The following is a 57,671-nucleotide window of genomic DNA, read 5'->3' as shown; positions in this document are numbered from 1 at the left end:
TCGCTGAGCTCCAAGATGGCCGGACGGCAATCAGTGCCCGGTCGCTCGGTGAGGTCAATGTCCAGTTAATCATGGAGACGCTAGGTGGCGGTGGTCACTTAACGAATGCGGCGACGCAGATGGCGGAATCGATCATCACGGTCGCGGATGAATTAAGACAAGCAATCGATCGTTATCTAGAAGATGAAACAAAAGGAGAGGAAATCGAATGAAAGTTATTTTATTGCAAGACGTTAAAGGACAAGGTAAAGCAGGAGACGTGAAAGAAGTCGCAGATGCATACGCGAACAATGTGTTATTCAAAAAGAAATTAGCGCGTCCCGCGACAACAGGGAACTTAAAACAACATGAAGCACATGAACGTAAAGCAGCAGAGCAAGCGAAACAAGCATTGCTTGATGCAGAAGCGTTAAAAGAGAAGATTGAAAAAGAAACGATTGTCGTTTCGACGAAAGCGGGCGAAGGCGGCCGTGTCTTCGGTTCAGTCACGAGTAAACAAATTGCAGAAGCATTGAAGAGCATGGGTTACAAAATCGACAAACGTAAAATCGAGCTCGAGCACCCGATCAAAGCCCTCGGATTCACGAAAGTGCCGTTAAAACTGCACAATGAAGTCACAGCGACGCTAAACGTTCAGGTCAAAGAAGCGTGATTAGAAAAGGGGATCGGTGATGAGTGATGTAATGCAAAATACGCCACCCCAAAGTATCGAGGCGGAACAAGCCGTCCTTGGGGCGATCATGATTGATGCTGATCGATTGATCAGTGCGTCCGAACGATTATTGCCACACGATTTTTATCGGGCGGCACACCAACGGATTTTTGAAGCGATGCTCGTGTTGTCGGACCGTGGCGAAGCAATCGATCTTGTCACAGTCACGGCGGAACTGAGTACGCTCGGTGTCTTAGAAGAAATCGGCGGGCTTGCCTATCTCGGTGAGCTTGCGGAAGGTGTCCCGACAGCGGCGAATATCAATTATTACGTCAATGTCGTCGACCAAAAATCAACGCTTCGCCGTTTAATCCGGACAGCGAATGAAATCGTCACAGACGGGTACGAACGACAAAATGAAGTCGACGTCCTGCTGAATGAGGCAGAACGGAAGATTCTTGAAGTATCGCAAGGCAAGGGGAGCGCAAGCTTTATCCCGATTTCTGACGTCTTGACGAGCGCGTATGCGACGATTGATAAATTGCATAAGCAAAGCGGTGAAACGACCGGGATTCCGACCGGCTTCCGCGACCTCGATCAAGTGACGGCCGGGTTCCAGCGTAACGATTTAATCATCGTCGCCGCCCGTCCGTCTGTCGGGAAGACGGCATTCGCCTTGAACATCTCGCAAAACGTCGCCACCCGTGCCGACGAGAATGTTGCCATCTTTAGTCTTGAGATGGGTGCGGAACAACTCGTCATGCGGATGCTCTGTGCAGAAGGCAACGTCGATGCGCAACGTCTCCGGACGGGGCAACTCGAAGATGAAGATTGGGGTAAACTGTCGCTCGCGATGAGTAGTTTGTCGCAAGCAGGGATTTACATCGATGATACGCCAGGGATTCGTGTCAATGATATCCGGGCGAAGTGTCGTCGCTTAAAGCAAGAGCACGGTCTCGGCATGATCATGATTGATTACTTGCAGTTGATTCAAGGGAACGGTCGCTCAAGCGACAACCGTCAACAGGAAGTCTCAGAGATTTCCCGTTCCTTAAAGTCGCTCGCACGTGAACTCGAAGTGCCCGTCATCGCCTTATCGCAGCTCTCGCGTGGTGTGGAGAGTCGTCAGGATAAACGACCGATGATGTCGGATATCCGGGAATCAGGGGCGATTGAGCAAGATGCGGATATCGTCGCTTTCTTATACCGGGACGATTACTACAACAAAGAAACGGAAGATGCGAATACGATCGAGATCATCATCGCGAAACAGCGGAATGGTCCGACCGGTACGGTTAAACTCGCTTTCCGGAAAGAATTTAATAAATTCGTCGATCTTGAGCCGAGTAATTCGTATGCTCCACCGGCGTAACAAGCAACACCTCGATCTAACCAGGTCGGGGTGTTTTTGTTTGTAGAAAATCATGACTGAGGTGTTAGTTTAGTTCACGTGTGGACAAGATAAATTCAATGTTGTGAACGAGGCTTTTTGCTTTTTGCTTTCTGCTTTCTGACAACCGTTTCTTTCTTCTCGTGCTTTCCTCGGGCGAGGCGCAAGCCGTTGCTCCTTCGTTCTGACGAACACGGAGCAGGGTCTTGCCTGCCTCTGACAGCACAAGACGTCTTGTGCTTTTTCCCGTAGGAGTCACGAAAAGCGAAGCATGTGGGTAGCGTGTTTTATGAACGAGGTGAGCTGACAACCGTTTCTTTCTTCTCGTGCTTTCCTCGGGCGAGGCGCAAGCCGTTGCCCCTTTGTTCTGACGAACACGGAGCAGGGTCTTGCCTGCCTCTGACAGTGCAAGAAATCTTGCACTTTTTCCCGTAGGAGTCACGAAAAGCGAAACGGTTGGCTTGTGTAGCGGGTCGTATGGATCATTGGGGATCGATTTGTTGAGTCGCGCGTTCCGAATTGAATCGCTTTCGAACGAACAGCAATCAGGCGCGACCCTGCAGCGAAGCGAAGCGGCGCAAGGGATTGCCGCTCAGAAGTCGATTCGGAGAGGAAAAGCGCGGCGGGCGTATGTAAAAGGTTTCGATATGAGCTTGTCTGTAGCCTAGCCCCCGATTTTGATAAACAAGACGAGAGTAAAGCACATAAAGGAAGCATAACGATTTGGACAAACGAAGTCATCGGGAAGAATCATTATGTTTCGATATCTTGAAAGTAAAGGAAAAAAGGAAGCAGAAAGGAGTAATTAAACGAACGAAACAGAAATACATTAATTAATTGTTCGGTATTTGATTGACTTCTGTTTTTTTCCGCGTTACACTTAGTCGTGGTTTTGAATCGTACGTGGAGGTGGATGAGAATATGTCATCAGTAGTAGTAGTCGGAACACAGTGGGGCGACGAAGGGAAAGGTAAAATTACCGATTTCCTTTCGAAAAAAGCCGATGTCGTCGCTCGTTATCAAGGTGGGGACAATGCAGGACATACAATCGTATTCAATAATGAGACGTATAAGTTACACTTGATTCCTTCAGGGATCTTTTACTCAGACAAGAAATGTGTCATCGGAAATGGCCTAGTCGTCAATCCGAAATCGCTCGTCAAGGAATTAAAGTATCTGCACGATCGTGGTGTTTCTACGGATAACTTATTAATTTCAAATCGTGCTCATGTTATCTTGCCATACCATCAATTGCAAGATCAGCTCGAAGAAGAAGCAAAAGGCGACGCGAAAGTCGGAACGACGCTGAAAGGAATCGGACCGTGCTACATGGATAAAGCAGCACGGATCGGGATTCGGATGGCAGACTTACTCGATAAAGAAACGTTCGCTGAAAAACTTCAAATCGTGCTTGAACAGAAGAACCGGATGTTTACGAAAATGTACGACGCAGAGCCGATTGCCTTTGATGATATCTTTGAAGAATACTACGCGTATGGTCAAGAATTCGCGAAGTATGTCTGCGATACATCAGTCGTCGTCAACGATAGCCTCGATAAAGGGGAAAAAGTGTTGTTCGAAGGAGCGCAAGGTGTCTTGCTCGATCTCGACCACGGAACGTATCCGTTCGTCACATCATCAAATGCTTCAGCGGGTGGCGTCGCGTCAGGTGTCGGTGTCGGTCCTGCTCGTATCGACCACGTCGTCGGTGTCTGTAAGGCCTATACGTCACGTGTTGGTGATGGTCCGTTCCCAACGGAATTGTTCGATGAAATCGGTCATCACATCCGTGAAGTCGGTCGCGAATATGGTACGACGACAGGTCGTCCGCGTCGCGTCGGTTGGTTCGACTCGGTTGTCGTTCGTCATTCACGTCGGACGAGTGGTTTGACAGACCTGTCCTTGAACTCGATCGATGTCTTGACCGGGATTGAAACGTTGAAGATTTGTACATCGTACGAATTCAACGGAAAACAAATCGATGAGTACCCAGCAAGCTTCCGTGATCTTGAAGCGTGTGTCCCGGTCTACGAAGAGTTACCGGGTTGGAAAGAAGATATTACAGGGATTCGTAAGTTTGAAGACCTTCCAATCAATGCGCAAAACTACGTAAAACGGATCGCAGATTTGACGAACATTTCACTCGTCACGTTCTCGGTCGGACCAGGTCGCGAGCAGACAGTCGTCCTTCGTGATCTTTACGAAGAAGCATAAGTCGAATACAAACAGGCGTGGCATCAATCGGTGCCGCACCTGTTTTTTTATATCTTTTGATAAGCGAAATAATTCACAAACAAAAGGATAAGAGCGTATACTAAAAGTAATGTTTCACGTGGAACGTTCCACATGAAATCGGTTGAATGGTAGAGGTGTGGCGTCGGTAGTTTCCGTCGCCACCTTTCTATATGCCGAAAAAACAGGTAAAATAGATTGAATAGAAATTTTTTAAGGGGGAACACCCATTGACGGAACGTAGAATACTCGTCGTCGACGACGAACAACCGATTGCGGATATATTAAAATTTAAACTTGAAAAAGAAGGTTACAGCGTCGCTGTTGCCAATGATGGCGTTGAAGCACTTGAGAAGGTCGAGGAATTCAAACCAGACTTGATTTTGCTCGACATCATGCTGCCTTTAATGGATGGGATGGAAGTCTGTCGTGAAGTCCGAAAAACACTTGAGACACCAATCATCATGTTGACGGCAAAAGACTCAGAAATCGATAAAGTACTCGGACTGGAACTCGGTGCGGATGATTACGTAACGAAACCGTTTAGTTCACGCGAGCTACTCGCACGTGTCAAAGCGAACATGCGAAAACGAGGACGTGATGAAAAACCAGTCAGTGATGACCCTGATGATATTACGATTGGTGAGTTGACGATTCATTTGAATTCGCATACGGTCACGAAGCGTGAAGAAAAAATCGAACTCACACAACGTGAATTCGAACTGTTGCATTATTTAGCGAAGAACATCGGACAAGTCATGACGCGCGAACATCTTCTTCAGACAGTCTGGGGCTATGATTACTTCGGCGACGTTCGGACGGTCGATGTGACGGTACGCCGTCTACGTGAGAAAGTCGAAGACAACCCGAGTACACCCATTTATATCATGACACGTCGTGGTGTCGGTTATTATCTCCAAGATGGGGAGAATGAATAACTATGTTAAAAGGAACGAACTTCTTTAAATCCATCCAGTGGAAACTTGTCGTCATTTACGCGTTACTGATTTTAGTCGCGATGCAAGTCATTGGAGTCTATTTCGTTCGTTCCCTTGAAAAGCAGTACATTACAAACTTCTCAAAATCTGTCGAGGACCGAGCCGGACTTGTAGCTTACAATGTCGGGAAGGAATTTGATAAGGCAGGCGATGATGAAGCCTCTAAACGGCAGTTGTCTGAGTCTCTTGGGCAGCTGCTGTCTGAGTTTAGTAGTGGCTCCACTTCAAGGAACGACATTCTCGAAGTCCAAATCATCGACCAGGATTCTGTCATTCAAGCGACGTCGGATGAGGACAACCAGTCGGCGGTTGGGCAACGGGCGACAAACTCGTTAATCAAAAAAGCACAGGCGACGAGTTCGACCCGAATCGATACCGTCCTTGATCCGAATGAAGATAAAATCCGAATCTTCGCCGTACCTGTCACGTCAGAAGGTGATGGTTCGACGATCGGGATGATTTATGTCCGGGCATCGATGGAGTCGATCTATTCACAGATGCAACAGGTCACCCGCATTCTAGCGACGGGAACAGTGATTGCACTTGTCATCACGTCGATTCTCGGGGTGCTGTTATCTCGAACGATCACGCGACCGATTTCCGACATGCGTCGGCAAGCGATTGAGATGCGCCGGGGGAACTTCTCCCGGAAAGTAAAAGTCTATTCCGATGACGAAATCGGACAGCTGGCCCGGTCGTTCAACGAATTGACCGACGAGTTGCTCGAAGCAAACGCGACGACGGAAGCGGAACGACGGAAGTTGACGAGCGTCCTCGAAAACATGACGGACGGTGTGATCGCTACGGACCGGACGCTCCGTGTCATCTTGATGAATGATCAAGCAAAAGACATCGTCGGCGTCGAAGAGGCAGGCATGGTCGGAACGAATCTGAAGGATTTACTCGCACTCGGGGATGACTTCATGATTCCGGAAGACGGAACAATGCCACCACGCTTGCTTGATTTCAGTAGTGAGGATGAACTGTTCCTCGTCCGGGCGTTCTTCTCGCCCGTCAAGAAACACAGTGGACCGATTACCGGAATGATCATCGTCTTGCATGACGTCACGGAACAAGAGCAAGTCGAACAGGACCGCCGCGAGTTCGTCGCGAACGTCAGTCACGAACTCCGGACTCCATTGACGACGATGCGGAGTTATCTCGAAGCACTCGCAGAAGGGGCCTATCAAGACGAAGAACTTGCACCACGCTTCCTTGAGACGACACAAAATGAGACGGAGCGGATGATTCGTCTCGTCACAGACCTCCTGCAACTGTCGAAAATGGATAGTAAGGAATATAAGATGAATAAAGTGCGCTTCGACTATATCCAGTTCATTAATGAAATTCTCGATCGTCATGACATGACAAAACCGGAGCGGATTCGCTTCCGCCGGAAAATCATGAAACGGAAAGTTTATATTCGTGGGGACCAGGATAAGTTGATTCAAGTTGCCGATAACATTTTGACGAATGCGATCAAGTATTCACCGGAAGGCGGAACGATTACCGTCCGGACGATGTTACGGGCGAAACGGATCGTCATCAGCATCAAGGATGAGGGAGTCGGGATTCCGAAAGCGAACCTGCAAAAAATCTTCGAACGTTTCTATCGTGTCGATAAGGCACGGGCACGGAAGATTGGTGGGACAGGTCTCGGTCTCTCGATCGCGAAAGATGTCGTTTCGGCACATGGCGGCGACATTTGGGCAGAAAGTGAATGGGGACGTGGTACGACGATTTACTTTACCCTTCCTTATGAAGTGATTGAAGAGGTGGATGCCGGATGATGAAGCAACGACTGAAAACGACCCTGCTGATTCTACTTGTATGTGGTTCTATTTTTCAGACGGCAATGCTTTGGACATATCATCCAAGTAGTGAATCGATTGAGCAGGAACAAGTATCGTTTAATGAGATTGATGCTTCAAAGACGGTTGAAAGTAATCAGCTCGTTAATCCGGAACTCGTCGTCTATTCGAATGGTGTGGAAGCCTATCAGACACAAATCATCGGGCGGACGATTTTGAACCGGATTGGTGCTTCGTTTGATATCGGTGTCCTCGTCTTGACGGATAAAGCCTCAAACATCCCGCTCAGCAAACGGAGTGTCGAGATGATTTTCCCGACACCGGTCACGGCAGCGATGCTTGAAGAACTACTCGGTGAAAAAGAGATTGCGATGGCTGAACCGATTAAACGGCTCTATCTGCTCGATTATGACGGACCGATTCTTCGGCTCGAGTCAGCGACTGGTCGCTTTAAAGACTTTCAATTGGTCGGCGACGAGACAGTCTTAAAACGCCTCTTTGCCTACGATAAGAAAAAACCGATGACGAAGGTCGAGCTTAAAGGCGGTGACTACACGTACGTCGCAACAGCGACCCCTCGTCTTGAAGAAGTGTTTGTCTATGACGAAGTCGGACAGGACCCGAAACCACTCGACCGGATTCGCAGTGCGTTCTTCACAGCGAATACGAATGTGCAGCAAATCAAGGGACGAGACGGACTCGACGTGTTGACGGATGGGGTCAGCGTCTCGACGTATGACCGGGATTACAATGCCTATCGTTTCAACACGCTGTCACCGAATACACAAAGTACGGCAGTCGATTACAGTACGCTCGTCAGCTACATCAATATTCATGGGGGCTGGCTCGACCAAGTCACACAACGCAGTGGCTTCCGTTATTACTTCGATCAAATGAGTAGTCAAGAAGAGCAACAAACGGCAATCTTCCGTCTCTATTTGAATCGTTATCCGGTCTTCGGCGAAATTGGCCCGTTGCTCGAACAACCAGAATTTGATTTAGCGACGATCAAGATGACGTTCGAAGAAAATCAAATCCGGTCGATCAGCCGGAGCATGTTACGGGCAGACCGGAAACTTTTGTTAAAGGAAACGACGTTACCGACGATTGAACAGACGGTGAAAGAGCTGGAGCAAGCAGACCTTATGCAGGACATCACCGGAATTCGAGTCGGCTACAGCATGACATACAAAATCGCGACGAGTCGCTACGCCCTGTTTGAACCGGCATGGTTCGTCAAACGGGATGGAGAATGGAGCACAGTCGATCAAGCAATTGGAAATGAGGGGTAATGTTGAATGGATTGGAGTAAAGCAAAGACGTTGTTGATTCTGACTTTCCTCATCCTGAACGTCTACCTGGTCGTTCAATTGATGGATCGGATGATTGAACCACGGATCGTCGCGACGACGGCGTCCGGAAAGACGATTTTGAAAGATCGGAAGATTGACGAAAAACAACTGCAGACCGCGTCTCGCGACATCGGTTATTTGACGGCAGAAGTCGATTCGAGCTCACTGGCACCAAAAGAGAGCTCACCGATTAAAGATGCAATCACATCAGTCAAAAATCAGGTCGAATGGTCTGTTCGGTTGTCGAAGCCGTCACCGCTCGACGCAAAAGCGATGCGCGACTCGGCGACTTCATTCGTCCAGTCGTCCGTTAATCACGGTTCAGACTACACGTTTTGGAAGTTTGATAATAAACAAAATGAAATGACGTTCGTGCAGACGTATAAAGGACAACCGCTGTATTCGACACCGGAGCAATCACGGGATGATGAGGCGATGATTGGTCCGTCCCTGCTCGTCCTGCAGCTGAACGATGACAAGGAAATCGTCAGCTATAAGCAACGTCACTTGAACGAAGTCGTCCGCCAAGCACAGGACGTGACGTTGTTGTCAGCGAGCGAAGCCGTCATCCAATTGTCGGAGCAAGGTCTTTTCCCGGCCTCGAAAAAAATGACAGGCCATAAGCTTGGCTATTTCTGTCTCGTGACGGAAGGGACAAAATCGGTCCAGATTTTACCGCCGACGTGGCAGATCGAACTCGACGGGGAAGAACTTTATTTCGTCAACGCGATTGACGGGGGTGTTCAGACGATCGAACGCCTCGATACAGTTTCAGAGAAATGAGGAATACACGATGAGCCTACACTATAGCGTTCTTGCGAGCGGCTCGACGGGAAATGCCCTCTACATCGAAAGTGAACAAAGCCGGCTGCTCGTCGATGCCGGATTGACAGGAAAAGCGATGCTTGCATTGTTCGACCAGATTCACCGGTCACCGGAAGGCATCGATGGGCTGTTCGTCACCCATGAACACTCGGATCATATTAAAGGGGTCGGCATCTTAGCCCGCAAGTACAACATCCCGCTCTATGCGAACCAAAAGACATGGGACGCGATGGAAGCGAAGATTGGGAAGATTGATCCCGCCTTGAAGTTCCTCTGGGAAGTCGGCGAAGTGAAACAGTTCGGCGATATCGAAGTCGAATCGTTTAACGTCAGCCATGACGCAGCCGATCCGATGTTCTTCCAGTTCGCCCATGAAGGGAAACGACTCGCCCATATCACGGATACCGGCTACGTCTCGGACCGGATGAAAGGGACGATTCGTGGTGCCGATGCCTACATCTTCGAAGCGAATCATGATATCGGGATGCTCCAGATGGGACACTACCCGTGGAGCGTTAAACGCCGAATCCTTGGCGACTACGGTCACGTCTCGAACGAAGACGCGGCGGTCGCGATGAGCGAGGTGCTCGACGAGCGGACGAAACGGATCCATATGGCCCATTTGAGCAAGGACAACAACATGAAGGAACTGGCCCGGATGAGTGTCTCCCAGACACTGGCGAGCCGGGATGTCGACCTCAGCAAGATTCATCTGCTTGATACCGATCCCGTCATTCCGACACCACTCCTGAAGCTCTGATTATGGGAAATTACTGAATATGCTCAAAAGACCCCCACATTTGGCTAACTTGCCAGGTGATGGGGGTATACTTGTGTAAAGAGAGTTTAAGAAGGAGGCATGTGCCGATGGATCGACCTGAAGAACCACGGAATGAATCGGAACAGATCAATCAATCGACCGATGAGGAGAGCGGATTTCCACCGCGCCGACCGACTGAAGAAGAACCGGTCAGTCCTTATCGTGAACCATATGAAGAAACAGACGAACCTCCACGTAAGCGTGGTGGCGGTGGTAAAGCATTTTTTGTCGGCTTAATCGGCGGCGTCATCGGCGCCTTACTGATTGCCTTGATCGCCTGGCCATTTGCCCGTGATCAAATGACGAGTCCGACACCAGCCGCGACGGTGACGACGGAACAGGCAGCGACGACAGCGACGGAAGCCGAGAATGATATCGTCGGTGCCGTCAGTAAAACGAAAGAAGCCGTCGTCAGTGTGACGAACTTACAAAGTTCATTCCGCGGTGCGGATCAAGAGACAGGAGCAGGATCCGGCGTCATCTATAAAAAAGATGGCAATAAAGCCTATGTCGTGACGAACTATCACGTCGTTGAAGGGGCAAGCAGCTTGTCGGTCACGTTATCAGACGGAACGGCGCTCGAAGCGAAAGTCCTCGGCGAAGATCCGACGTATGATTTAGCCGTCTTATCCATCGATGCAGCAAAAGTGACACAGGTCGCGAAAATCGGTGACTCCGATACGTTACGTGCCGGTGAAACGGTCCTCGCGATCGGCAACCCGCTCGGGATCTTCGCAAACTCGGTCACACGTGGTGTCATCAGTGCCCAGGAACGGACGGTGCCGGTCGATACGAACAAGGACGGCCAGCAGGACTTCAACACGGAAGTCATCCAGACGGACGCGGCGATTAACCCCGGGAACTCGGGCGGAGCACTGATCAATACGTCCGGTCAATTGATCGGGATCAACTCGATGAAGATTGCGGAAGCAAGCGTCGAAGGTGTCGGTTTTGCGATTCCGATCAACGAAGCCTTACCAATCATGCGTGACCTCGAACAGAACGGTGAAGTCATTCGCCCGCAACTCGGGATTCAGATTCGGGACGTCCAGGAGTTCCCGAGCGGCTACCGTGAGGACCGCCTGAAACTGCCGAGTGACGTGACGAAAGGAATCGTCGTCGTCGGTCTGACAAACAACAGTGGAGCAGAAAAAGCAGGGATGAAAGCAAATGACGTCATCGTCGAAATCGACGGGACAAAGATTAATTCATTCGCAGATCTCAAGAGTGTCCTGTACCGTGATGCGAAAGTCGGACAGACCGTCAAAGTGACGTTCTACCGGAATGGGGATAAACAGTCCCTTGATGTGAAGTTGTCGGCACAAGCGGCGACGGTGCAATAACAGATTCAGATTAACTACTCGTACATGTACGGGTAGTTTTTTTGTTTGGGGATATGAATGGGCGTATGAAAGAAAGAGAAAGAGTCATCGTGATGTGCTGTCACGCGCTTTCCTCAGGCGAGGAACGAGCCGTTGGTTTCTTGCCTGACGGCAGATGCCAGGGTCTCGTTTTCCTCTGACAGCACGGACGAGCCGTGCTTTTTCCTGTAGGAGTCGCGTGCAGCCGACACGATGAGCAGCAGCTTAATCATGGAACGAAAAGAAGCGAGAATACCACGCATGTGGATAACTTTTAAGCGGTTGAAGAAGCCGATTTTTGTTATACTGGTAGCGGATAACTGTGGATAACTAAAAAGGAGGAGAATACCTGTGGATAAATATGTCTGTTTGGAACACGTCGAGTTAGCACTGGACGAAGTCGTCGATGAAACGGAAGAATACCCGATTTTGGAAGAAGTGAATTCAGAAAAAACCGTCACTTGTGAGTACTGTGATCAGCCCGCAACATATCTTGTGTCAAGCAAAAAATAATTATCAACATGTGGACATGTGGATAACTCTGTGGATAACTCCTGAATTTTCTGTCAGAAAGCGAGAAAAATGATGCAAATTACCATTATCACGGTCGGAAAGCTGAAAGAGAAGTACTTGAAACAAGGGATTGCCGAATATACGAAACGGCTTGGCGCCTATTGTTCGATTCAAGAAATCGAGGTGCCAGACGAAAAAGCACCGGAACAACTAAGTGACGCGGAGATGCAGCAAGTGAAGAAAAAAGAGGGCGAACGGATTTTAGCGAAGATTGGACCGGACGTTCATGTCTACGCACTTGCTATCGAAGGAAAGCAACGGACGAGCGAACAGTTTGCAACAGAACTCGACCGACTGGCGACGTACGGCAAAAGTAAAATCGCCTTCGTCATCGGTGGATCGCTTGGTCTCGCACCGGAAGTCATACAACGGGCGAACGATACGATTTCCTTCTCGAAGATGACGTTTCCACATCAATTGATGAAGATGATTCTCTGTGAACAGATTTACCGGGCATATCGGATTAATCGGAATGAGCCGTATCATAAGTGAATAGAATTGAAAAGAGAGACTATCTGAAACGTTAAGCAGCGTTTCAGATGGTCTTTTTTTGGTATATGGGTGCAAATAAACAACTCCTTTTTCTGTGTCTACAAAATTAAAATAAGCAATTGATTTGTATGGCATTTCATTGTGTTACGCTAGATGAAAAAATTGCAAACCTTTAAGAAGGTGTTAGACACATCAAATAAAGGATGTAAGGTTTAGTTAAAATCAGCATACTTAGCGACTCTAATCGGATCATGATACCGTCTAATCTTTAGTCTGATACAATCTTTATTACGGTAAACTTTACACGTGCGAAATAGATTGTTTCTTCTCTAATCTCAGTGGTGCAGAATAAAGTTTAAATTGAAAAGTGAGGATCTTATGAAAATACTAATTATTGAAGATGATGTGATGCTGTCCAATACAATTGTCGAGTCTACGAATACATTATATGAAACTTCTCAAGCCTTTGACGGAGAAGAAGGGCTTTATTTAGCTGAGCAAAACATCCATGACATTATTATTTTAGACTTGATGTTGCCGCTTATGAACGGATACGAAGTATTACAGGCATTACGGTCAAAGGACATCACGACACCCGTAATTATTTTAACAGCTAAAGATGCGATTGATGATAAAATACAGGGTCTTCGTCTAGGTGCAGATGATTATTTAGTGAAACCCTTTCACCGGGAAGAATTATTGTTACGGTTAGAGGCAATCGTTCGAAGGACAATTGGGCATTTCAAAGAAAATAATATTTCGTTTAAAGAGCTTATTCTGAATGTAAAAACTAAAACTGCCACTTTAAACGGAGAGTCGATTAAGTTGAATCGAAAGCAATTTGAACTACTTGAGTATCTCATTAACAACAAAGAAACGATCGTGACGAAAGAACAAATATTTGACCGGATTTGGGGCTTTCAATCAGATACGACGAATACAGTCGTCGAAGTCTATACAAGTCATCTTCGTAAAATATTAAAGGCATATGATTACGATCGTTACATTAAGACATTTCGTGGATTAGGTTATATGTTATCCGAGGAAGGTCAGGACGCATGAATAAAAACAAGATAATAAGCAAGCAGCAATTTACGTTTATGTCGTTGAACTTTATTGCATTTACGCTGATTTTTGCGATATTCAGCGTGATTATTTTTACACTCGTTCAAAGTACGCTTTATAAAAAAGCGGATGAGGAGTTATATAATTTCAAACAAAAAATACAACGTGAAGACTTAGATCAGCAAGAAAATCTGCCGGCTGACCGTGGACAACCGGACCAGCTGGCGCCCCCGTTAAATCCACGAATCATTGTCTTACGGTGGAATAGTAAGGGCGAAAATGTAAATGAAGATCAGATTGGTACGCAGTTCTATCAAAATTATTTTGAAGACCAAAGCTTTAACGAAGAGTCCTTGAATGAAGTCACGAAGGTTCGCTTAAAGGATGAATATACTTTTCGGTCTTTGTCTTACGAGAATGATGAGAGTGATGATTTTTCCTACACCCAACTGTTAATTAATACAGATGCTGAAGAAAGTCTAACCGAAAACTTCAGATGGATTTTACTGATTTGTTCAATTGTAAGCATTGTTCTTTCTCTTACGATTAGTTATTTACTATCCAAAAAAACAATGCAACCAATCATTAAGTCCTGGGATCGCCAGGCTGAATTTGTGGAGAATGCTTCGCATGAGTTAAGAACCCCGTTGACGATCATTCAAAATAAGCTTGAATTGTTATTGGTCCAGCCTAATGAAAAAATTGTAGACTCTTTTGAGAGCATTGCACTCAGTTTATCTGAAACAAGACGCATGTCGAAGCTGACGACCGACTTGCTAACGCTTGCCCGTGCAGATTCATTGGAAACCCTGTTAAGTACAGAAACGTTCCACTTAGATGATTTTGTACGACGTGTCTGTCAGCCCTATCTTGAAATTGCTGAAATGCAAGATAAAACGATGTGGCTTCATGTAAATACTCCGATAGAAATTGAAGCAGATAAGAGCAGGATGCATCAACTGTTCGTCATCCTGTTGGATAATGCATTAAAGTTTACCGCGGAAAATGGAAGTATCGGGGTGAAAACATATCTGGAAGGACATAAGATAATCATAGAAATAAGTGATACAGGCATTGGAATAAGTCCGGAAAATAGAAAACGAATTTTTGAAAGATTCTTTAGAGAAGATAAAGCGAGGACACGAGATACCGGTGGGACCGGTCTAGGTTTAGCAATCGCCCACTGGATTGTCGTTAGTCATGGCGGCACAATTAAAGTAGTCGATACTGGTGAATCAAAAGGAAGTATTTTTCAAATTAAATTGCCTAAAAAGGAAATCACGCATTTGTGATTTCCTTTTTTTTTTGTTCAAATCGCGTAAAACTTTAAGCAATTTTTAAGGTTCATCTTTAATAATCAAGGCATGAGGAAGTTATTAAAAGGGAGTTGAACGCTATGCAGGCAAAGACGTTGAATGGTGTACAAGGGCGGACGGAGCTTAAGCACGAGCTATCAAAAATGGATTGTTACCTGCTTCGCCATCGATTGAAGCACGTTATGGAGGTCGATCCTCATGCAAACGAGGAAGGCAAATATCATATTCGAAGCGTGTATTTCGATAACATCGATAATAAAGTGCTAACGCAAAAAAAAGAAGGCTACTACGACCGTGATAAATTTCGTGTGCGGTTGTATGACCATCGTATCAGTCTTCTCCATTTGGAGAAGAAAAGTAAGCGTAATAATCTCACGTACAAGCAAAAATGTCGCATTCGCATTGAAGAGTATGAAGACATGCGAAATGGCGAGATTTCTTGGATGGAACATGATGAACGAATGTTGATTCGTGAACTCTATATTGAAATGAAGATGTATCACATCAAACCAATGACCGTAGTGGATTATGAACGTGAAGTGTTCATTTATCATTACGGGAATGTCCGGGTCACGTTTGACAGTGATATCAAAACCAGTTTTCGAAATAATGACGTTCTCAATTTTGATTTGCCGATGATTGAAACGAATCCGGATGTCGTCATTTTAGAAATTAAGTATGACGAATTTCTACCGGATGTCATAAAAAAACTTCTTCAGATTGGTAACAGACGAAAAGGAACGTATTCAAAATATCAAATGAGTCGAATGTACGGATAATAAAAAAGACTAACGTATAAAAGATTAGTCATTTGGAGGAATAGAAATGGAAAATGTAACTTTTGATGATATTTTCAAGTCCAATATTTTAGAGAAAACAACGAGCTTTTCAATTGTTGATTCTTTGATCGGTTTAGTGGCAGCGTTTATTTTAGGTTTATTGATTTACACGGTATATAAAAAGACATTTGCCGGCGTGATTTATTCTCATACGTTCAACATCTCGCTGATTATCATGACGATGGCGACTTCACTCATTATCATGGGGATTTCGTCAAATGTCTTGTTGTCTCTTGGTATGGTTGGTGCGCTATCGATCGTCCGTTTCCGGACACCGATTAAAGATCCGATGGACATTGTTTATCTTTTCTGGGCAATCGTAGTCGGGATTTTATGTGGAGCAGGATTCGTTCCTCTGGCAGTATTAGGTTCTATCGCCATTGGTCTAGTTTTAATTTTGTTCGTGAATAAAATCAAAATCGAGAATCCGTATTTACTTGTTATCAAATATAACGAAAATTCAGTCATTGAATTAGTAGATCACGTCGTCAAGAATTATGCGAAGAAACATACAGTCAAATCAAAGTCTGTGTTACCCGGTAATCAGTTTGAGGTAACTTACGAAATTCGTGTTAAAGAAGACGATATGGAATTTTTAAACACACTTTCAGATATGAAAGGTGTTCAATCAGCGGTCATGATCAGTTACGACGGGAACTTTACTGCCTAATTAAAAGAGAGAACCTCAAGTGGCAGCAAGAAAACTCTTGCTGCCACCGCTGTTTCAACTAAACAGATCACTTAAGATTTACGTAATGGAGGGGTGAAAATGTTAATAAAAAAAAGATGGATTATCACGTTGATGCTTGTTGCGATTTTCTTTACAGTGGGGAGCCTTTATACGGTTCAAGAGTTTCAACTACAAAAAGTAGATTCTGCGTATTCGTATGACGAAACCTTGTTTAATAAAGATGAAGTTTCTACTATTGAGATTTCAATGGATGACGATGAATGGGAGGATTTGATTGAAAATCCGCTTGAGGAGGAGTATAAAGAAGCTTCTATCACGATTAATGGAGAAGAAGTTTCGAATGTAGCCATCCGTACAAAAGGAAACTCCTCATTAACATCAGTTGCTCGTGATGAAGATTCAGATCGGTATAGCTTAAAAGTAGATTTTAACTATTACGATTCCAATCAAAGTTATTATGGTCTATCCAAACTCAATTTAAATAACAACTTTAGTGATACCACACAAATGAAAGAGTTTGTTTCTTATGAATTGATGGAGCAAATGGGAATAGAGACACCGGAGCATGCCTACATGAAGGTCATGGTGAATGGTGAATACTATGGACTGATGCTCGGTGTAGAAGCAATTGACGAGACGTTTATCGCCCAAAATTATAATACGACGGAAGGGTACTTGTATAAGCCGGACGGTACAGGTAGTGATTTGGTTTATATAAGTGATTCACTTGAAGATTATGAAGGTATCGAAGTTGAAATGAATGAAGAAAGTGTAGACGAATCTGAATTGATCTCGATGCTGAAAGCCATCAATGAAGGGGAGGGGTATGAGGATTACCTGAATACGGATGAGATGCTCCGCTATTTTGCCCTGAACACGTCCTTAGTCAGCTTAGATAGTTATCAAGGCCAACTGAAGCATAATTATTATCTCTACGAAGATGCAGACGGTGAATTTTCGATTTTACCTTGGGATTATAATATGTCGTTTGGTGGATTTAACATGGGTGGGGGCGGTCAGGGTGGACCCGGTGGTCAAGGCGGACCGGGCGAAGAAGCTACACAAAATGGTGCAGACACACAAGGTGAAGAAGTAACAGCTCCTGAAACTAGACCGGAACAAGTTCCGCCCACGCAAGAGTCTGATACAGATGCAGAACCGGTAACTCCTCAAGCAGGTGGAGGGAATCAAGGTGGCGGAACGCAGGCTGGAGAATTATTAAGTGAAGACACGATCAACTTCAGCATAGATCAGCCCGTTTCTGGTACAACTTTATCTGAACGTCCTTTGTTGAACGTACTATTAAGTGACGAAACCTTATCGAAGCAATACGAGGAGTATCTAGAAGAAATTGCGACTGAAATTTTAACTGAAGAAAACGTGGAGTCTATTACGTCGAAGCTCGGTATCTTATTAGAACCCTACGTCGACAGCGATCCTTCTAAATTCTTTACAACGGAAGAATTTTTAGAAGGTGTCAGTGGTGAAAACAGTCTCCCAGAGTTTGCTAAACAACGCAGTGAATCAATATTAGCTCAATTATCGGGTGAACTCGTGGTTGACGCTGACGAGGTAGCTGAAAACAATTCAGCTGCAAATCAAACCCCAGACAATAATAAACAAACTACGAATGAAGAAGGTGCACCAGCACAACCAGGAGGGAATATGGGGCCAAGACCCGACATTAACTCGATGACAGATGAAGAATTTAATCAATTTGTCGAACAGATTCAATCTGGAAATCTGCCAATCGCCTTACCAGATGATTTTGAGACGATGACGATTGAAGAGAAAAAGACGTACCTCAATGAAAATATGGGGGGCGGACAAGGACAAGGACAAGGACCGCCTCAAAATGCTGATGGAGAAAATCCAAATAACAATCAACCCTTAAATAATGAAGCGAGTAACAATGCAGACAGTGACGAAACGAGTGGAGACTATACGAAAAGCGATGCGTATATTCTGTTTGCATTCTTAATGAGTTCAGTCGGTGTGATTGTTGCCTTTCGTCGCATCGGACGATAAAACATTTAAAAGCAGCCAAGACGAGAACCTTCGCCATGGCTGCTTTTTCTCTTCTTAAGTACGTTCAAGCACAGTTGCTAACATCCGGTGTACCACGTCATGATCGCGGGCATCATATAACTGATAATCTTTCCCTGGTAAGGTATAGACGTCTGTTGCCCCGGCATATAAAATCGCAAGCTCCAGCATGCCGTCCTCCTGGCATGTCGTCCGTAATTCCAGCTCGCCGCTGATGACGCCGACTTCATTTGTCATCACACCATGCGTGGCGGTGAAAGTAGAGGTTTTCGTTTCCATCGAATCAGTCCTTCCGGATAACTTGATTTATGGGGAATGTGTGCTTCTTTTAGTAATAACATGTGTTTAACATCGTTTGTAATGCTGTTTTTTCGGCTGCTTGGAGACTTAAGCCCCAGCGACTTTTTGTATGGATCCACATCTTCGAGTAACCACAGCTTGCACCCGAGCGTGTCGGTTGCCATGTTGATGGATCTTGGTCTCCTTTTGAACGGTTCGAGCTTGCAGAAACCGCAATCAGTTGCGGACCTGTCAGATCGTTTGCGAATGCTTGACGGGTCGTCGTCGTCCAGCTGCTTGCCCCAGAACGCCATGCTTCAGCGAGCGGCACGACGTGGTCGATGTCGAGATCGGACGGGTTCGTGAACGTCAGCCCGTCATAATAACTGTACCATGAGCCGGATGTGACCGGACAGTTGCCGACGTAAGAATCCGCATCACGTTTTAAGACGACTTGGCGTGTGTCACATCCACCACCTTGGCTGCTCCAATGCGGGAAGAGATCACGGGAGTAACCGGTCATCGTGCCCTCGGTCTTGACCGTTAATGCATTTAATTCAGACTGAGCGGTTGCTTTTGAAGGAAGTCCGGACGGGAGTGCCGAGACGGGTGAAAGGTCGAACTGAAATGCAGTGAGGAACAAGACAACGGATACGGCGAGTAACTTGAGTTTCTGGAACATGAACTGCCTCCTCTTATGTAGGTTATGATGAGAGAATCCTCTTACACTTTTCAGTATGCCATTGAATTTTTTTAAAAGGGTTGAAATCATGTAAAAATTACAAAAATTAAATGGTATTGACATGGACAATATGAAGACACAAAGAAAGTAGATTTATAAAACTGCCATAATAATAAAACTAGGAACTTTCGATGAAATAAAACGTATTAATTGAAAAAGGGGCTGAGACCATGAAAAAAAGATTACATTCATCTATTACATCTATCGTTCTTTTAACTGGTTTAGCGTTCGCGGTAGCCATTTCACTCGTCTTCGTCCAACGCCACCTTAATACGGTTCAGATTGAGTCCATTGTCGAGCAAGCGGATGAACGAGGTCTCGGCTACGAATTGGTGATCCATGAACCAATTACGAACTCTTACAGTTTTAGAGCCTTCGAACAGGATTGATACGAATTCCGTCAAAGGAGAAATCCATTGAAAGCCATCAGCCAGTTTTTACTGTTTTATGCCGTCACGGTGATGATTATTTATGTCGTCTCGATTTTTCTGCCGGTCGCGCTGAATTTCATCGTCTACTTTTCCATCGCGTTGCTGATTTTTCTGGTCGGTTATCTAATTAGACATTATTTATTCAGTTCCCGGGCGAAGAATTGAACTCTGTCAGCGAATTTGATTCAAATCTTGTATAGTAAAGGGGTACCTCTGTTCGATTCGGACAGGAGGCACTCTTTTTTTAAGAGCCATCAGGAATTCAAACGCCAAGGAGCTGAAGCTGTACCGTGAACAAACAAGACATCAGTGATATCCGTCGCCATTTTAAGGTCGACTCGGAACTACTTAAAATCAACGAAATTTATAATGTATATATCCGCAAGGAAACGAGTGAAATTTTCTATGAAGAAAGCCGACCGTTCGCTTTTCTCGAACTCGAGCAACAGGAACTATTCCTCGCGAACTTCAAGAAAGTTTTAACCGGTAAGCTCGACATCAAGCTGTTTGAGGTCAAGTTCCAGCAGCCGGAAGAAGGCGCGACCGGACATACGCAACAGTCGCTGTATGAAGGATTGTACACGGAAGAAACGGAAGACTGGACGGAGCAGATGCAACAGATTGCGCTGAAGATGGTGCAGGACGTGCAGTACGAAAACGATATCGTCGTCACGTTCATCCGTGGGCAGTATTACAAGACGACGAAACGGCAGGCAGACGAGACGGAAGTTGATAAGAACGATGAAGTCTATACGACACCGTTCATTCTCAGCAGTCTCAATCAGACGGAACTGCCGAAACAGTCGCTCGTCTTCGACTACGTTGATCTCGAATTCAAATCGAACCTGCTGATCAATCCGGTCATTAAACTCGCGTCACCGATCGGCGGTTTTTTATTCCCGTGCTTTACCGATAATGCGGCGGACGTCAACCGTGTCCTTTACACAGCAAGCAAGCCGAATAAACCGGACCTTGCCTTCATCGAAAATGTCCTGAACGGGGACCATATCGTGACGGCGGAAGAAGATAAAGCGGTCTTTGAAGAAATCGTCAAACTCGTCATCGGCGAAGAAGTCGATTCCAAAACGCTTGCCGGCGTCTATGAGGAAGTCAATCACCTGCTTGTGCTTGAGGATGAAAAAGAAGACGAGCCGGAAGAGATTCCGATGCTTGACGTCAAAGAAGTCGAACGGGTCTTAAAAGCGAGCGGCATCGAAGACGTCGACACGGAACAGGTCGAGCGGGCCTTTAAGACGGTCATCGATGATACGGCATACGAAATGAAGGCGAGCAACATCGTCCCGAACTATGAAGCGAAGTCGATTAAAATCAATACGAAAGTCGCAAACATCACGGTCAGTCCGCAAGACTTGAAGTACATCAAACAGGTCAACTACAACGGTAAACAGTGTCTGTTGATTGAAGTCGAGGAAGATACGATTATTGACGGCTTTAAGCTTGTTTCCGAAGAAAATATTTTAAGTTAAGTCAAAAAGCCACTCATTTTACGTCATTCCGGTAAGGAAAGCGCGCGAAAGATAAGTGGCTTTTTTTGAATCATCCAGAATGATTGATTAATCGGATAAAGATGCGTATGATTGGTTTTGTAAGCGGTATCTTTTTATTGATAAAGGGATCCTGAAAATTTTTTGAATATTTACGAAAGCGGTTTCGATACTTATTTTTACAAATGAATGATCTCTGATAAGCAAGCAAATGATGGAGTTAAAGGAGGAAGATGCATGGGACAGGATTATCAGCAATTGGTCGATCGGTTAGCGGAAAAAACGACTGGTAAACTGCAAGATGGCGTTGAAGTCGTCATCAAACCGGTGCCGGACCGCCAAGAAACAGGTGTGCTCGATCCACGGGTCATTGACGTGATGCAGCAACAACAAGACAGTCAACCGGCAGCACCATTTTCACTCGAAGCGGCACGGGCCGGGATGGGTTGGATCAATACTGATCTGACGACGACAGACATCACGACGGAAAACATCACGATACCGAGTGCCGAGCAACCGATTCCGGCACGAATCTATCGTCCCCGGTCGACGGAACCGTTACCGGCTGTTCTCTACTTTCACGGCGGCGGCTTTTTCGGCGGGACGCTTGAACCGGTCGAGCACCCGTGTAAGTTGCTGGCAGAAAGGGCGCACGTCGTCGTCATTTCCGTCGATTACCGGCTCGCACCGGAACATCCTTTCCCGAGCGGTCTGAACGATTGTTTCGCGGCCGTCAGATGGGTCTACGAACAGGCGCATGAGCTCGGCATCAACAGCGAGCAGCTAGCCGTCGCCGGCGACAGTGCCGGCGGCAACCTGGCGACCGTCTGTGCCCTGCTTGACCGCGAACAACAGACAGAGATGATCCAGTACCAAGTCCTGCTCTATCCGGTCGTTAATCTTGCCGCCTTGCCGACGGACGACTTCGAGTGGCGTCTTGACGCGTACGAGATGAACGAAAATCGTGAGTTACTTGAAGGGATTGTCACAGCACTTGAAGACACGGATGGCTTGTTAAACCGCTTGTACCTGCAAGGGACGACGGACGTACAGGATCCGCACGTCTCACCACTCTTCAGTGACAAGCTGGCAGAATTACCGGAAACGTTAATCATCACGGCAGAGTACGATTACCTCCGTCTTGAAGGCGAAGCGTACGGACGGAAACTCGCGCGGGCCGGCGTCAAAACAAAACGGATTCAGTACAACGGCATGGATCATGCCTTCATTGAAAAACTCGGGCAATACCCGCAAGCGGAAGACTGCATCACGGAAATCGCGAACGGTCTTCAGAAACGGTTTGCTGAGATAAAATCTGATACAAACACCATAGGGGGATGAGCAGATGACGACATACACGCTAGATTGGGACGCTTATACAGCACTTGCACGAAAGACGGCCGCAGAAGGCGCGGTCCTGTTAAAAAATGATAATCAGACGTTACCACTTGCTACCGGGACAACGATTTCTGTTTTTGGACGCAATCAGTTCAATTATTATAAAAGTGGAACAGGATCAGGTGGAATGGTCAACGTCTCATACGTAGTCAGTCCGCTCGAAGCCCTGCAACGTCATCCGGATTTGACACTGAACCAGTCGTTACTCGACGTCTATGAAGCATGGCTCGAAGATCACCCCTTTGATAAAGGGGAAGGTTGGGCGGCAGAAACATGGTCACAGGAAGAAATGCCGGTTAGCGATGAGTTGGTCGCAGCCGCAGCGGAACAGTCAGATGTCGCCATCGTCATGATCGGCCGGACAGCCGGTGAAGACCGGGATAACACGGCGGACCCGGGCAGTTATCTGCTGACGGACGTCGAGTTGACGTTGATCGAAAAAGTCTCGCAGACCTTCCCGAAGACGGTTGTTTTACTGAACGTCGGGAACGTCATCGATATGCAGTGGGCAGTCGATTTCAATCCGAGTGCGATTCTGTACGGATGGCAAGGCGGGATGGAAGGCGGCAATGCCTTAGTCGATCTGTTGACGGGCGCAGTCACACCATCCGGGAAACTGCCGGATACGATTACCCGTTCACTTGATGCGTATCCGTCGACACCGTACTTCGGTCACGAAGACCGGGCGATTTACAAAGAAGATATCTATGTCGGGTACCGTTACTTCGAGACGTTTGCGAAAGACGACGTTCTCTATCCGTTCGGATTCGGCTTATCGTATACGACGTTTGACGTCGCGACGGATACGATCGATATGACGGAGCAACAGGTGACGTTAACCGTCACCGTCACGAATACAGGAGAGCACAGCGGAAAAGAAGTCGTCCAGGTCTATCTTGAGAAACCACAAGGGAAGCTCGGCAATCCGGCCCGCGGACTTGTGACGTTCGCGAAGACCCAACTCCTTGAAGCGGGTCAAAGTGAAACGCTGACGTTAACGGTTCCACTGACGGAATACGCGAGCTACGATGACTCCGGTCAGACCGGTCATAAATCGTCTTACGTCATCGAAGCGGGAGTATATCATCTGTACGTCGGAACAGATGTCCGGACGGCGGCGCACGTGGCCACGCAAACGATCGGGCAGTTACAGGTGATCGAGACGTTAAGCGAAAACATGGCACCGGTCACGGCATTCGACCGCTTGAAGCCGCAACAGACGGAGACCGGTTACGACGTGTCGTACGAAGCGACACCATTGCGGACGATTGATCCGGAAGCCCGTCGCTTAGCGGAACGTCCCGTAGAGCGGATCTACTCGGACGATCAAGGACTGACATTGCAGGACGTTTACGAAGGCAACACATCACTCGACGTGTTCCTCGATCAGTTAACGGATGAGGATCTCGCCGCGATCGTCCGCGGTGAAGGGATGAATTCACCGCGTGTCACACCGGGAACAGCGGCGGCGTTTGGCGGCGTGACCGACCGGCTGACGGCGTTCGGGATCCCAGCAGCCTGCTGTGCCGACGGTCCGTCCGGCATCCGGATGGATATCGGAACAAAAGCCTTTTCGCTTCCGAACGGGACGCTTGTCGCCTCGACCTTTAACGTCGAGCTCGTGGCTGACTTATTTGAGATGACAGGACTTGAACTTCGGAAAAATGGCGTCGATACTTTGCTCGGACCGGGGATGAACATTCACCGTCATCCGCTCAACGGGCGAAACTTCGAGTACTTCTCGGAAGATCCGCACCTGACGGGGATGATGGCGGTCGCTGAACTGGACGGGATGCACCGGGTCGGCGTGACGGGAACACTTAAACATTTAAGCGCCAACAACCAGGAATTCCATCGCCATGATCTCGATTCGATTGTCTCGGAACGGGCCTTACGGGAGATTTATCTCAAAGGATTTGAGCATGCTGTCAAACGCGGGCAAGCCTATGCGATTATGACGACGTATGGTGCCGTCAATGGCCTTTGGACAGCTGGACTCTATGATCAGAACACCCGGATTCTGCGTGACGAGTGGGGCTTTGAAGGTGTCGTCATGACCGACTGGTGGGCGAAGATCAATGCTGAAGGAACGGACGCGAACCGTCAACAAACGGCAGCGATGGTCCGTTCGCAAAACGATTTATACATGGTCGTCGGTGAATCGGGTGCCAATCCGTTTGAGGATGATACATTAACATCAATCACTGACGGCACATTGACACGGGCGGAGCTACTCCGGAGTGCATCAAACATTTGCCGCTTCATTCTCCGCTCACCGGTCATGGAACGGGCGCTTGGTCAAGAAGCGACAGTTGAAGTGATAGGATTACCAGAAGAAACAATGGATACAAACGAACAAGCCATGACGCATCAACCACTCATCAGTGGTGTGCCACTGGTCTTCGATGAACTTGTTACGTCAACTGGGAACAGTCATGTTTTTGCTGTGACTGCAGAAGAGACAGGTATGTATCATGTTTCGCTAGAAGTACGTTCGTTTGCCGGTGAGCTGGCGCAGATGCCGGTGACGCTGTTTGCGAACAATATGCCGGTCGCGACCTTTACATTCAACGGGACGAACGGCGAATGGGTGACGCAAACGAAAGACGTTTTCGTCTTTAATCCGCATAATTACTTCAAGCTCTACTTTACGCTCGGGGGTCTTGATGTGAAGCAAATTACTTTCACGTTGACGGAGTCGTTCGATATGAAGAACGGGTAAACTAAACACCAGGCAGTCAGTTGTTGCCTGGTGTTTGATGTGTGTAAAAGGAGGACCCGATGCAATTCTCAAAAATAAAAAAACAGATGTTGTCGTTTGTCGCACCATCGCTTCAGACACGTATAAATCTCTATGCAACAGTCGATCGTCATTTTCATGACGGCGAAGCTCGAGTCTGGATGACACTGGATGGAAAACCCTTTTTTAAGGCCGAAGATTTACGTTTTACATTAGAGTCAGATCGTCGTTATGCGTTGGTGAAGAACCGCTTGCCGGAAAAGCCGGAACAGATTACGTTGGAAATCTTTCAATCAGACTGGTATAAGGCATCAAGTGAATTAGACCAGCAAATCGAACGGGAGTTGGAACAAGAGGGATGGCATGCCAATTATGCCGTCCAACAGGATTTTCTGTTGTACCCGACACTATCAATTGAAGAAGCGTTGACGCATCCCCATGCCTTTATCCGCGGCTTTGCCTTGCTCGACCGGCGTGTCGGAAAGCGGCGGCTTGAACGGGTGACCTGCGACACACCATTTGAATTCACCTGTTTAAAGATTCGACTGGAAGCGGTAGCGAACTGACGACAAAAAGAGCAAGGCGCGTGGCCTTGCTCTTTCACATGATTACATTAAATCGAAAACGAATTGACGGCGTGAATGCCTTCCTGTTCGACGAATTCGTCGAGCAGCGCCCGGACGTCGTCCGTTGAATTCGTTTCCATCAAACGGGCGCGCAATTCGCTCGCCCCGCGGAAACCGCGGACATAAATCTTGAAGAACCGGCGGAGCGGTTTGAAGAGACGGGGTTCGAATTCAGATGAGTACTGATCATGCAGGTCGAGTTGCAGACGTAACAAGCCTAGTAACTCTTCGCTCGAGTGCTCTTTCTTTTCGACTTCGAACGCAAACGGGTTATGGAAAATCCCGCGACCGATCATGACACCGTCGACACCGTACTGCTCGACGAGTTCCAGACCATGCTGCCGGTCGTTGATGTCTCCGTTGATCGTCAGGAGCGTTTGCGGCGCGATTTCATCGCGGAGTTTCTTGATTTCCGGAATCAGTTCGAAGTGCGCCGGGACGGCACTCATTTCTTTACGCGTCCGCAAATGAATCGACAGATTGGCGATATCCTGCTCGAGAATGTGGCGTAACCAGTCGTGCCACTCCTCGATTTTCGAATAGCCGAGACGCGTCTTGACGCTGACCGGCAGACCGCCGGCTTTCGCTGCTTGAATCAGTTCGGCCGCAACGTCGGGACGGTTGATCAAGCCTGATCCTTTTCCGTTGACGGCGACGTTCTGGACCGGGCAACCCATGTTGATATCGATGCCTTTAAAGCCCATTTCCGCCATCCCGATACTCATCTCACGGAAATATTCCGGCTTGTCGCCCCAAATGTGGGCGACCATCGGCTGTTCATCTTCCGTGAACTCGAGGCGTCCGCGGACACTCTGTTTGCCTTTCGGATGACAGTAACTCTCGGTGTTCGTAAATTCAGTGAAGAAGACATCCGGCCGCGCTGCTTTCGCGACGACGTGACGGAAGACGACGTCGGTGACATCTTCCATTGGTGCAAGTACAAAAAATGGTCGTGGCAGGTCCTGCCAAAAGTTGTTTTTCATCGTATATAAAACCCTTTCCTTAAGGTAATTCGTTTTGCTCAATTAAAATTTCATCAACTATATACTTTAAGCGTATTGCAGAAAAAGTGCAAGCAGCTGACTCCACAGATCGTAGGAGTCAGCTGCTTGCACACGTCAATCATTTCAATGGATTGTAGTTCAGCGCCGTTGCTTTCGTGACATGACCATGTTGATCCTTGTAGATGATGTGTTCAGCCGTTAGCTGCGTCGGGCTTTCAAGTCCGGCCGCTGCCGTCAAATTATAGAGCCCTTCCCGAAGCGAGATGATGTAGTTCGTCACCCGGAAGCTCTTCTCGTCGACGATGAGGGCCTTTTGCAGTTTCGGATCCGTCGTCGCGACACCGACCGGACAATGGTTTGTGTGACAGACTTGTGCCTGAATGCAACCGACGTTGAACATCAGGCCGCGGGCGATGTTGACGAAATCAGCACCGAGCCCTAAGGCGACGGCAATCTTATCGGCACTGATCAACTTACCGGACGCAAACAGTTTAATCCGGTCACGAATCCCGTATGCGACGAGGAGCTGATGGACATAGGGGAGCGCCGATTTGATCGGAAGACCCGCCGCGTCGGCGAGCTCCTGGAACGACGCCCCGGTCCCGCCTTCGCCGCCGTCAATCGTAATGAAATCGGGATGTTTGCCGGACTCCGCCATATAGGCGACAAGATCCTTGATGTCATCGACTTTCCCGACGACGATTTTGATACCGACCGGCTTCCCACCGATGTCGCGTAACTTCTCGACGAACGTTAGCATCTCGGCGTTCGTCTTGAACTCATTAAAGCGGTTCGGGCTATCGATGCCGACACCGGCTTTGACTTTCCGGACTTTGGCGATCTCCGGTGTGACCTTTTCACCTTCGAGGTGACCACCACGCGTTTTTGCACCTTGGGCAAGTTTTAATTCGAATGCTTTGACTTGAGGAATTCGACTTTTCTGTTCAAATTCTTCGAATGAAAAGTCACCGTCTTCCGTCCGGACGCCAAACAGTCCGGGACCGATTTGGCAGATGATATCGACGTCGCCTTTTAAATGGTGGTCGGACAGACCACCTTCGCCCGTGTTCATCCAGGCGCCTTGGGCACGTCCGAGGCCAATCGACAGCGCAGTGATCGCCCGGTCTCCAAGTGCTCCGAAGCTCATCGCTGATTGCCCAATCAGTCCGCGGACTTGAAACGGCTGGCGGCACGTCGCTTCACCGATGATCGGGGCGTCGTTGTCCTGTAATAAAAAGGGCGCGACTTGTTTTTCGACGAGATGTTCTTTCCGGGTGAATAAATTATCTTGATCGAGTTCATATAAGTAGGTTGGAACTTTGTTATCGTTCGCGACCCGGAGTTCATCGCGGTTCGTCGGAAAGAGGGCATTCTGGATATAAAAACCGGCTTCATCGAAGTCACGTTCTGATCCAAAACCGAGAATCCGTGAATTGTATTTACCGGCGATGACGGCTGATTTGTAATCGTTTCGGGAAAATGGTTTTCCTTCATTGTTGTTCAAGAACAGGTATTGCCGAAGTTCCGGACCCATCTTTTCTAAGATATAACGCATTTTACCGAGGACGGGAAAATTTCGGAGGACGGCATGTTCTTTTTGACGTGAATCGGTCGCCCATAAGTAGAGAACGACAATAAGCGGGACGATGAAGACGAGCGCAACGAGCAGAAGTAAGGTAATCAAGATGACGGTATGGATGGGCATGAGTGGACCTCCTAAGCGAACTGTAGTCTTAATCCGATACCACTCACGAGACGCTAACAAACCTAACTAACTATGTGAAATATTCGTATTGTGTTGAAACTAAATACTAGTGTGGTGCGTAGAATAATAAAACTTCTGAATTTCGAAAGGATGAAGAGCCATGCACACACTTTACATGAAACAGAAAGTATTCAGTTTACGGGGACGTTTTTCGATTCAAGATCAGCAGGAACAGGATGTCTATCTCGTCGAAGGAAGCTTCATGCAAATTCCGAAGACCTTTTCGATTTCGAGCGTCGACGGGGAAGAAGTCGCCGTCATCACGAAGAAAGTATTCAGCCTGTTGCCGAAATTTTTTGTTGAGGTCGATGGCGAAACACTGACGATCGAAAAATCATTTACATTCTTTAAAGACCGTTACACGATTGACGCGGCAGATTTAGAAATCGACGGCGATTGGTGGGACATGGATTTTCAAATCAAACGTCATGGGGAAGTCGTCGGAAGTGTCGATAAAAAATGGTTCACGTTTGGTGACAGTTACGAGATTCAAGTCTTTGACCCGGATGTCGAGAAGGTGTTGATTGCGCTGGTCGTCGCAATTGACTGTGTCAAAGAGGACGAAGAGGCCAGTTCATAAACCGAACTCAGGGAGGAACCGATGAAAGCACTTTTGATGAACCAGACGATGGATTTGAACCGTCGTTTTACGATTCAAGATGGGTCAGGTCAAGTCGCATATAAAGTGACCGGGCAGTTGTTGCAAATGCAGAAAAACTGGCAACTCGTGCAAGAAACAGCCGAGGTCGGCCGCGTGACGAAACAGACGTTCAGTATGCTGCCGCATATCCTTGTGGAAGTGGACGGACGTGTCGTTGCAACCATTCAAAAAACAGGGTTTTTGATGTTTGCGGATTACCGGATTGACAGCCGGGACCTGCAGATCGACATCAACTGGGCGACGATGACGTTTAGTGTCACGTATCAAGGAAACAAAATAGGTCAAGGCAAAAGACGGTGGGTTCGTCTCAGCAAACAGTACGAACTGACACTGTTCGACGAGACGGCGGAGACACTCTTTTTAAGTGTCGTGCTCGGACTCGACCGGGCGAAAGCAGACAAAACGGTCTCGACGCTGTTTGCGGACAATTGGGCAGGGGGGAAGAAGTAAATGGAACAATGGGATATCTATACCGCGGACCGCGAGAAAACAGGACGGACATGGACACGGGGAAAGAAGTTACAAGACGGCGATTATCATCTAGTCGTGCACGTCTGTCTGTTTAACTCAAGCGGCGAAATGTTGATTCAGCAACGGCAACCTTTCAAAGAAGGCTGGTCCAACTTGTGGGACTTGACCGTCGGGGGAAGTGCGGTCGCGGGAGACACGAGCCAGCAGGCGGCAGCACGGGAGCTGTTTGAAGAGATTGGCCTGCGTTACGATTTTGAGGGCATGCGCCCACATTTGACGTCGCATTTTGATGAAGGGTTCGATGATGTTTACTTAATTGAGGCAGATATCGATTTGTCGACACTCGTCTTACAACAGGAAGAAGTGCAAGCTGTCGCCTGGGCGACGGAGGAGGAAATCATCGCCCGGATTCAAGCAGGGACGTTCATTCCGTATCATGAAGGTTTAATTCCGATGCTGTTTGCGTTACGTAAGCAACGCGGCAACATCACATCATACGCGTTATTGTAACTAAAAACCCATCGTATTTTCGTCAGGAAACACGATGGGTTTTTGCAATGTTACGCCGTTTTTTTGGAAGCGGGTTGCGTCTGCTTCGGTTTTGTTTCAGGTAAGAAAAAGCTGAAAACAGATAAGTCGAACAGCTGACGAAAAAGACGACCATCGAGACGGTATAGCCCATATGACCGAGGGCATAGCTCCAAATGATGGTGAAAATCGTCTGCGTCGCATAAGCGATTGCCCAAAACAGACCGAAGAGGACGGTGATTTTTTGCGGTGTCATCCCTTTCATCTCGTGTGCCAAGTTCATGAAAATCGGATACTGGATGTACATCGCAAAACCGGAAATGAAGGCAAAGATTTACGAAACGAGTGGCGAGATGTTGCCGAACGCAACCGTAACGATGAAACTGCCAATCATGATGAGTCCGCTGGTCAGGAGAATCGGTTTTCGCGGTGTTCCGCGACTGCCGATTTTCAGACCAACAAAAGTTCCGATGATGCCGGCACCGGAGACAAGCAGGTTGACGAGTGAACCGTTCAGTTCGGTGTACGTATCGAACACCGGTTTGAGACCGACGAGTGACAAAATGTAGAGCGTCAAGAAACCGCCGAATGCAATCGCATACTTCCATAAGAAGCTGTCTTTGATGGCATCGCGGTAGCCGTAAGCTGTCACGGCTTCGTTTTGATCGCTTGCTGCATTTAAGTCGAATTCTTCACTGAACATCAACCAGGCAAGGAACAGGACTGCTGTCAACGCAGCAAAAATCGTCAATGTCAGTTGCCAGTTGTTCGTGAACTGGGTCGCAAAAAACGTAAACAGTAATGAAACAACGAACGCACCAACGTTATACGAGACGGTATTGAGCGCATTGATTCGCAGTTTTTCCGTCGGATCACTGATGTAGCGGGTGACGACCGGATTCATGTAGACGATGACCATCGAACAGCCGAGACCCATGACCATTCGTGCTGCCGTATAGGCCCAGTAGTTCGGCAGATAAATGGCGACGATCGCCATCATCAGAAACAACAGGGCGAGCATCGGTGCTTTTTTCGGTCCCAGTTTCATCAGGATGAGTGCCGCCAGGATGTTCGCAAAGACGCGTGCGGTCGTGATCGAGTAATTGACGAGCTGTGAAATCAGTGGATCAACCGTCCGGTCCCCGAAGAAATGAGCCGTGATTTGCGGAGTCAGGGAGGATCCGGCGACCCAGTTCATGGCGAACGTCGCATACGCGAACCAGAGAACAGCCATCATCAAATACCCTTTTCGTGCATGACTTGCTTGTGTAGACATAATGTACCCCTTCTTTTCTTAAGACAATTCCCTGTAGAGACAGGGATTCGAACTACTTCACTTTGTTATCAATTCGTTAAATGTAGTCGAGTTCGAAGGGGAAGTAAAATAGATATATCTTATAAGAACTATAAGTAAATAGCATGAATAGAAACTTAATTCATTCTTTAAAAGAATGAATTAATAATGATTCTTTTAATCCATTTTTTGGATATGATTAATAAAAGGAAAAGGAGGTCTCTACTGATGAAGCCTAATTTATTTGATTATGCCACGAGCGAACTGTCACAAGATGCTTTTTTATGTTGGCTGTTGAAGTGGGGGGAAGCCGGTCTGCATTCAGTCAATCAGGAGTTACATCGTGGTGCGACACGATTCATACATAAAATTTTTTCACTGCACGATTACACCCTGGATGAGACAGTTCATCAGGTCCGTATCATTCGTCAATCCAAAGGGTTGGATGTATTAGCCATCATTAATGAAAAATATGCAATTTTAATTGAAGATAAGACATTCACTTCGGAGCATTCCGGACAACTCGAGCGTTACTTGGAAGAAATAAAAACGAATGTCGTAACACGAGACTATATCCCCTTACCGATTTATTACAAAATCATCGAGCAGTCAAATCATCGTAGTACGTAAAGCAGGTTATCAACTGTTCACCCGCCAAGAAATGATTAAGATTTTAGAACATGATGATCGGAAGATTCCGGAGAATGCGGTTTTAGCAGACTACCTTCAACATCTGAAGCGGCTAGACAATGATATCAATTCGTATAAAACGCTTCCGGTCGCGGAATGGACAGCGTTCTCTTGGCAAGGATTTTATCGCGATTTACAAGACGTGCTCGATGGGAAGTGGGGTTACGTAGCAAACGCGAGAGGTGGATTTTGGGGGTTTTGGTGGGGGAAAGAAAAAAAACTTAACTATTATCTGCAGTTAGAGCAGACTATTCTAAAAGCAAAAATGAAAAGTAAATCAAAACAAAATTTGAATTTGAAGACGTATCGGGATCAAGTAATGAACGATTTATTAACTAATTCAAAAAATAAAAATTTATCTCTATCTCCACCTAAAGTATTAAGAATCGGAAAAACAATGACGATAGCACAAAGACGAGATCATTTACAACTTTTTCCTAATGGTTGTATAGATATGGAGGCGACAATCAGAGAACTTCAACGGTATGATATGCATTGAGCCGGTAGGGTCACTAGTTGCGGTAAGCTTAAATCATGAAAAAGTGAGGAATAACGAAATGAAATTAATAAAAAATGTATCAGCTGTTCTATTACTGATTTTTTTAGTACTCTCTATTCAAAATATGGAGTCAGTCAGTGCTAAGACATTTAAAACGGTTGATGGGAAAAAATGTACCATCGTAGGAACTAAAAATAAAGATATTCTCATCGGTTCAAAGAAAAATGATGTAATATGCGGCTTAGGTGGAAATGATACGATTAAAGGATTAGGTGGAGCTGACACCATCGATGGTGGTACAGGAAACGACACCATACTTGCTGGAAGCGGAAATGATGTAATTTATGGTGGCACAGGAAACGACACTATCGATGGTGAAAGTGGATCGGACATGATGGTTGGTGGGAGTGGTAAGGACACAGTTACATATGCAAAACGTAAAGCAACCGTACGAGTTGATTTGGATGGAAAAAAAGATGATGGAGAAAAGGGGGAAAAAGATTTAGTAAAATCGGATATTGAAAATATAGTTGGTGGTGTAGGAAACGATTCGTTAACTGGAAATGATCATTCTAATGTTATCGAGGGAGGTAAAGGGAACGATACGATTAAAGGCGGTAAAGGAAATGATGAGATTAAAGGAAATGACGGAGACGACAAATTAATTGGGGACAAGGGAGAAGATAAGCTTAACGGCGGTCTCGGAAGTAATACATGTTATCTAGATGAAAATGATGAGACAAGTGTAAGCTGCCAATTATTAAAGGATCTCGGTGATTTAGTGGTCCGAGTGAAAGGGAACATTAGCAATAGTGATTTAAATGGATGTTATTTTTTCTTAAATAGCATTGTAGGTGAAGAACCGGCAGCATCAGGACGCATTGATGAGAAAGGTAACTTTGAATTTGACGCTTTTACAGGAAAGTATTATAACTGGCAAGTCGGTAAGCTATATGAAAGTGGTTATACGGATTATCCGGGAGAAAATCCTAGTTGTAAATCTAATATAGTACTGTCAGGAAATATGTACTCATTAGACATTAATCACTCTACGCCGAAATTTTCAATGAAATTGCCAGATTTAATTGATACAACAATAAGTGTACGTAATTCTTCAGGTAAACGATTGAGCGGTCTTAAAACTTCTCATTTTACTGGTGGACAAGTGATAACTCCGTCTTCATGGGATGAAAATAGCTACTATACTATTATGATACCGCCTTTTACAACACAAACTGACAAAGATTATAAAGTTAAGGTTTTAAAAGACCAGTCTTACGATATATATTTATCCGGAAAAATATATGGGATGAAAATTTCTAGAAGATTTCAAGGTGAGTGGTCAAAAGAAGTGAATTTAGTTGTGAAATAACTACTTACAAATACATTTTAACTTTCAATCTGTGAAAGAAGAAATAAAACAACGGAACAAAAGCATTGACAAACGATTTAAGGATTACTAGAATTAAAAACAATTCAGGTGATTATGTCACCTCAGCAACCGAATAAAAGAGAAAGCTATGATTGTCATGGGTCACACTATGGCAGGAGCAGCTTCTGGAGAGACCGTATATACGGCGCCGAAGGGTTCACAATCTCAGGCAAAAGGACAGAAGAGTACTAAATCTTGATTCTTTGAATTGGCGTCGCCAGTCAAGGGATGATTATTTGCTATTCTGATGATTTTTTTGAGATTGGACACCCGTCCAGTCTCTTTTTTTTGTTGGACTGACAGAACAGTCCGACCGGGGGAACTAGAGAAAGCATTCAAGGAGGAGTTCAGGTTTGGAACAACAAGAAGGATTGAAACGGGATTTATCGAATCGGCACGTCCAGTTGATTGCGATTGGGGGAACGATTGGGACAGGATTGTTTTTAGGATCTGGGAAAGCGATTCAACTCGCGGGACCATCGATCGTCTTTGCGTATTTACTCGTCGGGATTGCGATTTTCTTCGTCATGCGGGCACTGGGAGAATTGTTATTGTCAAAAGCCGGATACGGATCATTAACGGATATCGCAGAAGATTATCTCGGTCCACGTGCCGCGTTCGTGACCGGCTGGACGTATTGGTTCTGCTGGATCATGACGGCGATGGCGGACGTCATTGCGGTCGGCGTGTACGTGAAATACTGGTTCGATATTCCGCAGTGGATTCCGGCTGTGATCTCGCTCCTGATTTTACTCGGCTTTAATTTACTGACAGTCAAACTGTTTGGGGAACTTGAATTTTGGTTCGCCTTGATTAAGGTCATTACGATTTTAGGTTTAATTGGTGTCGGGATCGTCTTACTGATCATCGGTTTCCAAACCGATTCAGGTCCTGTAACCGTCAGTAATTTGTGGCAACACGGCGGAATGTTCCCGAACGGTGTGACCGGCTTCCTGTTGTCCTTCCAGATGGTCGTCTTCGCCTATGTCGGAGTTGAATTAATCGGGGTCTCAGCAGCGGAAACAGCCGATCCGAAAAAGAACATTCCATCTGCCATCAACAAGATTCCGTTACGGATTCTCTTCTTCTACGTCGGGGCGTTACTGGTTCTCCTGATGATCAATCCGTGGACGGGACTAAATGCGACGGAAAGTCCGTTCGTTAAAACGTTCAGCTTGATTGGAATCCCGCTTGCTGCCGGCGTCATCAACTTCGTTGTCTTGACGTCTGCTGCCTCAGCCTGTAACAGCGGAATGTTCTCGACAAGCCGGATTCTCTATAATCTCGGAAATCAAAAACAGGCACCGGCTAATTTTTCGAAGCTCAATAAAAACCATGTTCCGGCGAACGCCTTGTTCATCTCAACACTCGTCGTGTCGGGCGGAGCGTTACTCAGTAAATTGATCCCGGGACAGGCCTTCAGCATCGTCACGACAATCAGTGCGATCTGTTTCATCTGGGTCTGGGGTGTAATTCTCGTCTGTCACTTGAAATATAAGAAAACACAACCGGAACTGCATGCGGCGTCAACGTTCAAGGCACCGTGGACACCGTTCGTCAACTACCTCGTCCTCGGATTGTTCGGACTGATCCTCGTCGTCATGCTCGTCGCGGATGAAACCCGTCCGGCCTTACTCCTGACACCGGTCTGGTTCATCGGATTGTTTGTCCTGTATCAGTTGCGGACGAAAAAACATCAAAAAGCAGAACGGCACAGTGCGTGATGAAAAAACAGAGCAGCGTCTGACAAAGGCGCGCTCACTTTTTTTCACCCGCGCTCCTGAGCTGAAAGACAAAGACCCGATTGCCTGCCGAAGAAGACAGGGAGTCGGGTCTTTGTCGAGTCTGTCGCAGTGGCAGACTCAGCGATGAAACTGTCCGTCCGCCAACTGTTTCTTCAATGCCGTCGCTTTTTTACGGATGGCCTGCTGATCCGCTTTGTCCCGCTTAGCCCACTGCCGGTACATCATCGTTATCCGTTGATTGCCGGAGAAGCGTTCCTCGTGCCTCGCGATGAAGTCCCAGTACAAGGCATTGAACGGACAGGCCTCGTCACTTAGGGCCTCCTTCTGATTAAAGGGACAGTTCCCGCAGTAGTCGCTCATCTTATGGATGTAGTTCGCCGACGCGATGTACGGTTTCGTCGAGAGGAGACCACCGTCGGCATGCAAGGCCATGCCGAGTACATTCGGAAGGACAACCCAGTCATAGGCGTCGATGTACATTTCATTAAACCAGTCCGCCGTTTGTTGCGGCGAAATCTCAAACAGATTGGCAAAGTTTCCGAGCACCATCAGCCGCTGGATATGATGATTGTGCGCCGTTTCGATGACAGGGCGGAGCGACTCGGCGACGCAGGTCATCGTCGTCTGACCGTCCCAGAAGAAGTCCGGCAAGTCACGATCGTGTTTGAGGACATTGACCTGTTCATAACCGGGCATCTCACTCAGATAGACGGCCCGCATGTACTCACGCCACCCGAGAATCTGGCGGATGAACCCTTCGACGGCATTGAGCGGCGCCTCCTGTTCTTCGAGCGCTGCCGCAACGGCTTTGATGACTTCGTCCGGTGACAGCAATCCGATATTGATCGACGAGGAAAGGAGAGAGTGTGATAACGTATCCTCTCCTGTCAGCATCGCGTCCTGATAGGTTCCGAATGTCTCAAGCCGTTCGTCGATGAAACGGGCGAGTGCCCGCTGTGCTTCCTGTCGTGTGACCGGCCAGTGGAACGTATCGAGCTGCCCCGGATGATCGGCAAACGTCGTCTCGACTTTGTTGATGACATCACGCGTAATCTGATCCGGCCGGAACCGGATCGGTGCTTTAAAATCGACGCCGTCCTTCGCCGGTTTTCGGTTATCGGCGTCAAACGACCATTTTCCGCCGAGCGGTTTGGTTCCGTTCATTAACAGGAGGCGGTCTTTTCGGAGTTGACGATAGAACCGGTCCATCTTCCACGGTTTGTCCCCGAGCATGGCGACGGCTTCGTCCTGTGTCAGCAAAAAGAGCGGAACGTCGGAACAGACATCGACGGTGATTGTCTTCGGAAGACCTTCCTGGAATTTTTTCATGGCACGGCGCATCGGTTCGTCTGTGATGGCTGTATAGAGCAGGTGCGTCGGTTTGTATTGTTGCTGGTGCTGCTTCCATGCTTCGTCAAACGAATCCGCTTCCCGGTAATCGACCGTAAACCCTTTATCCCGGAGTTCGTCTGCGAAATGACGCATCGCTGAAAAAATCAGCACCAGTTTTTGTTTGTGGTACGTTTTCCAGGTCGAGCGGGACGTTGCTTCGACCATCAGGATGACATCGTGTTTCGGATCCGCTTCCTGCAGAAGCGGTAACGTGTGGTTCAGCTGATTGCCAAAAATCCAGCGTGTCGCCATGAATCATTCCCCCTTTTTCTTCTACTAGAATATATATCCGCTTTCTCTGAAAGTATGTCTCAGGATGTGCGCGTGCGATTCAGGGAAAGTGCATCTATTTTAAGTCGGAAACACCCAATATTTTAATATATGAACGACCTGTGATAGGGTTATAATGGAAAGGTAAGTTGTCGTCATGAGAGCGCTCTATTTTTCATGGCAGGTCCATAATATCAACGGGGATAGGAAGGATATCATGAGCAGTATGCCTAAACAAACAGACGTAATATTGATTGGTGCAGGAGTCATGAGTGCGACGCTAGGGGTCTTATTAAAAGAGCTCGCGCCTGACATGACAATTAAAGTGTTCGAGAAGTTACCGAACGCAGGGGAAGAAAGTTCGAATGAGTGGAACAATGCGGGCACGGGTCATGCCGCGTTATGTGAGCTCAACTATACGACAGAGAATGCAGATGGAACGATCGATATCAGTAAGGCCGTGAAAGTAAATGAACAATTCCAACTGTCACGCCAGTTTTGGTCGTATCTCGTCAAAGAAAACGTCTTACCGAATCCAGAAGAATTCATTATGCCGATTCCGCATATGAGTATGGTCGAAGGAGCGGAAAACGTCGAGTTTCTGAAAAAACGATTGGAAGCGCTATCAGCGAATCCACTCTTTAAAGGGATGGAACTTTCCGATGATCCGGAGCAGCTGAAGCAATGGATTCCGCTCATCATGGAAGGGCGGACGTCACCGGAACCGATCGCTGCAACAAAAATTGATTCGGGGACAGACGTCAACTTCGGTGCGCTGACACGGATTTTATTCACGCACCTCGCAGGACAGGGCGTTGAAATCAATTATGGGCACGGCGTCGAAGACTTGAAACGAGTCGACGGCGGCTGGGAAGTCAAAGTCAAAAACGAACAGGACAACCGGATTGAACATCATACGGCGAAGTTCCTCTTTATCGGCGGCGGTGGCGGCAGTCTGCCATTGCTCCAAAAAACAGGGATTCCCGAATCAAAACAAATCGGCGGATTCCCGGTCAGCGGTCTGTTCCTCGTCTGTAAAAATCCGGACATCGCGGAACGGCACCATGCAAAAGTGTACGGGAAAGCGAAAGTCGGAGCACCTCCGATGTCGGTCCCGCATTTGGATACACGATACATCGACGGGCAGAAATCACTGTTATTCGGACCGTTTGCCGGGTTCTCACCGAAATTCCTTAAGACCGGTTCGAATCTCGATTTGCTCGCGTCCGTCAAACCGAACAATGTCTTGACGATGCTTGCTGCCGGAGCAAAAGAAATGGGCTTAACGAAATATTTGATTGAACAAGTGCTGCTTTCGACAGAACAACGGATGAACGAGCTACGTGAATTCATTCCGAACGCAAAAACTGAAGACTGGGATGTCGTCGTCGCGGGACAACGCGTTCAGGTCATCAAAGATACACCACAAGGAAAAGGGACGCTCCAGTTCGGAACGGAAGTCGTCAGTGCGGCGGATGGGTCCGTTGCGGCCTTACTCGGTGCGTCACCGGGAGCTTCGACCGCTGTACCGGTCATGCTCGAAGTGCTCGAAAAATGTTTCCCGGATCAAATCGACGGTTGGACAGCTAAAATCAAGGAGATGATTCCGTCATACGGAACATCGCTTGTTGCGCACCCGGATCTGTTTGACGAAATCCATGCGGAAACAACCGAAACACTTAAACTAACAGCCGCACAACTGATTCATTAAAAACGACAAAATGAAAAAGCCCTGTTTCCTAATCGTTAGGAGACAGGGCTTTTCATATGGATTATCCGCGCTGGCGGAAAAATGCTGTTTTCTTTAAAGCTGCGCTGACCGGAATCGCAACGAGGATTCCGACGACGTTTTGAACGAGGTTACCTGGGATTGAAGCAACAGGAGCGATCCAGTTACTATAAAGAATCCCTTCACAGATATAGTAAACGCCAAGCATAAATGGAACAGAAGCAATCATTGCGAGTACGTTGACGCTGACATTCGTTGCTTTACGACCATATGTCCAGGCAATATAACCGACAACGAAACCTTGCAGACCACGTCCGACGAACGAGAACGGAGCCCAAAGTGTCCAGCCTGATACGATATCGAAGAGTCCCATTCCGACTGCTCCGGCGATCATGGCAGTTCGCGGTCCGAACAAGAGGGCGATAATGAACAACATGGCCGTCCCCATATGGACAAGTCCGCCGTTCGCTGCGATTGGCAATTTAATATTAATAAAGAATGTTGCGACAAAAACAAGTGCAATCGACATCGACGTGATGACGAGTTGCCGGGTACGAGTGCTTGAATACGGTGTTGCGTTTTGCATGAGTCAGACCTTCTTTATGATAGATTTTGAATAGCTTAAATCTATCAAAATACTGGACTAGCTAAAAGTGTCAATATCGAACAATTTATAGGGGTCAGTTGAACCGTTGCTTTTTATACTGAAGAGGGAAGACGGCGTATGTATTCGTTCAAATTCGCTTCTGCTTGTTTTTCGCGTTGGAGCAATACCATTCAGGATACGCGTTAAAAGATCTGTGTTTCACATAGTGCTTCAGCCAAATGGTCTCGGAAAAGATTCATTTTCCATTGATTCCTACGGGAACAGTGCGTTATTAACGCACTCAGCGTGTAGACAAACGCTTATGAAGCGTGAACATGCGATAACGAGAGGCAATCTGTTCGCGCTCCCCTGTCTCGCCTCGTCTTCAAAGCGGCATTCGGTCACGCCGCTACAGCAAAGCTGCAGGGTCGCGATCGATTGCTTTTCGCTTTAAAAGCGATTCGAGACGGATTGCGCTCTAAGCCGTCTGCATGCCTGGATTTCCCTCACGGTATTACCTAAAAAGTGTCACGTTTCGTTGACTCCTGCGGGGAAAAGTGCGTTTTTAACGCATTTTCAGAGGCAGGCAAGACCCTGCTCATTGTCCGCTAGGACCAAGGAGCAACGGCTTGCGCCTCGCCCGAGGAAAGCAACGAAAAAAAGACGCTTGATCTCCCGATATCACTTTGTCTACAGTCTGAAGTGCGTTATTAACGCGACTTGCCAGAGGCAGGCGAGACCCTACTCATTGTCCGCTAGGCAAGGAGCAATGCCCGAGGAAAGCAATGGAAATAAGAATCGTACATCGATGAAAACATAGTATTTAAATTAAAAAAACGCCTTGCCGAAGCAAGACGTTTAAACGATTAATTGCGAATCATATGATCGAAGGCACCAAGTGCAGCTGTCGCGCCTGAGCCCATCGAGATGATGATTTGTTTATATACACTATCGGTACAGTCACCTGCTGCGAACACACCAGGGACATTCGTCGCACCATGACGGTCGACGAGGATTTCACCGAATTTGTTGCGTTCCACCGTATCACCGAGCCAGTCCGTGTTCGGCACGAGACCGATTTGGACGAAGACGCCTTCCAGCTCAACGTGTTGTTCAACCCCTGTTTCACGCTCGACATAGGTGATGCCGTTTACTTTATCCGTCCCCGTGATTTCCTTCGTCTGGGCGTTTGCGACGACCGTGACGTTCGGAAGACTTGCGAGACGTTGCTGTAAAACTGCATCTGCCTTCAGTTCAGGTGCGAACTCAAGGACCGTGACGTGTTTGACGAGACCTGCGAGGTCGATGGCCGCTTCAACACCAGAATTACCGCCGCCGATGACCGCAACGCGTTTTCCTTCGAAGAGTGGACCATCACAGTGTGGGCAGTACGCGACACCTTTGTTCTTGAACTCAAGTTCGCCTGGGACACCGACGTTACGCCAGCGTGCACCTGTCGACAAAATCAACGTTTTCGTTTTGAGGACCGCACCATTCTCAAGTTCCAGCTCAACGAGGTCTTTTTTCTCAAGGCGAGTAGCCCGTTGCAGGTTCATGACATCGATGCCATACTCCTTGACGTGCTCTTCAAGACTCGCGACGAGTTTCGGACCTTCCGTGTACTTCATGCTGATGAAGTTTTCGATGCTCATCGTATCCATGACTTGTCCGCCGAAACGTTCTGCGACAATCCCGGTCCGGATGCCTTTACGTGCTGCGTAAATCGCGGCACTTGAACCGGCAGGACCGCCACCGACGACGAGGACGTCGTACGGATCTTTGTCAGCGAAATCGGCTGCATCTGTACCCGTACCGAGCTTCGCAAGAATCTCTTCGAGTGACATCCGTCCGTTCCCGAATGCTTCGCCGTTGACGAAGACCGTCGGGACAGCCATGATTTCTTTTTGCTCGACTTCTTCTTTGAACGCTCCACCGTCAATCATCGTGTGACTGATGTTCGGGTTGAGGACGCTCATGACGTTCAAGGCTTGGACGACATCCGGGCAGTTGTGACAGCTGAGGCTGATGTACGACTCGAAGTGATACGTCTCTTTGATGCCTTTAATTTGTTCGATGACAGGCGCATCGATCTTCGGCGCACGACCACTGACTTGGAGCAAAGCCAAGACGAGTGACGTGAACTCGTGACCGAGCGGAATCCCGGCGAACGTAATTCCACTTACTTCACCAGCGCGGTTGACGCTGAAGCTCGGTGTCCGGGCGAGCGTCGCCTGTTCGATGCTGATGCGTGGTGACATACTCGCGATTTCTTCGACGAGTTCGCTCATCTCGAGTGAGACGGAGTCCGTCCCGGCGCTGACGGCGAGGACGATGTCTCCTTCTAACAAATCGAGGTATTGAGCGAGTTGTGCTTTAATATCTGCTGCTAAAGCCATCTCAAATCCGCTCCTTAAATTTTCCCTACGAGGTCAAGGCTAGGTGTGAGTGTTGCAGAACCCTCTTCCCATTTCGCCGGGCAAACTTCACCTGGGTTGTTGCGCACGTATTGTGCTGCTTTGATTTTGTTGACGAGTGTACTTGCATCACGGCCGATTCCACCAGCGTTGATTTCAACAGTCTGGATGACGCCGTCCGGATCGATGATGAACGTCCCGCGATCAGCAAGTCCATCTTGTTCGTTTAAGACTTCGAAGTTACGTGAGATGACGTGTGACGGGTCACCAATCATGACGTACTCGATTTTACCGATTGTTTCTGAAGTTTCGTGCCAAGCTTTATGTGTAAAGTGCGTATCTGTTGAAACGGAGTACACTTCAACGTCAAGCGCTTTGAGTGCTGCGTATTGGTTTTGAAGATCTTCGAGCTCAGTCGGGCAAACGAATGTAAAGTCTGCTGGGTAGAAACAAACGACACTCCATTTTCCACGAAGGTTAGCGTCTGTAAGATCGACGAACTCTCCGTTGTGGAATGCTGATGCACTAAATGGTTTTACTTCACTTCCGATTAAAGACATGATAAAAATCCTCCTGTTGGGTTCTATTTAAGAATCTGTTCTAGTCGTTAAGAATAACTGTACTTATCACACTAGAATAATTCTAATCTAATACTAATTTCATATAAAGCGTCTCTTTTGTCAAGGTTTAACCTGTAAATTCTTATTTCAAGAAATGAATTGTGAACAAAAAAAGAGCTCTATCTCCCTGAATGAAACAGGGAGATAGAGCTGTATAAGTCATTGCCATTCAGTATGGAACATTCCTTCGCGATCGGTCCGGGCATACGTATGGGCTCCGAAATAATCACGTTGTGCTTGCAGGATGTTGGCATTTGAATTCGCTGTCCGGTAACTGTCGTAATACGTCAGTGACGTGCTGAGACACGGTGACGCAAGACCTGTGAGCGCACCTTCTGCGACGACTTGGCGGAGCGACGTTTGATACGCCTGTACCTTGTCTGCGAAGTACGGTGCGAGCATTAAGTTGTCGAGTGATGCGTCCGTTGCAAAAGCCTCGCTGATGACATTGAGGAACTCAGCGCGGATGATACAACCGCCACGGAAAATCAAGGCAATCTCTTCAGGACGTAAGTTCCAGTCATACAGTTCGGATGAAGTCCGGTACTGGGTGAAGCCTTGTGCGTAAGCCGCGATTTTACCCATGTAGAGTGCTTGGCGGATGCGTTCGATCCAAACGTCTTTGTCGAGCGCTGCACGGGCTTCCGGTCCACCGAGGACAGAGGCGGCAGCGACACGTTCTTCTTTGACGGCAGAGAGATAACGGGCGAAGAGTGCCTCCGTAATGATAGAGGAAGCGATCCCATTATCAATGGACTGCAAGCTCGTCCATTTGCCCGTTCCTTTTTGACCGGCTTGATCGAGAATGACGTCGATCAAGGGAAGACACGTCTCGTCATCTTTTTTCCGTAAAATCTCAGCCGTGATTTCAATCAGATAACTTTTTAACTCGCCGTCGTTCCATGAGGAGAAGATGTCCGCAATTTCTTCGACATCGAGTCCGAGACGGACACGGAGGAAGCTGTAAGCTTCTGCAATCAACTGCATGTCAGCGTACTCGATTCCGTTATGGACCATCTTGACGAAGTGTCCGGCCCCTTTAGGTCCGATGTAGACACAACATGGGTCGCCGTTCACTTGTGCTGCAATTTTTGTCAAAATCGGCGCAACTTGATCGTACGCTTCTTTTGTTCCGCCCGGCATGATGGCAGGACCGGTCCGGGCCCCGACTTCACCACCTGAGACACCGACACCGATGTACTCGATGCCGTGCTCGTTTAGTTGGTCGAAGCGACGTTCCGTATCGAGGAAGTGGGAGTTCCCACCGTCCATGATGATATCGCCCGTCTCAAGGTGCGGAATAAGCGAATCGATGACGGAATCGATGGCACTTCCCGCCGTGACCATGACGAAAATCTTGCGTGGACGCTCGAGTGAGCGGACGAAGGCTTCGACGTCATAGTACGGATGAAGCGGTAACCCTTCGCGGTTCGCGATGAGTTGTTCCGTTAAGTCTGGCGTGTAGTTATAGATAGCGACGTTTTCATCATGGCTCGCCATGTTCATGGCGATGTTGCGTCCCATGACACCAAGGCCGATGACTCCGATTGAATTTAGCATAGTGTAACGACTCCTTTTTTTAGACGACGAGACTGAGGAGGAGGACGAATCCAAGTCCGAAGACGGAAATGATTGTCTCAAGCAGCGTCCACGTCGCGAAAGTTTCTTTCATAGTTAAACCAAAGTACTCTTTGAACATCCAGAACCCGGCATCGTTGACGTGCGAAGCGATTAAGCTACCAGCACCAGTCGCAAGTACGACGAGGGCGAGATTGACATCTGATTGACCGAGGAGCGGGATGACGAGTCCGGCTGTCGTCAGTGAGGCGACCGTCGCCGAACCGAGTGAAATCCGTAAGATCGCGGCAATCAACCACGCGAGTAAAATCGGTGAAAGTGTTGTGTCAGCAAAGAGTTCAGCGACATATTTACCGACGCCTCCATCGATTAAGACTTGTTTGAAGGCACCGCCGCCACCGATGATGAGTAACATCATTCCGATTTGTGTGATCGCTGTCGTACATGAATCCATGACGGTCTTGATTGGGATATTACGTGCAAGTCCCATCGTATAGACTGCGACGAGTAACGAAATCAACATTGCTGTGGAAGCATTCCCGATGAACTGGATGGCAGAAAGAACCGCATTGCCGTCCCAGCCGAGCGTTTTTTGTAGCAATGTCAAAATCGTGGCGATCGACATCAAGAGTACAGGTAGCATTGCTGTGAACACACTGATTCCGAATCCAGGTGTTTCACTTAAATCAAATTCTTTTTGTTCGCCGAGTGAGGCGATGTTACCTGTTTTTTTGAATGATTCCGGCACAAGACGTTTTGCGACTTTCGTAAAGAGCGGTCCGGCGATGATGACCGTCGGAACAGCGACTAAGAAACCGTAAAGTAAGACTTGCCCTAAATCTGCCCCGTATTCACCCGCGATGACAGTTGGACCGGGGTGAGGTGGTAAAAAGCCGTGTGTAACAGAAAGTGCTGCGACCATCGGAATCCCGAGATAGAGAATCGAGACGCGAAGCTGACGTGAAATCGCAAAGACGATTGGAATTAATAGAACAAGTCCGACTTCGAAGAATAACGCGATCCCGATGATGAATGAAGCGACGACGACTGCCCATTGAATGTTCTTTTCCCCGAATTTCGCGACGAGTGTCATCGCGATCCGCTGTGCACCACCGGCGTCAGCAATTAATTTCCCGAGCATTGCACCGAGTCCGAAGATCAGCGCAAGGTGACCGAGTGTTCCGCCGAGACCGGCTTCAATCGTCGTGACGATTTGGTCGAGCGGCATTCCAAGTAGTATAGCGACGACGAACGAGACGATGATTAATGAAACAAACGTGTTTAATTTCAACCCCATGATTAAAACGAGTAATGTGATGATCCCAATGGCAACGATGACTAACGGCATGTGACTTCCCCCAAAAGATAAATTAGTTTTCTTGCTGAATCAAGCTACGTTGATACTCTGCGATCCGCCGATGGTCGGCTGAAAGCGTCCGTGCCAAGCTGATGAAGATCGGTAGCAATTGACGGTATTCGTGCATCGCTTCTTCATTCGGTACATGACGATGTGTTTCCCCAATCATCTCAGCAGCTACTTCGAATGAATCGACTTCCCCAGTCGCATACAATCCGAGAATACAAGCCCCGAGACATGAACTTTCAAAACTTTCTGGAATGACGACTTCCGACTCAAAGATGTCGGCCATCATCTGACGCCACACTTCAGATCGCGCGAACCCCCCGGTTGCTTGAATCCGTGTGACAGGACCATCCATACATTCAATCAATGCCAGGAAGACAGTGTACAGGTTGTAGATGACACCCTCTAACGCGGCACGAATCATATGTTCTTTTTTATGTGACAACGTCAATCCGAAGAATGAGCCACTGACGTCCGGATTCCAAAGAGGTGCCCGTTCGCCCGATAGATACGGATGGAACAACAGTCCGTCTGAACCCGGACGGACCCGTTCAGCGATTTTCGTCAACACCGCATACGGATCAATCCCGAGTCGTTTCGCTGTTTCGACTTCAGCCGATGCGAGCTCATCACGAATCCAGCGTAAGACCATCCCGCCATTGTTGACCGGACCACCGATGACCCAGTGCTTTTCAGTCAGTGCGTAACAGAATGTCCGTCCCTTTTCGTCCGTCTGCGGCCGGTCAATGATAGTCCGGATCGCACCGCTCGTCCCGATCGTGATGGCAATCTCGCCCTTACGGATGGCGTTGACACCGAGGTTTGACAGGACCCCGTCACTGGCACCGATCATGAAAGGTGTTGCCGGATCAAGTCCGATTTGTTTTGCATATTCAGGATTAATGTCCGAATACTGTGTCGTCGTCGAGACAGGTTCCGACAATTTTGAAGCATCGATGCCGGCGATCTCTAAGGCTTTCGAGTCCCACTTCATGTCGTGGATATTGAACAATCCTGTCGCCGATGCGAGCGAATGATCAATCACGTAACGTCCGAACAGACGCTGGAAGACGAATTCCTTGATTCCGATGTATTTTTTCGTCCGCTCGGCAATCTCCGGCCGGTCTTCGACGAGCCAACAGATTTTCGCGAGAGGGGACATCGGGTGAATCGGTGTACCGGTCCGGTGGTAGACATCATTTCCGTACTCTTCCTTAATCCGGTTCGACCAGGCTTCGCTCCGACTGTCCGCCCAGGTGATGCAGGCAGTCAAAGGCTGGTCCTCCTCATCGATGGCAATCAAGCTGTGCATTGCACTACTGAAAGCGACGAATTTCGGTTTTTGGTCCGGATACTGCCTCGTCAGCAGCCGGATTGTTTCGAGGACGGCGTGGAAAATTTCTTCCGGATCCTGTTCAGCAGTCGAACGGTTTGGTGTATGGAGCGGATAACCGACGTTCGTCTGGCCGACGACTTCTCCTTTTGTCGTAAAGAGGACGGCTTTCGTGCTCGTCGTCCCGATATCGATTCCTAGCATGTATTCAGTCATGTGGTTCGACTCCTTTCGTCATCATCTGTTGCGATTGCCATAAATCTTCGACTTCTTGGACATCGTCGAAATTCTGGTGGAGAGACGTGACCATCCGTTCACGGTCTCCTGTTTCGATGGCTTCGATATAAAGTGCGTGGTTGGCGATGATCCGGTCGAAATCCTCCATCTGTCCTTCGAAGCGAGTCCGCATCGATAAAAGGATGAAGCTTTCCATGACCGGTTTTAAGTTTTGCCAAATCATGCTGACATAACTGTGATCAATCGACCGGATGATCGTCTCGTGGAACAAAACATCTTGATACGAAAATTCGTCGGCATCATTAAACTTGATCGCGACTTTCATCATCTCAAGAATCTTGCTCAGTTCACGGACGAGTTCTTGACGGTCCATCCGGACGATTCGTTCGAAGACGAACGTTTCGATTAACAGGCGGACGTCATAAATCTCGCGGATGTCTTTTTCCGACAAACCAACGACGACGGCACCCATCCGCTCAAGCCGGATGATCCGTTCAGCAGCGAGAACTTTTAGAGCGTCGCGAACGGGCGAGCGACTGACGGAAAAATCCGTCGCTAATTTATTTTCAGAAAGGACGGTCCCTTGCTCAATCTTTCCGGAAATGATACGCATCCGGAGTTCGTGGGCGACACGATCTCCAGTTGATGCTTTTGATAACCATTTAATCGGGTATAAAAAATCAGACATAAAAATCACCTGCTTTGTTTTATGAGTATACTTGTATACAAGTAGTATAAACGACTGAATATAAAATGCAAGCGCTTTAATGAAAACGCTTTATTTCGTTTGGTTTACATTCGCATTACCTTCAGTATGATAGGATGTAGAAAACAATTTTCTGAGAAAAACATGTTGATCTTTAAGACAAAGGAGGATATATGATGAAGATTTTAGTCGTGGGTGCAGGAGCTGTCGGAGGGTACTTCGGGGGACGCCTAGCAGAAAAAGGGGAAGACGTGACGTTTCTTGTCCGTGAGCGTCGGGCAAAGGAGTTAGAGCGAACAGGTCTTGAGATTGACAGTCCGCACGGAGACGTGTCGTTGACGCCGCGTTTAATCCAAGTCGGAACAAAAGAGACGTTTGACCTAGTCATCGTGTCGACGAAAGCGTACCACCTGGAGCATGTCATCGGGGATCTCGAAGGGTTCGTCGGACCTGATACATATGTGTTACCTGTCTTGAACGGGATGCGGCATATCGAACAACTCGTCGCTAAATTTGGCGAGACGCGTGTCCTCGGAGGCTTATGCTTCATTGAATCGACGCTTGACACGAATGGACGCGTCATTCAGACGAGTCCTGCCCATCAACTCGTGTTTGGTCCAAGAACAGGGGACTGGACGGATCGCTTGTTTGAGGTGAAGGAAGCACTTGCAGGGACGAAAGCATCGATTAAAGCATCAGACCACATCATGCAAGATATGTGGCAAAAGTATCTCTTCATTACGACTTTTTCCGGAGTGACTTCGCTATTTCGGGCACCGATCGGTCCGATTCGCGACGACGCAGCCGGGGATCGTGTCATCCGGAATGTCTTACAAGAAGCAAAACAAGCCATGGAAAGTCAAGGGGCAACGTTCGTGCAACATATCGAACAGGAGCAGGAAAAACGGATTCACCAAATGGCACCGGATATGAAGTCGTCGTTGCAACGGGACATGGAAAAACAAGGCATGGTCGAAGCAGACCATCTGTTTGGCAGTTTAATAGAAGGAGCGGAGCCAGCGGTGTACCCGACGTTACGGATGATTCATACGAATTTAAAGATATATGAACGATTGCGGAGTGGAGTTTCCGAATAAGGAATTAGTACGCTGTTTACTATACTGGTAAAATTAAGCGGAGAGAGTAGACTGGAGAGCACAAACGTTCTAGCTGAACTTTAGCTGAATCTCGCGGACATAGCATTGACTTCCTTACTAGAATTCATCTATTCTTAGTAAGATTGAAAAAACCATCAATATATTGTGTAGTACCATTTGGATATAAAACTGAACAACAGATGTGAGAGGGGATTTAATTTACATGAAACGTATTATCATTCGCGCCGGTATGACACCGTTTGAGCAGTTCGACGCTGAGTACATGATGAAAGAAAACTCAATCGGAGGGAACGTCGGGAACTTGATCTATCAGTACAGTATCTTCCGTACATTGATGACAGAAGGAACGACGATCACACCTGACTATTACTACTACGATGAAGAGCGTGCAGACGAGATCAACGAAAACTTCGATCTTTACGTCATTCCACTTGCGGATGCATTCCGTCAAGAGTTCGCACCATCACTTCGTAAGTACACACGTTTGATTAAGAAATTGAAAATTCCGGTCGTCGTCATCGGTGTTGGTCTACGCGCACCATTCGAGCCGGACTTAAAAGGCGGATTCCCGTTCGACGAGGATGTTAAAGCATTCGTCAGCGCAGTCCTCGAACGTTCAAGCATCATCGGACTTCGTGGTGAAATCACATCGAAATACCTGACACGCCTCGGTTTCCGTGAAGGAATCGATCACAAAGTCATCGGTTGCCCATCGATGTATGCGTTTGGTCGTGATCTTCACATCCGTGAGACAAACATCACGAAAGATTCGATGATCAGTGTTAACTCGTCACGTCTTTCGCCGAAAAACGTCCTTGATTTCATCACACGTGGAATGGAAGAGTATCCAAATCACTACTTCATCCCGCAATGGATGAAAGAATTGAAATTGACGTACACAGGAACGCATCCGATCGCGGACCTTTCTGTCACGAACTACCCGGTTAAAATGTCTGACCCGACATATATGAACGACCGTGTTCGTTTCTTCTTGAACGCTCAAACTTGGTTCGACTTCCTCAAAGAAGCTGACTTGAGCTTTGGTGCGCGTCTCCACGGAAACATCACAGCGACGCTCGCTGGAACACCAAGTATTTTGATTCCGAAAGATGCACGGATGCGTGAATTGACGGATTACCACCAATTGACGCACATCTGGGCGAACGATATCACGGCAGACACACGTCTTTCAGACATCGTCGAAACAGCTGACTTCCAAAGCCCGGCTCGGATTCAAGCGAAAAACTTCGACAACTTCGTCGATTTCTTGAACACAAACGAATTGGAGCACATCTACCAAGACACGAACTACCCAGAGAACGTGCCGTTTGACCGTGAAATGGCGAAAACAGAACTTCTCCCAGCGGTTAAACCGATCACAGGAATCAGCATGGAAGAAGCAATCGCTCGTTTTGAATCATTCTTCCCGGAAGAAGAGAAAAAAATCGCTGCGATCCAAAAACGCGATAAAGATAAAGATAAAAAGATTAAAACATTACAAGGTAAACTCAACAAGCAGACGAAGATGGTTAAACATCAAGAAGGTACATTGAACCGTAAAGCGGTTCGGATGGCACTTAAGACAGCCGATCTCTTCGCGAAGAAATAAAAATAAGACGTCTCATGCCAATGCGGTGTGAGACGTTTTTTATTGCATAGGACGAATTGTAATATTAAGTGCAACACCTAGCTGAAAACACAAAAAAAACCCATAACGGCCTCGTGTAGAATAGAGTTACCACACAAAATTCAACGGAGGATTCGTTATGAGCTATGTTCATCTTACTCAGTCGTTCTGAACTCGCTCAAGCGCTCGCCTGGATCAATGGGAGACCGCGAAAATGTCTCAACTGGAAAACTGCATACGAGGTCTTCACGGAAGAAGTGTTGCACTTAATTTGACAAACCGTCATAGAAAAAGCTTCATCTCCTAAAAAAGAAGAGATGAAGCTTTTTAATTAACGTTCCCGTAGTTCACGATTAAATTGTTGGAGCAGGCGTCCAAATGCTTCCGTATCATCGCCTGACCAGTCTGTCAGTAAGCGTTCGATGCTCGCGAGGCGTGCCGTCCGGTAAATCGTCAATTCTTCCTGTCCGAATGAAGTGATGTGATAGAAGAAGGCACGGCCATCTGCTTCATCGCGTACTTTTTCGACCAATTTCTTTTGATCGAGCGCTGCCGCTTGCCGGCTGACGGTAGAGACGTCAAGTTGCAATTCGCGTGCCAATGTCTTCACCCCGACTGGACCAGACTCGGACAGTTGACGCAGTAACAAATACGACGCGCGATCCAAATTTCGGTTATCGGCCGTCGCTGTCGTCAAACGACGAATCAGAATCGCAAGTTCTAGTTCAATCACTTCGAGTGCCTGATCAGACATGTTAATCCCCTCTTTTCCTAAGTGCTTCATGTTTCCCATCATTACGCAACGACTTAGCCCCTGTCAATGAGAGTTCAGAAACTTGACAGACCTTTAGTTGTATTATACAATCATTTTTGTTATTTAATTGCATCATACAACTTATTTATTCAGAACACACACAAAAGGAGAATTCCGATGAAAGCTTATGAATCGATGAAACAAGAAGTGATCACAGTCCACGAAACAGACGTCATCCGCCATGTCGTCGAACGTTTCATCCAATCCGGAATCAGCGGTGTTCCCGTCATCAATGACGAGAGCGAAGTCGTTGGGTACATCAGTGATGGTGACATCATGCGGGCGATTGGAAAGCACAAAGACATCATCGTCGATACGTTTTTATATGTAAATGTCATCAAAGGGGATGAAGAAGATTATGACGCGCGGGTGCGTCACATTCTGAACCGTCCGGTCATGGAGATGGCACGCCGGAAAGTCGTCACGGCAGATGTTGAAACGGAGATGGAAGAAATCGCAGCGACGCTCGGTTCGAAACGGATTAAAAAATTACCGATTTTAAAACAAGGAAAGCTTGTCGGAATCATCAGTCGGGGCGACGTCATCCGTCACTCCTTTAAACGGTTCTTATAAGAGAAAGAAGGGACAATATGGCACTTGCCAATAAAACAACGACGCTTGCGCCGGAAACGGTGTTAGAAGAAAGCAAGCATGGATTATTCCACCAACCGATTGCCGTGTGGGCAGTATTTTTTGCGAGTATCACGGCATTCATGGGGATGGGGCTCGTCAACCCGGTTTTACCAACGATCGCCGATAATTTAGAAGCCTCAAAAAGTGAAGTCACGCTCTTATTTACAAGTTATAATGCCGTCATGGCATTCGCGATGCTGATCACAGGTGCGATTTCATCACGGATCGGTCAAAAGGGAACATTGATGTTAGGAATTGCCGTCATCGCGCTCGTCGCTGGATTTGCAGCGCAAGCCGATAGCATTTGGACGCTTGTCGCCTTACGTGGCGGCTGGGGGCTTGGGAATGCCTTGTTCGTCGCAACGGCACTTGCGGCCATCGTCTCCCTTTCGTCAGGCGGGACAGCAAAAGCAATCATCTTATATGAAGCAGCTGTCGGTCTCGGGATTTCAATTGGGCCGCTTCTCGGAGGGACACTCGGTTCGATCACATGGCGCGCACCTTTCATGGGTGTCGCGACAATCATGGTCATCGCCTTCCTTGTCCTGTTGTTCTTGATGCCGAAACCGGTCGCAACAACGACGGCACCACGGCAAAAGATTTCCTTGCTCGCACCTTTCCAAGCGATGAAACACCGGTCGCTCTTGACACTTGGGATTGTTGCAGCACTTTATAACGTCGGTTTCTTTACAATCATGGCCTATGCGCCGTTCGTCATGAAACTGCCGGCACAAGGTCTCGGTTTCGTCTTCCTGGGTTGGGGGATGTTGCTCGCAATCACGTCTGTCTTGACAGCGCCGAAGTTAAAACAATGGCTTGGAACGATTAAAGCGATGGTATTGATGCTGTTACTGTTCGCCGTTCTCTTACTATTGATGGGGATCTTTACGGAAACACCAGCTGTCGTCATCGTCTGTGTGATTCTTGCCGGGGCGGTACTTGGTAATAACAACACACTCATTACGACAGCCGTCATGGACGCGGCACCGGTCGAACGTTCGACCGCATCTGCTGCATACAGCTTTTTACGTTTCCTTGGGGCAGCCATCGCGCCATTCATGGCCGGTAAATTGGCTGAAATCTTTAACGCAAACTTGCCGTTTTACGTCGGGAGCGGATTTGTCTTACTCTCTGTCGTCATCATCGGGGTCAATCTTAAGCACATCCGTCACATCGATACAATCGATAGCGGTCACTAAACAATCCGCTCTTCTTTCAATTGCTTAAGAAAGAAGAGCGGATTGTTTTTCTTAATCAGGATACGTAGTACGTAAAAAAGTCATAGACTCGACGATAAGGGATTCGATGACAGTCAGATCGACATCTGCTACCGTATTGATATAGACGCATGCCTTTCCACTTTTGTGTTTACCTAACTTGGCGAGCAATGCCTCACGATCAGCCCCGGGAGCGAAATAAAGACTAATGTTTGCTTTGCGAGGTGAAAAACCGACGAGAAAGGCATCTCCTTCATGTCCGGAGGCGTATTTATAATGATAGTGACCAAATCCGATCATTGATTCTCCCCACATGACAGGTGGAGCGTTCGTCGTTTTTTCAAATAGCTGAAGTAATACCTGACAATCTGCGCGCCTTGCAGGGGATTCGATTTGATTTAAAAATTCAGTCACACTGTTTGTGTTGGGTTGCGTTTTTTGTTTGTAAGTCATATGGCGGCTCCTTTCTGAAAACACCTATTGATATTTATGATTTTAGTTCTTCTTTTCCCGATTTTATGTCGATCCACTCAATAAGAATCGAGGTGAGCGTGATGAAGGTCCATAGTATTTACTTTATTGGTTATGAAGGGAAGGTCGAATGGCGTATTTTACGGGTCAATCGTCTGGAAGAAATACTGGAAATCGATGTCGTCCTATCGCAATCGGACAACCAGACCAGTCATCGATTAAATATGTCGTTCGCTGAGTATGATTCCTTTGCGCATGATTTTTTAACGGTCCATGAGCAACTTCGTGGATCTGCGACCTATACGCAAGCAGATTTTCACATGACGTTGACCTATCATCGTCTCGGTCACGTCACGATTGAAATCGGATGGAAGGGTCAACAGACAATAGCGTTGCAAAGTGATCAGAGTTATCTCGGACAAGCGCTTGCGAGTATCGGAGTCTATACGTAAAAACCGCTCGAGTCTTCGAAAGAGAAGGCTTGAGCGGTTTTTTTCGTTCAGGCTAGGGGTTCAAGTGCGAGTTGCTTACATAACGCAATCGTCTGGAAATACTCCGACAAGGGAATCGATTCATCGACTTGATGGGCGAGACGGAAGTCGTGGAACGAAGCGACGGCAATCGGGAAGGTCCGGTTGGCTTGGCTGAACATGGCTCCGTCCGTCCCACCCGGAATCGCAACGCGCCGCGCCGGATGACCCGTGATGGTTTCCATATGTCGTGCAACCGTTTCGAGGAACGGTGCATTCGCATCCGTCTCACATGAAGGAATCTCTTTGATGACACGCACGGTCATCACGAACGTCGGATCTTCCTTACGTAGCTGTTGTTCGATCTGCGCAAAAGCTTCTAAAATCTCGGGGCGTCCGAATCCGGGAATCGTCCGGATATCCATGTAAAAGGAAGCGTTACTCGGGATGACATTCGGACCTTCTCCGCCTTGGATCGACGTGATCGAGGCGACGACAGGACCGAGTTGCGGGTGGCGATTGTCGGTGATCGTGAAACGGTCCGACTTCACTTCCTGAATGACACGATACAGATCATCGATGGCATTTTTTCCGAGTTGCGGCGCGGAACTATGAGCCCCTTTACCGACGCACGTCACTTCGATTCCGACGACACCTTTTTGAGCATACCCAATCATTCCGCTTGTCGGCTCCGTGATCAACAGCGCATCTAAATCGTCGGCGTCACCACGTTCCGTCAAATACTTCGCGCCTGTCATACCATTTTCTTCATCAGATGTAATAAGTAGTTTGAGATGATTCGGGCGGTCCGCACAGTCCTTTAACTCAATCATCGCATTGACCATTGCCATCACACCAGACTTCATATCGGATGCCCCGCGACCGTAAATCCGTCCGTCGCTGATTTCACCACCAAAAGGTTGTTTTGTCCAACCGGTCGTTTGGACAGGTACGGTATCAAGATGACCCGAGAAACCGATTGTTTTTGGTTCGGTGGCTACCTCGCTTGCCGGAAGGGTCGCGACGAGACAGATTCGTTTTGGCGCGACCTCAATCCATTCGGTTTCGATTTCGTGAGTGGTCAAGTAGTCATAGACAAAAGTCGCGACGTCTCGTTCCCCGTCGAGCGGATTGACACTCGGAATTTGCAGGCAGTGTTGCAGTGATTCGATTTGTTGTTGTTGCGTCATGCTGATTCCTCCTTGATTTACATTCACTAGAGTATTCCCCGAAAAAAAGCTATCCGAGAGATAAACAAGCGAGGAGAAAATTTAAAATCGCGGTATTTCTTAGAATCAAATGGTCCGTTTTTAAGAGGATGCGTCAAAGGACTGTGGTCAAAAGGCGCAGATTGTTGATTTAATAAGTCGAAGGACATACGAAAAAGAGGAGGACGATTCGAAATCGTCCTCCTCTTTATTTAGATGTTGCGATGTTTCATGCGTCAAATGGATCGTTATTCAGCATCCGTCTTCCATTTATCATCAATCAACATCTCGCCAGGCCATGTGTAGGCCATGATCCCGCCGTCTGCTGTGATGTCTTCACCTGTCACGTAAGAGCTGTCGTCGGAAGCGAGGAAGAGGGCAACCGTTGCCATCTCACGTGGTTTCCCGAGACGACCCATTGGTGTGATCCATGCATTGGCATCACGGAATTGTTTTCCTTGGTCTTCGTCTTTTCCACCGACGAGCGTGTCGATGAGTGGTGTTTCGATCGTACCTGGTGAGAGCGAGTTGACACGAATGCCCTCACGCGCATAATCGATTGCCATCGCCCGTGTAAAGTTCGTGATTCCACCTTTTGCTGCATTGTAACCTGAGCGGTTTAAGTCGGCAGCGCGACCTGACATCGATGACGTATTGATGATCGATCCGCCCTTCTCAAGCATTAAAGGAATCAAGAATTTACTCGTCAAGAATGTACCACGTAAGTCGACCGCGATGATTTGGTCAAACAGTTCAATCGGATATTCATGGACTTTTCCGCCTTGCTGATCAATCCCGGCATTGTTGAACAGAACGTCAATCGTTCCGTACGTGTCTTTCAGCTGTGTCGCGAGCTGTTCGACACTATCGACTTGCGTGACGTCGACGTGAATCGCTTCCGCTTGTCCACCAGCCTGTTTGATTTTTTCGACCGTCTCCTGTGCTTTTTCAAGATTGACGTCAGCACAGACGACTTTCGCCCCTTGTTCGGCAAAGACGAGTGCCGTTGCTTGGCCAATTCCTGTAGCTGAACCTGTAATGACTGCTACTTTATTCTCTAATCGACCCATGTGTAATTTCCTCCTTCTAAGTACTCTTGCTCCGAATGTTGTTCACCTTATGAATGATTCCCTCGACCTTGGAGGATAAACCAATCGAACTGTCTAGCCTCTTGCGAGAACGGGAACAGATAAAAAGTGAAAACCTGACAGGAAAGGAATGAGAACGCTGACATCCGAACAACGTGAATATGCAAAAAAATTACTCGATGAAGCGATTCTGTACCAAATCGAGTTAGAGAATGATGTATTTAAGGATGAGTTGATTGACCGGACGACACCGGTCTTATGGTTTGGTGACGTAAGCGAGCGTAGCTGGCTTACGATTGCGACGAATCCGTCGGCAGGCCAGTTTTTGAACCGGGATGGCACGTTACGCTATGAGACGACAGGACCATTCGTCCTAAGAGAAGTCGATGCGCCGCTTACGGAGTACCGGACGGACCAACGATTTAATCAAATGATTGATTCCTATAATCGTTATTTCAAACAGCCGGACATTTATAAATCGTGGTTCGGACGGGAGGGGGGAGGAAAATTGGAAGGTTTTCTAA

General features: G+C 47.5%; 55 protein-coding genes, 1 pseudogene and 1 riboswitch (2 of these 57 running past the window's edge). Of the genes and pseudogenes, 38 read left to right on the top strand and 18 right to left on the bottom strand.

The features are described 5' to 3' along the window. The 17 genes from A0126_RS14880 to A0126_RS14800 all read left to right on the top strand — a co-directional run. Positions 1-212, top strand: partial view of a DHH family phosphoesterase gene (locus A0126_RS14880; RefSeq protein ID WP_088838298.1) — the final stretch only. The gene continues 1,774 nt to the left of window position 1, outside the view; 212 of the gene's 1,986 nt are visible here — the last part of the coding sequence; its start codon lies off the left edge, out of view; its stop codon occupies positions 210-212. Beyond that, positions 209-652, top strand: a complete 444-nt coding sequence (gene rplI / locus A0126_RS14875; protein WP_029332159.1) for a 50S ribosomal protein L9 — start codon at positions 209-211, stop codon at positions 650-652. Before A0126_RS14880 ends, rplI begins: the two co-directional genes overlap by 4 nt. Before the next feature lie 19 nt (positions 653-671). Beyond that, the gene (dnaB, locus tag A0126_RS14870; protein WP_029332158.1) at positions 672-2,024 is read left to right on the top strand and encodes a replicative DNA helicase; all 1,353 of its coding nucleotides are present in this window, start codon (positions 672-674) and stop codon (positions 2,022-2,024) included. Between the two features lie 939 nt (positions 2,025-2,963). Then, positions 2,964-4,256: an adenylosuccinate synthase gene (locus tag A0126_RS14865; protein ID WP_029332157.1), complete on the top strand. Its 1,293-nt coding sequence runs from the start codon at positions 2,964-2,966 to the stop codon at positions 4,254-4,256. A gap of 248 nt (positions 4,257-4,504) precedes the next feature. Then, entirely contained in the window at positions 4,505-5,212 is a 708-nt protein-coding gene (gene yycF, locus A0126_RS14860; protein ID WP_088838297.1) for a response regulator YycF, read from the top strand. Between the two features lie 2 nt (positions 5,213-5,214). Then, a complete protein-coding gene (walK, locus tag A0126_RS14855) occupies positions 5,215-7,062 on the top strand; it encodes a cell wall metabolism sensor histidine kinase WalK (RefSeq protein WP_029332155.1) in 1,848 nt (615 codons plus the stop codon). Further along, positions 7,059-8,375, top strand: a complete 1,317-nt coding sequence (locus A0126_RS14850) for a YycH family regulatory protein (RefSeq protein WP_088838296.1) — start codon at positions 7,059-7,061, stop codon at positions 8,373-8,375. Before walK ends, A0126_RS14850 begins: the two co-directional genes overlap by 4 nt. 6 nt (positions 8,376-8,381) lie before the next feature. Continuing rightward, positions 8,382-9,218 (top strand): two-component system regulatory protein YycI, encoded by an 837-nt coding sequence (locus A0126_RS14845; RefSeq protein WP_088838295.1) that lies wholly within the window; start codon positions 8,382-8,384, stop codon positions 9,216-9,218. Between the two features lie 10 nt (positions 9,219-9,228). Next, positions 9,229-10,020: an MBL fold metallo-hydrolase gene (locus A0126_RS14840; RefSeq protein ID WP_029332152.1), complete on the top strand. Its 792-nt coding sequence runs from the start codon at positions 9,229-9,231 to the stop codon at positions 10,018-10,020. A gap of 107 nt (positions 10,021-10,127) precedes the next feature. Beyond that, entirely contained in the window at positions 10,128-11,423 is a 1,296-nt protein-coding gene (locus A0126_RS14835) for a S1C family serine protease (RefSeq protein ID WP_088838294.1), read from the top strand. Positions 11,424-11,792: 369 nt separating this feature from the next. Then, positions 11,793-11,954, top strand: coding sequence for a CxxH/CxxC protein (locus A0126_RS14830; protein ID WP_084157652.1), 162 nt, complete (start codon positions 11,793-11,795; stop codon positions 11,952-11,954). 72 nt (positions 11,955-12,026) lie between these two features. After that, the gene (gene rlmH, locus A0126_RS14825) at positions 12,027-12,506 is read left to right on the top strand and encodes a 23S rRNA (pseudouridine(1915)-N(3))-methyltransferase RlmH (protein ID WP_088838532.1); all 480 of its coding nucleotides are present in this window, start codon (positions 12,027-12,029) and stop codon (positions 12,504-12,506) included. A gap of 378 nt (positions 12,507-12,884) precedes the next feature. Further along, positions 12,885-13,568, top strand: a complete 684-nt coding sequence (locus A0126_RS14820) for a response regulator transcription factor (RefSeq protein ID WP_088838293.1) — start codon at positions 12,885-12,887, stop codon at positions 13,566-13,568. Beyond that, entirely contained in the window at positions 13,565-14,863 is a 1,299-nt protein-coding gene (locus A0126_RS14815) for a sensor histidine kinase (RefSeq protein WP_088838292.1), read from the top strand. The genes A0126_RS14820 and A0126_RS14815 overlap by 4 nt, the downstream gene beginning before the upstream one ends. A gap of 104 nt (positions 14,864-14,967) precedes the next feature. Continuing rightward, complete coding sequence (locus A0126_RS14810; RefSeq protein WP_088838291.1) at positions 14,968-15,666, top strand: polyphosphate polymerase domain-containing protein; 699 nt, start codon at positions 14,968-14,970, stop codon at positions 15,664-15,666. Between the two features lie 46 nt (positions 15,667-15,712). Then, on the top strand, positions 15,713-16,396 hold the full coding sequence (locus A0126_RS14805) for a DUF4956 domain-containing protein (protein WP_088838290.1): 684 nt from the start codon (positions 15,713-15,715) through the stop codon (positions 16,394-16,396). 99 nt (positions 16,397-16,495) lie between these two features. Further along, positions 16,496-18,445, top strand: a complete 1,950-nt coding sequence (locus A0126_RS14800; RefSeq protein WP_088838289.1) for a CotH kinase family protein — start codon at positions 16,496-16,498, stop codon at positions 18,443-18,445. Positions 18,446-18,499: 54 nt separating this feature from the next. Here the strand turns inward: A0126_RS14800 and A0126_RS14795 are convergent, their stop codons facing one another. Together A0126_RS14795 and A0126_RS14790 are read right to left on the bottom strand one after the other, a co-directional pair. Beyond that, the gene (locus A0126_RS14795) at positions 18,500-18,742 is read right to left on the bottom strand and encodes a hypothetical protein (RefSeq protein WP_088838288.1); all 243 of its coding nucleotides are present in this window, start codon (positions 18,740-18,742) and stop codon (positions 18,500-18,502) included. Between the two features lie 49 nt (positions 18,743-18,791). Then, positions 18,792-19,424, bottom strand: a complete 633-nt coding sequence (locus A0126_RS14790; RefSeq protein ID WP_088838287.1) for an HNH endonuclease family protein — start codon at positions 19,422-19,424, stop codon at positions 18,792-18,794. Positions 19,425-19,654: 230 nt separating this feature from the next. Here A0126_RS14790 and A0126_RS14785 point away from each other — a divergent pair, with 230 nt between their 5' ends. The 6 genes from A0126_RS14785 (at position 19,655) to A0126_RS14760 (ending at position 26,124) form a co-directional block, all read left to right on the top strand. Then, positions 19,655-19,873: a hypothetical protein gene (locus tag A0126_RS14785; protein ID WP_088838286.1), complete on the top strand. Its 219-nt coding sequence runs from the start codon at positions 19,655-19,657 to the stop codon at positions 19,871-19,873. 27 nt (positions 19,874-19,900) lie between these two features. Next, entirely contained in the window at positions 19,901-20,080 is a 180-nt protein-coding gene (locus tag A0126_RS14780) for a hypothetical protein (protein ID WP_088838285.1), read from the top strand. Positions 20,081-20,205: 125 nt separating this feature from the next. Beyond that, positions 20,206-21,402 (top strand): DUF4317 domain-containing protein, encoded by a 1,197-nt coding sequence (locus A0126_RS14775; protein WP_088838284.1) that lies wholly within the window; start codon positions 20,206-20,208, stop codon positions 21,400-21,402. A gap of 255 nt (positions 21,403-21,657) precedes the next feature. Further along, positions 21,658-22,761 (top strand): alpha/beta hydrolase, encoded by a 1,104-nt coding sequence (locus A0126_RS14770; RefSeq protein WP_088838283.1) that lies wholly within the window; start codon positions 21,658-21,660, stop codon positions 22,759-22,761. A 4-nt stretch (positions 22,762-22,765) separates the two neighbouring features. Beyond that, positions 22,766-25,540 (top strand): glycoside hydrolase family 3 protein, encoded by a 2,775-nt coding sequence (locus A0126_RS14765; protein WP_088838282.1) that lies wholly within the window; start codon positions 22,766-22,768, stop codon positions 25,538-25,540. Positions 25,541-25,599: 59 nt separating this feature from the next. Next, complete coding sequence (locus tag A0126_RS14760) at positions 25,600-26,124, top strand: SF0329 family protein (RefSeq protein ID WP_088838281.1); 525 nt, start codon at positions 25,600-25,602, stop codon at positions 26,122-26,124. Positions 26,125-26,171: 47 nt separating this feature from the next. Here A0126_RS14760 and A0126_RS14755 read toward each other — a convergent pair whose 3' ends face one another. Then, the gene (locus tag A0126_RS14755) at positions 26,172-27,167 is read right to left on the bottom strand and encodes a tRNA dihydrouridine synthase (protein WP_088838280.1); all 996 of its coding nucleotides are present in this window, start codon (positions 27,165-27,167) and stop codon (positions 26,172-26,174) included. Between the two features lie 139 nt (positions 27,168-27,306). Further along, positions 27,307-28,893 carry an FMN-binding glutamate synthase family protein gene (locus A0126_RS14750; protein WP_088838279.1) on the bottom strand — a complete coding sequence of 529 codons (1,587 nt, stop codon included), beginning with the start codon at positions 28,891-28,893 and terminating at the stop codon, positions 27,307-27,309. A 160-nt stretch (positions 28,894-29,053) separates the two neighbouring features. Here A0126_RS14750 and A0126_RS14745 point away from each other — a divergent pair, with 160 nt between their 5' ends. Genes A0126_RS14745 through A0126_RS14735 form a run of 3 tightly spaced genes read left to right on the top strand, consistent with a single transcriptional unit; the run spans position 29,054 to position 30,595 of the window. Next, a complete protein-coding gene (locus A0126_RS14745) occupies positions 29,054-29,533 on the top strand; it encodes an LURP-one-related/scramblase family protein (RefSeq protein WP_088838278.1) in 480 nt (159 codons plus the stop codon). A 21-nt stretch (positions 29,534-29,554) separates the two neighbouring features. Further along, positions 29,555-30,064 (top strand): LURP-one-related/scramblase family protein, encoded by a 510-nt coding sequence (locus A0126_RS14740; protein ID WP_088838277.1) that lies wholly within the window; start codon positions 29,555-29,557, stop codon positions 30,062-30,064. Continuing rightward, the gene (locus A0126_RS14735; RefSeq protein ID WP_088838276.1) at positions 30,065-30,595 is read left to right on the top strand and encodes an NUDIX hydrolase; all 531 of its coding nucleotides are present in this window, start codon (positions 30,065-30,067) and stop codon (positions 30,593-30,595) included. 22 nt (positions 30,596-30,617) lie between these two features. Here the strand turns inward: A0126_RS14735 and A0126_RS14730 are convergent, their stop codons facing one another. Continuing rightward, positions 30,618-30,935, bottom strand: coding sequence for a hypothetical protein (locus A0126_RS14730; protein WP_255407451.1), 318 nt, complete (start codon positions 30,933-30,935; stop codon positions 30,618-30,620). A gap of 12 nt (positions 30,936-30,947) precedes the next feature. Further along, on the bottom strand, positions 30,948-31,889 hold the full coding sequence (locus A0126_RS14725) for an MFS transporter (protein WP_088838274.1): 942 nt from the start codon (positions 31,887-31,889) through the stop codon (positions 30,948-30,950). 246 nt (positions 31,890-32,135) lie between these two features. Here A0126_RS14725 and A0126_RS14720 point away from each other — a divergent pair, with 246 nt between their 5' ends. From A0126_RS14720 to A0126_RS14705, 4 genes are all read left to right on the top strand, one after another. Then, positions 32,136-32,537, top strand: a complete 402-nt coding sequence (locus A0126_RS14720; protein ID WP_157898503.1) for a PD-(D/E)XK nuclease family protein — start codon at positions 32,136-32,138, stop codon at positions 32,535-32,537. Between the two features lie 31 nt (positions 32,538-32,568). After that, positions 32,569-33,096 carry a hypothetical protein gene (locus A0126_RS14715; RefSeq protein WP_088838272.1) on the top strand — a complete coding sequence of 176 codons (528 nt, stop codon included), beginning with the start codon at positions 32,569-32,571 and terminating at the stop codon, positions 33,094-33,096. A 58-nt stretch (positions 33,097-33,154) separates the two neighbouring features. Further along, on the top strand, positions 33,155-34,468 hold the full coding sequence (locus A0126_RS14710; protein WP_162288274.1) for a calcium-binding protein: 1,314 nt from the start codon (positions 33,155-33,157) through the stop codon (positions 34,466-34,468). A gap of 175 nt (positions 34,469-34,643) precedes the next feature. Continuing rightward, positions 34,644-34,719: riboswitch (glycine riboswitch) on the top strand. Positions 34,720-34,881: 162 nt separating this feature from the next. Next, the gene (locus A0126_RS14705) at positions 34,882-36,252 is read left to right on the top strand and encodes an amino acid permease (RefSeq protein ID WP_088838270.1); all 1,371 of its coding nucleotides are present in this window, start codon (positions 34,882-34,884) and stop codon (positions 36,250-36,252) included. A gap of 138 nt (positions 36,253-36,390) precedes the next feature. Here the strand turns inward: A0126_RS14705 and A0126_RS14700 are convergent, their stop codons facing one another. After that, complete coding sequence (locus A0126_RS14700; RefSeq protein ID WP_088838269.1) at positions 36,391-37,917, bottom strand: cryptochrome/photolyase family protein; 1,527 nt, start codon at positions 37,915-37,917, stop codon at positions 36,391-36,393. Between the two features lie 235 nt (positions 37,918-38,152). Between A0126_RS14700 and mqo the strand changes: the two genes are divergently transcribed. Next, positions 38,153-39,646: a malate dehydrogenase (quinone) gene (mqo, locus tag A0126_RS14695; RefSeq protein WP_088838268.1), complete on the top strand. Its 1,494-nt coding sequence runs from the start codon at positions 38,153-38,155 to the stop codon at positions 39,644-39,646. Positions 39,647-39,707: 61 nt separating this feature from the next. On the opposite strand, the gene A0126_RS14690 is transcribed toward mqo, so the two are convergent. The 7 genes from A0126_RS14690 to A0126_RS14660 form a co-directional block, all read right to left on the bottom strand. Further along, positions 39,708-40,250, bottom strand: coding sequence for an ECF transporter S component (locus tag A0126_RS14690; RefSeq protein ID WP_029332126.1), 543 nt, complete (start codon positions 40,248-40,250; stop codon positions 39,708-39,710). Between the two features lie 866 nt (positions 40,251-41,116). Beyond that, on the bottom strand, positions 41,117-42,646 hold the full coding sequence (gene ahpF, locus A0126_RS14685; protein ID WP_088838267.1) for an alkyl hydroperoxide reductase subunit F: 1,530 nt from the start codon (positions 42,644-42,646) through the stop codon (positions 41,117-41,119). A gap of 14 nt (positions 42,647-42,660) precedes the next feature. Further along, a complete protein-coding gene (gene ahpC, locus A0126_RS14680; RefSeq protein WP_028105377.1) occupies positions 42,661-43,224 on the bottom strand; it encodes an alkyl hydroperoxide reductase subunit C in 564 nt (187 codons plus the stop codon). 219 nt (positions 43,225-43,443) lie between these two features. After that, entirely contained in the window at positions 43,444-44,844 is a 1,401-nt protein-coding gene (gene gnd, locus A0126_RS14675) for a decarboxylating NADP(+)-dependent phosphogluconate dehydrogenase (RefSeq protein WP_088838266.1), read from the bottom strand. Positions 44,845-44,863: 19 nt separating this feature from the next. After that, a complete protein-coding gene (locus A0126_RS14670; protein ID WP_029332123.1) occupies positions 44,864-46,210 on the bottom strand; it encodes a GntP family permease in 1,347 nt (448 codons plus the stop codon). A gap of 22 nt (positions 46,211-46,232) precedes the next feature. Beyond that, positions 46,233-47,774, bottom strand: coding sequence for a gluconokinase (gene gntK, locus A0126_RS14665; protein WP_088838265.1), 1,542 nt, complete (start codon positions 47,772-47,774; stop codon positions 46,233-46,235). Further along, positions 47,767-48,483, bottom strand: a complete 717-nt coding sequence (locus A0126_RS14660; RefSeq protein WP_088838264.1) for a GntR family transcriptional regulator — start codon at positions 48,481-48,483, stop codon at positions 47,767-47,769. The genes gntK and A0126_RS14660 overlap by 8 nt, the downstream gene beginning before the upstream one ends. Before the next feature lie 194 nt (positions 48,484-48,677). On the opposite strand from A0126_RS14660, the gene A0126_RS14655 reads away from it, so the two are divergent. From A0126_RS14655 to A0126_RS19570, 3 genes and pseudogenes are all read left to right on the top strand, one after another. Beyond that, positions 48,678-49,598, top strand: a complete 921-nt coding sequence (locus A0126_RS14655) for a ketopantoate reductase family protein (RefSeq protein ID WP_088838263.1) — start codon at positions 48,678-48,680, stop codon at positions 49,596-49,598. A gap of 223 nt (positions 49,599-49,821) precedes the next feature. After that, positions 49,822-51,228 (top strand): polysaccharide pyruvyl transferase family protein, encoded by a 1,407-nt coding sequence (locus tag A0126_RS14650; RefSeq protein WP_088838262.1) that lies wholly within the window; start codon positions 49,822-49,824, stop codon positions 51,226-51,228. A 191-nt stretch (positions 51,229-51,419) separates the two neighbouring features. Then, a pseudogene (locus tag A0126_RS19570) lies at positions 51,420-51,521 on the top strand (IS30 family transposase); the annotation flags it as partial. A 56-nt stretch (positions 51,522-51,577) separates the two neighbouring features. Here A0126_RS19570 and A0126_RS14645 read toward each other — a convergent pair. Beyond that, complete coding sequence (locus A0126_RS14645; RefSeq protein WP_088838261.1) at positions 51,578-52,000, bottom strand: MarR family winged helix-turn-helix transcriptional regulator; 423 nt, start codon at positions 51,998-52,000, stop codon at positions 51,578-51,580. 177 nt (positions 52,001-52,177) lie between these two features. Here A0126_RS14645 and A0126_RS14640 point away from each other — a divergent pair, with 177 nt between their 5' ends. Together A0126_RS14640 and A0126_RS14635 are read left to right on the top strand one after the other, a co-directional pair. Next, the gene (locus tag A0126_RS14640; RefSeq protein ID WP_088838260.1) at positions 52,178-52,633 is read left to right on the top strand and encodes a CBS domain-containing protein; all 456 of its coding nucleotides are present in this window, start codon (positions 52,178-52,180) and stop codon (positions 52,631-52,633) included. Positions 52,634-52,650: 17 nt separating this feature from the next. Further along, complete coding sequence (locus tag A0126_RS14635) at positions 52,651-53,892, top strand: MFS transporter (protein ID WP_088838259.1); 1,242 nt, start codon at positions 52,651-52,653, stop codon at positions 53,890-53,892. 51 nt (positions 53,893-53,943) lie between these two features. On the opposite strand, the gene A0126_RS14630 is transcribed toward A0126_RS14635, so the two are convergent. Beyond that, positions 53,944-54,363, bottom strand: coding sequence for a DUF1801 domain-containing protein (locus A0126_RS14630; RefSeq protein ID WP_088838258.1), 420 nt, complete (start codon positions 54,361-54,363; stop codon positions 53,944-53,946). A gap of 101 nt (positions 54,364-54,464) precedes the next feature. Here A0126_RS14630 and A0126_RS14625 point away from each other — a divergent pair, with 101 nt between their 5' ends. Further along, positions 54,465-54,833: a hypothetical protein gene (locus A0126_RS14625; protein WP_088838257.1), complete on the top strand. Its 369-nt coding sequence runs from the start codon at positions 54,465-54,467 to the stop codon at positions 54,831-54,833. A 47-nt stretch (positions 54,834-54,880) separates the two neighbouring features. Here the strand turns inward: A0126_RS14625 and A0126_RS14620 are convergent, their stop codons facing one another. Continuing rightward, complete coding sequence (locus A0126_RS14620; RefSeq protein ID WP_088838256.1) at positions 54,881-56,041, bottom strand: ArgE/DapE family deacylase; 1,161 nt, start codon at positions 56,039-56,041, stop codon at positions 54,881-54,883. A 266-nt stretch (positions 56,042-56,307) separates the two neighbouring features. Then, positions 56,308-57,129: an SDR family oxidoreductase gene (locus tag A0126_RS14615; protein WP_088838255.1), complete on the bottom strand. Its 822-nt coding sequence runs from the start codon at positions 57,127-57,129 to the stop codon at positions 56,308-56,310. 148 nt (positions 57,130-57,277) lie between these two features. Between A0126_RS14615 and A0126_RS14610 the strand changes: the two genes are divergently transcribed. Continuing rightward, positions 57,278-57,671, top strand: the 5' end (the start) of a protein-coding gene (locus A0126_RS14610; protein WP_088838254.1) for a hypothetical protein. It continues 464 nt past the right edge of the window; 394 of the gene's 858 nt are visible here — the first part of the coding sequence; its start codon is at positions 57,278-57,280; its stop codon lies beyond the right edge, outside the window.

This window comes from Exiguobacterium sp. N4-1P, assembly GCF_002214325.1.
This window is presented reverse-complemented; position numbering and strand designations above follow the sequence as displayed.

Coding starts and splice junctions, on each gene's coding strand:
- A0126_RS14760 (WP_088838281.1), top strand. CDS start 25,600: ATGCAATTCTCAAAAATAAAAAAACAGATGTTGTCGTTTGTCGCACCA.
- A0126_RS14635 (WP_088838259.1), top strand. CDS start 52,651: ATGGCACTTGCCAATAAAACAACGACGCTTGCGCCGGAAACGGTGTTA.
- A0126_RS14630 (WP_088838258.1), bottom strand. CDS start 54,363: ATGACTTACAAACAAAAAACGCAACCCAACACAAACAGTGTGACTGAA.
- walK (WP_029332155.1), top strand. CDS start 5,215: ATGTTAAAAGGAACGAACTTCTTTAAATCCATCCAGTGGAAACTTGTC.
- dnaB (WP_029332158.1), top strand. CDS start 672: ATGAGTGATGTAATGCAAAATACGCCACCCCAAAGTATCGAGGCGGAA.
- A0126_RS14650 (WP_088838262.1), top strand. CDS start 49,822: ATGAAACGTATTATCATTCGCGCCGGTATGACACCGTTTGAGCAGTTC.
- A0126_RS14815 (WP_088838292.1), top strand. CDS start 13,565: ATGAATAAAAACAAGATAATAAGCAAGCAGCAATTTACGTTTATGTCG.
- A0126_RS14755 (WP_088838280.1), bottom strand. CDS start 27,167: ATGAAAAACAACTTTTGGCAGGACCTGCCACGACCATTTTTTGTACTT.
- A0126_RS14785 (WP_088838286.1), top strand. CDS start 19,655: ATGAAAAAAAGATTACATTCATCTATTACATCTATCGTTCTTTTAACT.
- A0126_RS14795 (WP_088838288.1), bottom strand. CDS start 18,742: ATGGAAACGAAAACCTCTACTTTCACCGCCACGCATGGTGTGATGACA.
- A0126_RS14850 (WP_088838296.1), top strand. CDS start 7,059: ATGATGAAGCAACGACTGAAAACGACCCTGCTGATTCTACTTGTATGT.
- A0126_RS14810 (WP_088838291.1), top strand. CDS start 14,968: ATGCAGGCAAAGACGTTGAATGGTGTACAAGGGCGGACGGAGCTTAAG.
- A0126_RS14840 (WP_029332152.1), top strand. CDS start 9,229: ATGAGCCTACACTATAGCGTTCTTGCGAGCGGCTCGACGGGAAATGCC.
- A0126_RS14765 (WP_088838282.1), top strand. CDS start 22,766: ATGACGACATACACGCTAGATTGGGACGCTTATACAGCACTTGCACGA.
- A0126_RS14640 (WP_088838260.1), top strand. CDS start 52,178: ATGAAAGCTTATGAATCGATGAAACAAGAAGTGATCACAGTCCACGAA.
- A0126_RS14625 (WP_088838257.1), top strand. CDS start 54,465: ATGAAGGTCCATAGTATTTACTTTATTGGTTATGAAGGGAAGGTCGAA.
- A0126_RS14645 (WP_088838261.1), bottom strand. CDS start 52,000: ATGTCTGATCAGGCACTCGAAGTGATTGAACTAGAACTTGCGATTCTG.
- A0126_RS14700 (WP_088838269.1), bottom strand. CDS start 37,917: ATGGCGACACGCTGGATTTTTGGCAATCAGCTGAACCACACGTTACCG.
- A0126_RS14740 (WP_088838277.1), top strand. CDS start 29,555: ATGAAAGCACTTTTGATGAACCAGACGATGGATTTGAACCGTCGTTTT.
- A0126_RS14615 (WP_088838255.1), bottom strand. CDS start 57,129: ATGGGTCGATTAGAGAATAAAGTAGCAGTCATTACAGGTTCAGCTACA.
- gntK (WP_088838265.1), bottom strand. CDS start 47,774: ATGACTGAATACATGCTAGGAATCGATATCGGGACGACGAGCACGAAA.
- A0126_RS14715 (WP_088838272.1), top strand. CDS start 32,569: ATGATTAAGATTTTAGAACATGATGATCGGAAGATTCCGGAGAATGCG.
- A0126_RS14670 (WP_029332123.1), bottom strand. CDS start 46,210: ATGCCGTTAGTCATCGTTGCCATTGGGATCATCACATTACTCGTTTTA.
- A0126_RS14660 (WP_088838264.1), bottom strand. CDS start 48,483: ATGTCTGATTTTTTATACCCGATTAAATGGTTATCAAAAGCATCAACT.
- A0126_RS14620 (WP_088838256.1), bottom strand. CDS start 56,041: ATGACGCAACAACAACAAATCGAATCACTGCAACACTGCCTGCAAATT.
- A0126_RS14720 (WP_157898503.1), top strand. CDS start 32,136: ATGAAGCCTAATTTATTTGATTATGCCACGAGCGAACTGTCACAAGAT.
- A0126_RS14865 (WP_029332157.1), top strand. CDS start 2,964: ATGTCATCAGTAGTAGTAGTCGGAACACAGTGGGGCGACGAAGGGAAA.
- A0126_RS14750 (WP_088838279.1), bottom strand. CDS start 28,893: ATGCCCATCCATACCGTCATCTTGATTACCTTACTTCTGCTCGTTGCG.
- A0126_RS14770 (WP_088838283.1), top strand. CDS start 21,658: ATGGGACAGGATTATCAGCAATTGGTCGATCGGTTAGCGGAAAAAACG.
- A0126_RS14735 (WP_088838276.1), top strand. CDS start 30,065: ATGGAACAATGGGATATCTATACCGCGGACCGCGAGAAAACAGGACGG.
- rlmH (WP_088838532.1), top strand. CDS start 12,027: ATGCAAATTACCATTATCACGGTCGGAAAGCTGAAAGAGAAGTACTTG.
- rplI (WP_029332159.1), top strand. CDS start 209: ATGAAAGTTATTTTATTGCAAGACGTTAAAGGACAAGGTAAAGCAGGA.
- A0126_RS14820 (WP_088838293.1), top strand. CDS start 12,885: ATGAAAATACTAATTATTGAAGATGATGTGATGCTGTCCAATACAATT.
- A0126_RS14835 (WP_088838294.1), top strand. CDS start 10,128: ATGGATCGACCTGAAGAACCACGGAATGAATCGGAACAGATCAATCAA.
- ahpF (WP_088838267.1), bottom strand. CDS start 42,646: ATGGCTTTAGCAGCAGATATTAAAGCACAACTCGCTCAATACCTCGAT.
- gnd (WP_088838266.1), bottom strand. CDS start 44,844: ATGCTAAATTCAATCGGAGTCATCGGCCTTGGTGTCATGGGACGCAAC.
- A0126_RS14655 (WP_088838263.1), top strand. CDS start 48,678: ATGAAGATTTTAGTCGTGGGTGCAGGAGCTGTCGGAGGGTACTTCGGG.
- mqo (WP_088838268.1), top strand. CDS start 38,153: ATGAGCAGTATGCCTAAACAAACAGACGTAATATTGATTGGTGCAGGA.
- A0126_RS14805 (WP_088838290.1), top strand. CDS start 15,713: ATGGAAAATGTAACTTTTGATGATATTTTCAAGTCCAATATTTTAGAG.
- A0126_RS14845 (WP_088838295.1), top strand. CDS start 8,382: ATGGATTGGAGTAAAGCAAAGACGTTGTTGATTCTGACTTTCCTCATC.
- A0126_RS14690 (WP_029332126.1), bottom strand. CDS start 40,250: ATGCAAAACGCAACACCGTATTCAAGCACTCGTACCCGGCAACTCGTC.
- A0126_RS14800 (WP_088838289.1), top strand. CDS start 16,496: ATGTTAATAAAAAAAAGATGGATTATCACGTTGATGCTTGTTGCGATT.
- ahpC (WP_028105377.1), bottom strand. CDS start 43,224: ATGTCTTTAATCGGAAGTGAAGTAAAACCATTTAGTGCATCAGCATTC.
- A0126_RS14790 (WP_088838287.1), bottom strand. CDS start 19,424: ATGTTCCAGAAACTCAAGTTACTCGCCGTATCCGTTGTCTTGTTCCTC.
- A0126_RS14725 (WP_088838274.1), bottom strand. CDS start 31,889: ATGTCTACACAAGCAAGTCATGCACGAAAAGGGTATTTGATGATGGCT.
- A0126_RS14710 (WP_162288274.1), top strand. CDS start 33,155: ATGAAATTAATAAAAAATGTATCAGCTGTTCTATTACTGATTTTTTTA.
- A0126_RS14745 (WP_088838278.1), top strand. CDS start 29,054: ATGCACACACTTTACATGAAACAGAAAGTATTCAGTTTACGGGGACGT.